This window comes from Lysinibacillus sp. FSL M8-0337, from assembly GCF_038593855.1.
GTDB classification, from domain to species: Bacteria; Bacillota; Bacilli; order Bacillales_A; family Planococcaceae; genus Lysinibacillus; species Lysinibacillus sphaericus_D.
The window spans coordinates 2,941,241-2,998,911 of the sequence record NZ_CP151996.1; the positions used below are offsets into that span (position 1 = coordinate 2,941,241).

Here is a 57,671-nt window from a genome sequence, read left to right on the forward strand (position 1 = left end):
CTTGGTGGACATGTCGTAATCGTGCAGGAGAATGATGTCGCAGCGGCGCTTGCTAATTATGCTCAAATGAGTGGCGTCACAAAACTGGTACTCGGCAGGACGGTGATGAAAAAGAAATGGTGGCAGCCCAATGCAAAAATCATTGATCGACTCAATGATTATGTGCCTAATCTCGCTATTCATATCGTGCCAGACCAAGAAAACGAACAATTTTATTTTCCAGATCTTCGCAATCGACTAACTTTTGAATGGTTAGATTTGTTAAAGATGTCCGTCGTGTTTAGCTTGGCGTCATGTTTAGCCTTATTTTTCTTCACAATGGGCGTCAGCGAATCGAATATTATTACCATTTATATTCTTAGTGTGTTAATTCTTGCTATTTGGTCATCTGGATGGCTCATGACTATTATTAGCTCGGCTGTAGCTGTACTACTGTTCAACTTTTTATTTACAGAGCCACGATTTTCACTGGAAGCATATCATCGAGACTATCCGATGACATTTATGATTATGTTTTTCTCTGGCATTATTACAAGTAGCTTAACGAAAAAGATAAAAGAGCAGGCCATCGTAGCCGTCCGAAAATCCTATCGAATGGAAGTGTTGCTTGAAACGAATCGCAAATTACAACACGCTAAGTCCATCGAAGATATTATTATGGAAGGCATGTCTCAAATTGTTAAATTAGTAGAGAAACCTGTCCAATTTTTTGAAATAGAAAATAACATGATTGCTAAATCTGTTTTTTTTCCAACACCAACTCTATCAAATACGGAGAATACGAAAGTAGCTACCTTATTTAAAAATACAAATGAACTAGGCGTCATTCATTGGGTCATCAACAATAACCATTTTGCTGGCGTGTCCACTGACATTTTCCCAGAAGTAAACGGCTATTATATGCCCGTTCTTTCAAGTGGCAGTGTAAAGGGTGTCGTTGGCATTGCGCTTTCAAAGCAAACCCCATTACCTGCATTTGAGCGCCATATTTTAAATGCCATTATGAATGATTTTTCGTTTGCATTAGATAAATGGTATTTGCAAAACTTAAATGAAAAAGTGGCAAGAGAAGCTGAACTTGAACAAATGCGAGCGAATCTTTTGCGTGCTATCTCGCATGATTTACGGACACCACTGACTACGATTTCTGGGAATGCCGATATATTGTTAACGAATACAGTTCAAATTCCAGATACAGAAAAAACTCGATTATATGAAGATATCTATAAAAATTCAAGATGGCTTGTGCAAATGGTCGAAAACTTACTAGCCGTTTCGATGTTAGAGGATGGACAATTTGCCCTCGAGATGCAGTTGGAGCTAGTAGAGGATATTATTCAAGAAGCGTTGCTACATGTAATTCCACGCAACAATACGCATCATATTTCTTATCATGTAGAGCCCGAATTAGTTATGGCTTTGATGGATGCACGCCTGATTATTCAAGTGCTTATTAATATTATTAATAATGCACTAACATATACACCTACTGGTAGTGACATCTCTTTTATCGCAAAAGAGGAAGGCGAATATGTACATTTTAGTATAGCTGATAATGGACCAGGTATTGACGATTCATTAAAAGAAAAGCTGTTTGAACCATTTATTACAGGGAAAGTGCAGCGCAGTGATAGCCGAAGAGGCTTAGGGTTAGGATTAGCATTATGTCAGACGATTTTAACTTTACACGATAGTAAATTAGTAGTTGAAGATAACTACCCGAACGGAACCGTCTTTCGTTTTACTTTAAAAAAAGGAGTTGTCAGTATCGATGAATAAACGGATTTTAGTCGTAGAAGACGACATAGCAATCGGCAATTTAATTAAAATGACCTTGACTACCCAAAATTATGAATTCGATATTATGCAAGATGGTTCAAGTGCTTTACAAAAAGCCATAACGTTCAAGCCGCATGTAATTATCCTTGATTTAGGCTTGCCTGATATGGATGGTCTAGACTTTATTCACAAACTCCGCAGTTGGACCCAAACGCCGATTATCGTCGTGAGTGCCCGCGGTGCAGAGCTCGATAAAATTAATGCACTTGATGCAGGGGCAGATGATTATGTTACAAAACCTTTTAGTGTCGAGGAGCTACTTGCACGCATTCGAGTAGCTTTAAGAAGAACTGTCAGCGATCATCAGATAGACAATGAGTCAGCCGTATTTGTCAATGGTCATTTAGAAATTGATTACTTGGCTAACACGGTGATTGTCAACGGTGTGGAAGTACACTTAACCCCCATCGAATATAAACTATTAGTTGTGCTATCCAAGCATGTTGGCAAAGTGCTGACACATAACTTCTTATTGAAGGAAATTTGGCAAAATGTACTACAATCGGACGTCCCTAGTCTTCGAGTTTTTATGGCGACTCTGCGCAAAAAAATCGAAGATAATCCAGCCCAACCAAAGTACATCCAGACACACGTTCGCGTTGGCTATCGCATGCTTCGTTATCATGATGATGACGAATAAGCCGATAGGAACGCATTAACCTATCTAACTACTTTCCTATTGGGGAAAAGTCCGTTATGCCTTTTTTATAAGGTGCAAGCTACATTGCATAACACCTCTTAAGTGGCGACAGACAACTTCCCCTATTGGATTGTCTCTCTATACTTTCTACCTGCTTTCATGAAGCATAACTATCCCCCAACCATGCTTATTGCACAAAGCTCCTTTCATATAGTTCCGTACTGTAAACCTCTTATTGATAGATTGCATAAAAGGTGATACTATATTATTTATTTTGACAATGATTATCACTCACAAGGAAGTAGGTAGATTTCATGGACCTTCATGCAGTTCAATTGGGTGAAAAAGTTAAAGTTAAAGACCTACAGCAAGTCGATGCACTCTTAATGAAACGTTTAAATGCATTTGGCGTAAAAGAAGGCTGCCAAGTATGTATGATTCAAAAAGGTTGGTTTTCTGGCGCCTGTATTATGGAATGCCAAGGTCAAAAAATTGGCCTTCGTAAAAAAGACTTAATGAACATAAAGGTAGAACAATTATGAGGCGATTAGCTTTAATAGGAAACCCTAATATTGGAAAAACATCATTATTTAATACATTAACAAATTCATACGAATATGTTGGGAATTGGAGTGGTGTAACGGTTGAAAAAAAGGTAGGACAGGTAAAGAAACTCAATAAAGAAATAATCGATTTGCCTGGTGTTTATACACTTAATCCTATTTCTAGAGATGAAAGCGTCGTTACTACATTTCTACTAGAAGAACAAATAGATGGGCTTTTAAATATTATCGATGCATCCAATTTTGAACGAAATATGCAACTAACACTCGATTTGTTAGAACTAAGAAAGCCTGTTTTTATTTGCTTAAATATGATGGACGTAGCAAAGAAAAAAGGCATTTCCATTAACATAGAGAAATTACAGAGCACTTTAGGTGTACCTGTAATTCCAATTGTCGCTCGTACAGGGAAAGGCATCGAAGGGATTTATCAAGCATTAGAAAGCTCTTCCCAACTCGAACAACAATTTACATTAACCTACGATTCCCCTATCGAAACAGCCATTGCAACAATTGAAGAACAGCTACAAAATGTAGCTGCTGAGCAAAGAAGATGGTGTGCGATTCAATTTTTAATGGGCAATCAAGCTATAGACGTTTTCTTACAAAATGAGGGCTACTTTCATAAAATTCAACTGATTCGAATGGCACTGACAGAAGAAATAGGCGTGTCGTTAAGTGGTGCCATTACAAAACAACGGGACAGCTACATCGCAACCCTTAAAAATGAATTGGTCATTCAAGAGAAAAGTGAAAAACAATGGACAGAACAAATAGATAAAATTTTAACGCATCCTGTTTTAGGTGTACCAATCTTCTTAGCGTTGATGTATTTCATGTTTCAAGCAACATTCGCATGGATTGGCGGGCCCCTTTCAGATTTATTGGATCGCTTTGTCGGAGGACCTTTTAGCGAAACCGTTTATAATGGGTTAACGGCCATTGGCGCATCTTCGTTTATAATTCATTTAATTTGTGATGGGATTATCGCCGGTGTTGGTGGAGTAATCGTTTTTATTCCTCAAATCTTTGTCCTGTTTTTCTTTATTTCTTTACTAGAGGATTCGGGCTATATGGCAAGAATTGCAGTTGTCATGGACCGAATAATGGAATTCTTTGGCCTGAACGGGAAAGCCTTTATTCCCATGATTATCAGCTTTGGCTGCAATGTTCCTGGCATTATGGCGGCGAGAACAATTGAACAACCAAAGGAAAGACTTCTAACTATTCTTGTAGCACCTTTTATGAGTTGTTCAGCGCGTTTACCAGTTTATGCTTTGTTTGGTGCAGCATTTTTTGCTAAACATCAATCGTTGGTTGTCTTCTCTTTGTACCTATTAGGAATCGTAATAGCGTTAATTGTTACAAAGTTATTGTCTATGACACTCCTAAAAAATGAGACGTCGGTTTTCTTTGTGGAATTGCCGTCCTATCATATGCCCCAGCTTAAAACGCTGTGGCGTTCAACATGGGAAAAAGGGAAAGGATTTCTTCGCAAAGCGGGGACGATTATCTTTGCAGGTTCGGTTATCATTTGGCTATTATCTTATTTAGGACCACATGGCACTAATGTAGCGATGGATGAAAGCTTTCTTGCCATGATTGGCGGCGCTTTTGGAGTTCTCTTTATACCGCTTGGATTTGGTACATGGCAAGCTGGGGCATCCCTTATTTCGGGCTTTTTAGCAAAAGAGGTAATTGTCTCAACGATGGCAATTATTTACGGTGTCAATGAAGGTGTATTATCATCCACTATGACAACCCATTTTAATGGACTAAGTGCCTATACATTTTTAGTTTTTGTTTTGCTTTATATGCCTTGTTTAGCAACAGTTGGCGCTATTAAAAGAGAAACACAATCTACTAAATGGACGTTATTCGCGACAATTTATCCGTTTGTTGTTGCCTATTTAATTGCACTCGTTGTTTACACAATTGGGAATCTATTTATTTGAGGTGTAGAAGATGTCGATAATCATCAATATAGTCATAGGTAGTATTATTTTTGGCTATGCAGGGGTTACTTTATATAAAAGCGTTAAGAAACAGAAAAAAGGGAAATGTGCTGCCTGTTCTTTACAGGAAAGTTGTACAACCAATACGTGTGCACCTCCTGCTAAAATAAACGATCCCAATCAACATTAACATAGCAACTTTACAAAGGTATTAAAATAGGCATGGCTCCCAAGTAGTATAGGAGTCATGCCTTTTGTATTTTGTATATGAAACAACAACTTATTAGATATTAAATTTATTGATAACTTCTTTCACTGATAACGCTTCCTCACTTAACGATTTGGCCACCGTGTTAATCTCCTGTATAGTTGCCACTTGTTCTTCAATTGTTGCTGCAACGGCATCGGACTGTTCAGCAGCATGGACAGCAGAGGAAGACATTTCATTTACCGAAGCGGCCATTTCTTCTGTACTTGCTGAAATTTGTTGAGTTGAAGCCGAGACATCTTCAATTTGGTTCGTCATCTCTTCAATTGATTTTAAAATATTATCGAAGGAATATTGGGCATTGCGAATAAATTTCACACCTTCCTCAACATTGCCTACTGTTTCCCCTACCGCCTTTTCCACCTCTTGTGTATCTTGTTGAATAAGCGTTACTAGCTCTACAATTTGTTTTGCGGATTCTTTGGATTCCTCTGCTAGTTTGCGTACTTCATCTGCAACAATTGCAAAACCTTTCCCATGCTCTCCTGCACGGGCTGCTTCGATCGCGGCATTAAGAGCCAACAGATTCGTTTGTTCCGTAATAGCAGAAATCACTTTTGTAATATTAACAATTTCAGCAGATTGAGTACTAAGCTGATTGATTCGATCACTTGTTGATTGGGATGATTGTTGAATAATCGACATTTGCTTTTCTGCAATATGTAAGGTTTGTTCGCCTTCGTTTGCAGCAGTTTGTGTACTAATTGCTTTTGTATGAAGCATTTGTGTAGCTTCTGCAATACGTTGGACACCTTGTGCAGTTTCATCCATCGCAATTGAACTCTCTCGCCCAGTTGCAGCAGATTGATTATCACTAAATGCCATGCGTTCTACAAGATTGGCTATATCATTTGAAGATTGTGATATCTCGTCTGTACTAGCTGCTAATTGCTCCGCTGCGGAAGTTGTATGTTCCACATTCAATGTCATGTTATGAATAAGTGAATGTAAATTAGATTTCATCAAATTAAATGAATCTGCTAATTTTCTTATTTCATCATTTGTTCGAACTTCTATATCCTTTTGACATAAATCGCCTTTTGCAATCACTTCAGCCGCTGCCGCCAATTTATTGACTGGCACAACAATTGAACGAACTAACAAGACGCCAACTGCTAAACAAATGACTAAAATAATGCCAAATATCCATAAGAACACGTCTCTATTATGGTCGACAAGATGTTCAACATTGTCTAATGTTTTTTGCATTTCGGCAATGCTTTCTTGTTGGAATACATCTACTTTTTCATTAATTTCTATTGACGTTGTATCAAATTCAAGCATTATTTGATTACCAGCCTCATGGCCACCTTCTATATAACTAGTTGCCATTTTCTTCCCAGTGCTATAGTAAGCATCAAATGCACGTTTAATCGTATCTAATTTTTCTTGCTGTTGGGGATGAAGGCTTTTCAATTGTTCTAAGTCTCGATAAAAAATTTCACTATATTTTTGTGCCAAGTCAAACCCATCATCTAAATTATTTTGGGCACGTGTGGCACTAATATCTGTTAAATACTGTTGTACCTGCACAACTGACAACTTCATTTCATCTGCTAGCAATGTAGATTGAAATGTCTTTTCCTTTATTAATTGTATTTCCTCTAGCTGCGAAGATGCATTCCGTTGTTGAACAATCCCCATTACTAGAACAAGCAATATAATAATACCAAACGATAACACACTTCTTAATTTAATCGTCACAAAAACCCTCCTCAATTCGACCCAACTATTACAGTTTTGTAAAAATAACAAACTACATTTACATAACTGTAACATATTTCTTACAAGCCATTCGCAAATATTCATTTTTTCACTAATATAATCCATAATACACATTCTTTTTGCCTAAGTTAGCACTTACCAACAAATTATTATACGCTTGCCAAAGTAAAAATATTGTGTATTTTTTTAGAATTTTATTTACAAAGCAGTTGATGGAACGATGTTTTTACAGCTGTTCTTTAATGATTCCTTACGATTTCTTCCACTTTCTAGTTATTAGTCGTTGTCGAACGCTAACATCAGCGTCTGCATATCATATCTATAATCAGGTATGTCATCAATGAAAAACGTACAATGAAAGGAGATCATTATGGTATTTAGACCACCTTATCAATTCCCTATGTATCCAAATGGCATGCAAATGCCTGCGCAAATGCCCATGCAAATGCGGATGCCAACACCTCCACAAATGCCACCGCAGTCCTTTTACCCGCCTGGAGGCTTTCCTCAACCACGAATTCCAGGTGGCTTTCCAATGTCTGGGGGCATGAGGGGGGCATTCGGAGGGCAAATGCCGACACCACCTGTACAGGAGCCTTCTAAAATCGGTTCATTTTTACAACAGGCAAATAGTTTATTTAACTCTGCCAAAACGTATACCCCTTATATACAACAAGCAATGCCTATGGTAAAAAACATTCCTTCACTATTAAAACTATATAAAGGTTTTTCAGGGCTCCCTGCAGCTGGAGCGGCGGCGGGTGCGGCAGCGGCAGCAACTGATGCAGCCGCGGCTAGCAATGTCGCAGGTTCAACAAGAACTAGACGTTCAACACAAAAAAGTGCGTCGACTCCCCCGCGACAACCACTTCCATCGAAGCCGCGCATTTTCCAGCCACCTATGGAGTGAAGGTTTCTTTGTATTCACCGTGCCTGTCCGTTATAATGTAGGTAGGTAAGCTTGAAAGGAGTCACAACCATGCAAGTATTAAAAATTAATCCACGTGGCTATTGCTACGGTGTTGTTGATGCGATGGTCATTGCACGTAACGCCGCACTCGATAAAACATTACCAAGACCTATCTACATTTTAGGGATGATTGTGCACAATAAACATGTTACAGATGCCTTTGAAGAGGATGGTATCATTACACTAGATGGTGATAATCGCTTAGAAATTATTGAACAGGTTGAAACAGGCACTGTTATTTTCACAGCACATGGTGTTTCACCTGAAATTCGTGAAATTGCGAAACGCAAAGGCCTAGTATCCATTGATGCTACATGTCCTGACGTAACAGTAACACACGATTTAATTCGTGAAAAATCAGCTGAAGGCTATGATATTATTTATATCGGTAAGAAAGGTCATCCAGAGCCAGAGGGTGCAATTGGTGTTGCTCCAGACCATGTTCATTTAGTACAATCTTCATCGGATATCGATGCATTAAACTTAACGAATGATAAATTGCTCGTCACGAACCAAACGACTATGAGTCAATGGGACGTTGCACATTTAATGGATAGTTTAAAAGAAAAGTTCCCACATATCGAAGTTCATAAAGAAATTTGTTTAGCGACACAAGTGCGTCAAGAAGCAGTTGCGAAACAAGCAGGGGAAGCTGATTTACTAATTGTTGTTGGTGATCCAAAATCCAATAACTCAAACCGTCTTACACAAGTATCAGTAGAAATTGCTGGCACACCTTCGTATCGTATTGCAGACGTTTCGGAACTTAAAATTGATTGGCTAAAAGGAATTAATACTGTTGCTGTCACTGCCGGTGCCTCAACACCAACGCCTATTGTAAAAGAGGTTATTACTTTCCTTGAGCAATTCGATGAAAATGACGAAACAACGCATACGATCCAACGTACGGTGACACTTGATAAAATTTTACCAAAAATTAAAACGCCTAAACCTGTCGATAAAATTATGCCTTACTAATGGACTTAGGGCGATGTTAAAAGTACTTGAACAAAACGAAAAAGTGTTAGATTGTTTGTCATCAATCTAACACTTTTTTGCTGCACCGTTGTTGTCCGCTTCGGCGCTGCTTTCCGCCCTGCACAGTAAGCCCCAACCTTCGCTAACGCGCAGGTTTGTTACGTCTTACGGTGTGTGCGTTCTGAGCAGGAGTCATCGTCATCGCCTTCGCTACCAACAACTAGTGAAAACTATTTTTTTGCAAATAACAGCTAAGTTCCTATAATAGCAAAAATTTACGAACACCTTTCCTCTGTTCCTTAAATTTTTTTAGTTTTGTCCCAGTTTCTTTCTTGCTTTCCAGCTCTAAGCTATGACAGGCGCTTTCCGCTCTGCACATCTTAGTGTCATTTACTAAAATAATAATTAATTGGGCGACCAATGCCACCGTAATGGACATCCATCGTAATTTCCTGTTGTTTTTCTAAATAATCTAAATAACGTCTTGCTGTTACCCGCGCAATGCCCACTCCACTGGCAACATCTTCTGCTGATGCACCATCCACTGATTGTAAATAATGGACCACTTTTTCAAGTGTTGCTCGATTAAAGCCTTTCGGCAACGTTTTTTCAGACTTTTCTTCATTTGCTAGCTCACGCTTTTCTTGTTCATTATAATAATGGAATAACTGATCGAGCTCTCCTTGTGTAAATTCTCTTTCTGTTTGCATTTGTTGCTTAAAGCGCTTATAATTTTCCAGCGTTCCTTGTACGCGCTCAAATGAAAAAGGCTTCATGATATAATCGAAGACACCAAGATGTAAAACTTGTTTAACTGTTTCCATATCATTGGCTGCTGTTACGGTAATAACGTCGACTGGTATTTTCAATTCTCGAATTTTCCGCAAGCTTGTTAGGCCATCCTGCTCTGGCATAAAAATATCCATAAATACAAGGTCTGGTTGTAGCGAACAAATTTGCTCTATGCCCTCTACGCCGTTTGAGGCTTGTCCTATTACCTCAAATCCGGCTACTTTTTCGATGAATTGACGGTTTACTTCCCGCACCATCGGATCGTCCTCTATTAATAACACGTTTATTTGTGTCACGGTCAAGCCCTCCATATACTCTAGTACAACTCATTAGCGAAAAAATCGCTGTATATTAAGAATGATAAAATGTTAATAAAAAGCTCGTCCCTTTGTTCGGCTCACTTATTACTTCAATTTCACCCTGTCCTTTTTGGACAATTTCTTTTATTAAATATAGTCCAATCCCTCGACCTTTTTTTTCTTTAGTCGAATAGCCATTATCAAAAATATGTGCCTTTACTGCCTCTGACATGCCGACACCGTTATCCGTTACTAATATTGCCAGTACATCTTCATCTTCATCCACCGAAATATGCACAACCTTTTCTTCCATCGGACTATCCTTTAATGCATCAAAGGCATTTTCGATTAGATTCCCAAAAATAATAACAAAATCATGATGATCTAAGTTTTTCGGAAAGGTTGTCAGACGACTAGCTCTGTCTATTTCAAGTATAATCCCATGCTCTTTCGCATGAGCAATTTTACTGAGCAATAGACCCGAAATATTTTCATTTTTAATGCGCTCATTTAAAAACTTCGTAATTTCATCATGTTCTTCTTTTACTTGCGTTAAGTACGTAAGTGCCTGATCATAATGGCCAAGCTGTAAAAGCCCCGCAATCGTATGCAATTTATTTTTATGTTCATGCGTTTGGACACGTAATGCCTGTACAAACGCCTTTACACCTGTAAGTTCTTCGGCTAGCTTTTTCACTTCTGTACGATCCTTGAACATAGCCACCGCACCAACGGTTTCACCATTCACCTGTATAGGAATACGATTGCTCATAATACTATGATTATTGATATAAAGTTCACGATTATATAGTGGGCGATCTAGCGCTAATATTTCGGGTAGACGTGTATCCGGTAATACTTCGAAGATTTTTTTGCCTATTAATGCCGAAGGTCGTTGTGCTACGCCTAATATATCACATGCTTTTTCATTAAAAATTGTAATTGTAAATTCCTTATCAATAGCAATAATTCCCTCATGCATTGCGTTAAATGTTTCCGTTCGTTCCACATACATTTTAGCAATTTCGTGTGGTTCTAATCCAAACATTTGCTTTTTCATATGTCGCCCTAATGTTTGAGCACCCCATGCACTAAATAACAATGACATGACTAATGTAATGATTAGTTCTTTTTGTATAGACGATAGTAGCTCGTTAACCGTTAACACACTAAACCCTACAATCACTACGCCAATTTGACGTCCGTCATGATTCATAATCGGGACAAAAGCACGCACCATATCGCCATGTTCACCATGCGCGATTGATGTATAATAATGTTCCGAAAATGCCGCGTTTAAATCACCTGACTGTGATATGGTCCCTATTTCTTCAGAGTTCGGATGGGAATACTTGCGTCGTTGCATATCGAGAACCACTATATACTGTGCTCCGTTAATATCGCGAATTTCTTCCACAACAGGATTAATATGTTTAGTTGCTTCAAAAAAATCGCTGTTTGCAATGGCCGATTTTAATTCTGGTAACTGTGACACGGTTTTTGCTACCAATAACGCCTGTTCTGCTAACTTTTCTTTTTGCTCGTTCATAACAAACCCTAGTAAAAACGTACCACCAATACTAAAGGAAAGCATGAGTATAAAAAAAGTAAGAGACATGATCTTTCCCTTCATTGATAATTTTTGAAATTTCAATATCATTGCCTCCTTCTTACTATGTATTAGCTTTCTCCTATGTTAGAATAACAAAAACATGTGAAAATACGAATCAATTGGGTGTATTATATGAAAAATTTTATTTTTGGAACGATTGCCACTGTTTTAGTTTTAACGATTGTATTTAGTATACAGCAAGGATTTTTGTTTTCGAAAACCCTTCCGTATGATGATGAACAAAAAGGACTCGACAAACAAATTACGATCCATTTAAGTCATGTTGTAGCGGAAAATACGCCGAAAGGACAAGCCGCAACTAAATTTGCAGAACTTGTTGAAGAAAAAACAAATGGTAAGGTTAAAGTACATGTCTATCCTAATGCCTCGCTATATAATGATGAAAATGAATTCCAAGCGTTACAAGATGGAAAAGTTGAAATGATTATCCCTACTTTTTCTAAAATGACTTCTTACGTACCAGACTGGCAAGTACTTGATCTACCCTATCTTTTTCATACAGATGATGAAGTACTTGAAGTGTTGACAGGACCCATCGGTGAGCAATTACTAGATGAACTGAAGCCTTTTAATGTTCGCGGCCTCGGTTTTTGGCATAATGGCTTTAAACATTTAACTGCCGAGCGTCCAATCCATACATTTGAGGATTTACAAGGGTTACGCATACGTACCATGCCAAGCAAAACACTTGAAAAACAATTCAGCTTAGTAGGTGCAACGCCAGTATCGATTTCCTTTAGTGAAATTTTTACTGACCTTGAAGCACACGCTATCGATGCACAAGAGAACACGGCATCTAATATTTTTTCCAAGGGCTTTTACAAAGTGCAAAAAAATATGACATTAACTAAACATGGTATTTTAGGTTATTCGGTTTTAATGAATGAAAAATTTTGGGAACAGCTACCACCCAAAGTGCAAAAACAACTAATGGAAGCGATGAGAGAAACAACTGACTGGCAATTTAAACAAGCAGTTCTTATGAACGGCAATGATTTACGTAAACTACAACAAGAGAACGATTTTGAAATTTACACAATGAGTGATGCAGAACGACAACGTTTTCAAGAAAAACTAGCCCCTGTCTATGATTTCTATCAAGCAGATGTCAAACAGCATCATATACTATCTGAAATCCAAAAAATTGTTTCTCCCTAAACCTTTTGGTCATTTTGGCTAAATCCTCACTTTTCGTGAGGATTTTTTCTTTTGTATTATAATAGATTCAATAATTTATAATCTACTATAAAACAGCCTTTACCCCTTGATATTACTAACTTCCCAACTATCGAAACGAAAAATGAACAAAATGAACAATAGAAACTTTACGGTCATAAAAACTATTGTCGGAAAATTTCAGCTATGATAACCACATGAAAGCGTTCACAAAGTATACATTTTTCAAGGGGGAAGTATTATGCGTATAAATTTTAAAAACTTAACGGTACAAGTGCTGATTGCCATCGTACTCGGTATTATTGTTGGAGCCGCATTCCCAGAGTTCGGTGCTAGCTTAAAAATATTAGCTGATATATTTATTAAATTAATTAAGATGTTAATTGCACCTATTATTTTCTTAACTGTCGTTATCGGAATTGGTAGCATGGGCGATGTGAAAAAGGTCGGAAAAATTGGTGGGAAAGCATTAATTTATTTTGAAATTGTCTCTACTTTCGCACTTGCGATTGGCTTACTTGTAGTAAATATTATTCAACCTGGTAAAGGATTTAATACAGATGCAGCCAATGCTGCAGATGTTGCGCAATATACAGAGCAAGCTGCTGCTGCTGAGCATGGATTTGGCGCATTTATTATGCAAATTATCCCTGATAATGTTGTTGGCGCACTAGCAAATGGCGAGTTATTGCCTGTCTTATTTTCTGCAGTATTATTCGGTTTAGCTGCTGCTGCTATAGGTGAACCAGCAAAACCTGTTATCAAATTTTTTGAACAAGTTGCAGATATTTTCTTTAAAATTGTCAATATGGTAATGAAAATTTCTCCAATTGGTGCATTTGGTGCGATGAGTTACACAATTGGGAACTTCGGTTTAAAATCACTTGGTAATCTAGGTTTCTTAATGCTGTCTGTGTACATTACAATGTTCCTATTTATAGTTGTCATTATTGGTTTAATTACACGTTATTTTGGCTTTAGTATTTTTAAATTCATTAAATATATTAAAGATGAAATCTTTATCGTTATCGGTACTTCTTCTTCTGAATCTGCGCTACCTTCCATGATGCGCAAATTAGAAAATTACGGTTGTTCGAAACAAGTAGTTGGACTTGTTATTCCAACAGGTTACTCTTTTAACTTGGACGGTACTTCCATTTATTTATCCATGGCGGCTATTTTTATTGCCCAAGCTTATGGAGTAGATTTAGATATTTGGCATCAGCTTACTTTACTAGCCATTTTAATGTTAACTTCTAAAGGAGCTGCCGGTGTCACAGGCTCAGGCTTTATTACGCTAGCTGCAACACTTGCTGCATTCCCGATGATTCCTGTAGAAGGTATTGCTCTGTTAATAGGTGTAGACCGCTTTATGTCAGAGGCTCGTGCTGTCACTAACCTAATTGGTAACGGTGTAGCAACAGTTGTCGTATCGAAGATGGAAAAAGAATTTGATACGGACCAAGAAAAACGCGCTCTTTCAGGTGAAATGATTCACAACGCTTAAACATAAAACATCCAATCTACTTGTAAAGTTAGTAGATTGGATGTTTTTTTATAGTAAGTCAATCCTTTTGCAAGTTAACTTCCACAACTCCGTGTTTTATGAAATTTTTTAGTCAAACGAATCAGAAAAGCACTTACTATTGCTATCCCCAAAAACGACGTCACTAAAAAAACGATTGGGGAACCTATAAAAACGAACAGCACATCAGTATGACTTTCTGCTATATATCTCTCCCCTAGTTTTACCTTTCCGAAAATCTCTTTACTATATGACCATCCATACATAATGAAAATGAATAGTATATGTATGAATAACGAACAAAAAAATGCTTGCACAGCCGTTTTCATCATAAACTTTTCCTAGTTAGCTGATACATAGGAAAGAATGTACACCAAATCATCAATTTTTCCACTTCCCTTTTCTATGGAATAAACAACTAGTTTAACATAAAAAGAAAAACCGTAACGCCTTCATTAGTAGCAAGAAGTTCGGTTTATCTTTTCTCTAAAAGGTTAAATATGTTCAAAATGGTTACTTTATTTCTCCTTCCAACACTTCAATTACTTCTTTTAGCGTATTGATTGTGCCGACATTGCCAGGGAAAATGATGTAAGATGAATCGGGGAATTTGCTTTCTTGTCCTATTTTCCATACGGGAATTCCGGGTTTTATTTGGCCAGCTACTGTCGCACGCTTAACCGATAGTCCAATTGTACCCACGCTTGAAGAAGTAATTCCGCCTTTTGCAACAATGTATTTTGGCTGTACCTGTAAATTGTAAACAATACTTGTCACAGCATTTGAAATTTTAACAGCTAATTGAAGTTCGTTTTCACCTTGATTTTCTCCTAAATCTAGCCTCTCGCGACGAGTGTAATACACAACGGATTTACCTGCTCTGATTAGCTCTTCGCAAGTAGTGCGAACACGTTGAACCTCTTGTTGAAACTTCTCATCATCATGCACAAGATGAACATCAAGCTCTACCCCTGTGACAAGACCACTATCCAGAAGTGCGTATAATTGGTCTGTTGTTTTTTGCACATGGGAACCAACTACAATCAGTCCCCCGCTGGACGACTTATCTGTCAGCAGCTCATCTCTTGATAAAAGCGGCTTATCCGAAATACCGCCTAAAACTTTTGTTAAAGAAGCGGCACTCCTAAAAATATATGATTTCCCTGCTTTCATGACTTGCAGCAAGGCAGTAACAAATATTTCAACATCGCTATAAGCTGCTGCATTCACAACAATTTTCCTAAAATTTTTTGCTGCTAGTAATTGCGCTTGTATGGCTTTCAGATTTTGTGAGCGTAAGTCTTCAAGCGTGATATAAATTGTATCTTCTTTTGTATAAGCACCTTTTGTTTTTTCTTCAATCCATTCGCCCAAATGAGAGGAAACAAAACCAAAAGTACGGTCTTTTGCAAATTCAGTTTCACCTGCTGGAACAAGTTCATCTCCATACTGAACATAATGAATATTTTGGATTGTTAAACGACCGCCTTCTTCAAAAAAAGGAATAATAATTTCCCCATCAAACGTTGTATCAGAAATTTCTTCAATTGAAGTTTTCAATGTTTCCGTCTCTAGAGGGTAATGGCCTCGCAATGTGGAATCCCCTCGACTAATCAACACATAAGGCTTTCCTTCTTGCAAAGAAATAGCATGTACACGGTGTGCGATGTCCCGATGGACGACTGCTGTTTCCTCTGCTGAAAAACTGCGGGAGTTTGTTAACAGAAAAAAAACCCGATTCTTTTCGCGAAATCCTTGCTTAATGCTTTCTTCTGTCCAATCCGTATAAACCGAAACACCATGAACGGTTTGAACACCGGTTGGGTCATCATCAAGAACAACGATTTTATGATAAAAACTCCTTAGCTCATCCTTTAATTGAATTTGAATTTGCTTATGATTCGATTCAAGAAGGCTCGAAAACACTTCTGATGTTTTTTTCGTTACCATGATGATTGCCCCTCTCTTGAAACTTCAACATTCGCTAATTTCTCATAATGTTGGACAATGCTTGCGTGATCGAGCCTATCTTTTCCATCTGCCTTTAAACTATAAAAAATTTCTAAAAGTTGCGCCGATAATGGCAGTGGAACAGCTAGCTCATGTGCAGTATTCATTACATTTTTTATATCTTTCAGATTAATGTCGACACGGCCACCCGCTTGAAAGTTTCGATTAAGAATCATTGGCATTTTAGCATCCATTACGGTGCTTCCCGCAAGTCCACCACGAATTGCCTCATACATTTTCTCCACATGAATACCGGCTTTTGTCGCTAACACAAGTGCTTCGGAAATAGCAGCAATATTTAAATTTACGATTATTTGATTGGCTAGCTTTGCTGTCGTGCCACAGCCTGAATCACCAACATGAACGATGTTACTCCCCATATTCCCAAGAATGTCTTTTACCCTTTCAAATACCTCTTCCTTTCCACCAACCATAATTGTCAATGTTCCATCAATTGCTTTTGGCTCCCCACCACTAACTGGTGCATCAAGGAAATGGACGCCTCGATTGGCAGAGAGCTCGAACATATCTTTTGATTCCGACGGTGTGACTGAACTCATGTCGATAATAATCATATCCGGACGAGCACCTTCCATTACCCCATGTTCGCCGAAAATTGCTTGGAAAACATCTGCCCCTTGCGGTAACATTGTAATCACCACATCACTTGTTAATGCTACTTCCTTACTAGAAGCTGCCTTGTTAGCGCCTTCTTGTGCAAGCATATCAACTGTGGTTGTATTTATATCGAATACAGTCACATCATTACCTTTTTTTAAAAGGTTGCGAACCATTGGTGCCCCCATAATGCCCAGTCCAATAAATCCTATTTTTTTCTTCATTTTGACTTCAGCTCCAATCTAGTTGTTTATTAATCAGTGATACATACCTTTTTCGTATCTAAAGCATCGCTATTAAACAAGTAAATTATAACCCTGGTAAAATCCCTTGGAATATGCTGAGAATGTAGACGAATAGTAATACGGTTACACCTGATAAGAAGCCCCCAATAGTCCAAACTCTTATAGTTTCTGTTATAGATAAACGTCCAAATTTACTTACTACCCAGAATCCAGAATCGTTAGGAAGTGATAAACCGACGCCGCCTGCACAAATTGCAAGACCCAGTAAGACTGGCGATACGCCAAGATCCGTCGCTAACGGCCCCATAATTGCAGATGTTGTCACAAGCGCAACCGTGGCAGACCCAAGCGATGCACGAAGAATTTGCGAAAATAAAAATGCAAGCAATAATGCAGGCATGTTAAGCCCTTGCATCATAGCAATTAGTAAATCACCGATGCCTGTCTCTTGAACCACTTTACCAAAGGAACCACCTGCTCCAGTAATAAGGATGACCAAACCACATTGATCAAATGCTTTGGCAAACATGATTTTAGAATCTTCCTTGATGTATGGCTTTAAGGTAAAAATCGCGACAACTAAACTAATTAACAGCGCAACATTTTTATCTCCGATAACGGAAAATATAGTTGGAATGAAATGTTCTGGGTTGCCTCTGAACAGTAAATTCATGAATGTGTTCGATAAAATCAAAATAATTGGTAAAGCGAGTATGCTAAATGAAAGAACTGTTGAAATTTCTTTTCTGTCAGCAATTGTGCTATTTCCTTCAGACATTTCATAATCATCAAGACGTCCATTATTTGCAATGCGCTTCCCGATAAACTTTCCATACATGACGCCACCTACGAGTACGCCAGGAATGGAAACAAGCAATCCATAAAGAAGAAATACTCCGATATCCGAGCCTGTATGGTCAGCAACCACTAATGGCCCTGGTGTGGGGATAATTAAACTATGGGCAGTAATTAATCCAATCGAAAGAATTGCAACAAAAGTAGAAAGTGCTATTTTTGTTTTAAGGGAAATATTTTGGATTAATTTATGTAAAATAATAAACGCTGCATCAAAGAATACAGGAATTGAAACAGTAATCGATGTCATTGCAATAGCGTAAGGAGATTTTTTCACCCCAAAGACGCTTAGCATCCCAGTAGCAATTTTATTAATGGCCCCTGATGATGCTAAAAATTGACCAAATAATATTCCAAGTCCAATTAAAATACCAACACCAGCTAGTGTATTGCCAAATCCGGTAGCGATAATGCCAGGGATTTCTTTCGCAGGAATGCCTGACAATAAGCCAAGACCAAGGGCAACGACTAAAAGAGAGACGAAGGCATCCCATTTGAATCTAATAATAAGGACAAATAAAACAATTAAAGCAAGAACAAATCCAAAAATGAGTGTATGACCTGTTAACATTGTAGTGTATCCTCCTTAAGTAAAAAGTTAGTTAAGGTGACAACGCTTACATTTTATTTATCATTTACTTCTTCATTCTAGTAACAGCTAATCTTGAACGATTAATGGCTTCTTTTACATGACTCCCTCCGATTGCAACAACCCTTGTAAATAAGGTGTCAATTAAAGCAAGTTGCATGAGGCGACTGACCATCGCATCCGATCGCTTTTCTGTCTCTTGCGCCTGCGTAAGAAGCAACGTATCAGCCATTTGAGCAAGCGTTGTGTTTGAATTCGATGTAATAACAATGACAAATGCTCCATTTTTTTGACTTATTTTCACTACCTCTATAATATTGACCGTTTCTCCGGAATGCGATATGACAATGACAACATCATCTTTACTCATATGGTTCGCATAAATCGCTTGGTAATGTGGATCCTTTACAGCGATTGTCGTACCGCCCATTCTCATAAATTTATGAGCACCATCTTCTGCAATGTTACCTGAAAGACCTTGTCCGAAAAAAAACAACCTGTCTGCTTTTGAGATAATTTGAACCGCTTCTTCCATCTGTTGAACGTTTATTTTTTCTTTTGTCATCGACATCGCTGTAGCAAGCTGATCGGCCATTTTATCGAATACGACATCAGCAAGATCTTCATCCTTAATCTCATTGTAATTCCCTATTGATGTGATACCGTTATTTACTTGTTCTTGAGCAAGCGCTACTTTTAACTCTTGGTAACTAGTATAACCAAGCTTTCTATACAGTCGAACAACACTCGGCTCACTCACCTTGCTCAATAGTGAAAGTTCGTTCATTGATAGCAAAAAAGGTTGCTCATGCATTTTTAGCTGCTCAACTATCTTCCTCTCAGAAATTGTTAGCGAGTTCATTTTGCTATTAATTCTTTCTTCAAAGCTTAACAATTGAAAATCACCTCCTAAATTTATTTGTAATTTTACTACACAAAAAAAGCGTGATACAAGTTTTTTTAGAAAAAAAGACATAATATCGTTATTATTTTTTCAATTACATCATATATATATTAAAAAATGTAGTGAAATTACAAAAAGTGAAATGCCGTTTCACAGGAAGAAATAACATCGATTCGGAGCAGACAGCATGCACAAAGTTAAAATGATTCTCACACACTGAATAATGAAACCTCCAGTCTTGCTTATTCGTATAGTAAGTAAATTGGAGGTTTTTTTATGGCAACATTTACACTTACATATTCCCAAGCATTTGATAGACCGTCAAAGTACCCTATCCTAAATAGTCACCATGAAACAGTTTGTATTCTCCAACCTGTCGAACGTTCCAATATTGTGAAAGTACTGAATGTAGCTGCGCTAGTAGCAACACAACAATCGTTGCCACATCGCTATGAAACGCGCACTACGAAAGGAGAAGCTCTTTTTCAAGTGCGTTCCACATTGTTAACACAAGGTGTAAGCCATCACTTAATCATGCCAGATGGAAGTATGATACCTATTCAGCGAAAAACGGTTCAATTATTGGAATCTTCCTATTCCTTTACAATGGATGGCCTTGTCTTTCGTTTTGAGAAAGACTTTACTTCAACCGCATTTTTATATTGCAATGATGAAAAAATTGCGAGTGCAAGCTTTGTAGATAGTGGGATTCGACGCGAAGGAATTGTCTTTAAGCTGTTTCAATCAGATGATACTTTATTTGTCGCTTTAGTAGCCTCACTTTTTCAATCTCTATTTGCCATAGGTAACTAACGACACATATGCTATAATTTGAGTCATGCTAGATAAATGTGAGGTACAGTATGAACGGTCAAAATCGAAAAAATATTTATCCGGGCCTAGAGGTCAATATTATTCTTAAAAAAGATCAGCGAACAGGTGTTAAAACGAGAGGTATCGTGAAAGATATTTTAACCAACTCCCCGAACCATCCACATGGTATTAAAGTTCGTTTAACAGATGGTCAAATCGGTAGAGTATGTGACATACTACAAAAGTAAGGAACGTATAACAAAAGAGACTGTTCTAATAAAGAACAGTCTCTTTTATTTGAAATTGTGTGAGAATTGTTTGAGTGACTGGCACTCAAATTTGGATTTTCAATTCCTTTACATAGACAGCTGTTCCTGTGATTGAAATATCCAATTCATTGTCTACTTTGTTTACATGAACATGGACGCGACCATCTCGGTCAAGCTCTTGCCCTTGCTCAACAACGAGTGTTTTTGGATATAACACTTCAGGATTAATATACTTTGCATAATATGCTCCCATGACGCCTGAAGCTGTGCCCGTTACGATATCTTGTATTGTTCCAGAGTATGGCGATGAAAAATGTCTAGCATGCATATCTGCCGACTTATCGAATGCTTGTAAACAAAATGGATGCAACGATGCTGTTGGCATTTCTTTTAATATAGACGGAAATGTAGCGGTATGTGGACTCATTTTTTCAAACGAGGCTAAGTGTTGGACAGGTATTAATAAAGTCCATAAGCCTGTGCTTCCATAGACAATGGGTAATTCTGCATGTAATTCATCCTCGTTTAAACCGATCGACTGTGCAAGCGCTGCTTTAGAACCGTTAAAATCTACGAATTGTGGTGCCGCATGTTGCATTGTTATGTATAGCTTTTCCCCTTTTTCTTCCAACAGGATTGGCAATATCCCCGCCTTCGTTTCAATTGTAATGCTTGATTTATTTGCTAAAAACCCTTGTGTTTGTAGAGCATAAATGGTTGCCATTGTGGCGTGTCCACATAAATCCACCTCGTGCCCTGGTGTAAAATAACGGATACGTATGTCTGCTTGATTAGATGGCAAGGCAAAGGCAGTTTCATTAAAGCCTACCATTTTAGCAATCTCTTGCATTTCCTGCTCACTGTATTGGCTTCCTTCCACTACAACCCCAGCAGGATTCCCCTTATTAGGCTCCGTACTAAATGCATCATAATGTTGAACAGTTACTATTTGCATAAACTTCCCCACTTTTTGTTAGAATGTTATCAAGTTATTTGCCAGAACTTTTTTATAATGAATTCTGCTACCTTTATCATAATGCATTTGATGATCCTATGGAGAAGTTTCTTTGAATTTTCATAATTGTTTGGGTGACTGGCACTAGCATACTGGTGTATGCTAGTGAAAGCTTAGCGAATGGTTTTTAAAGCATTCGCCCATGGAATAACTTGATCGAGCATTTGGTTCACTGAATCGGCTTGCACCTCTTTTGGCTTAAATACTGTGCCATTTTCAAAATCTGTGAATAACGAAAGTGCAGGATGTACACGAACATCTGCTACTAATAATTCACCAAGAATTCCGCGTAAATGTTCTGCGGCACGAGCACCACCTACAGAACCGTAAGACACAATACCTGCTGCCTTATTATTCCATTCTTGACGTAAATAATCTAAAGCGTTTTTAAGTGCTCCTGAAATAGAGTGATTATATTCTTGCACAATAAATACAAAACCATCACATGCAGCAACCCTTTGTGACCACGCAGTTGCGCCGGAAGCATCGCCACCTGGCTCTCCTAAAAGGGGTAGTTTGAATTCAGCAATATCAATAATTTCATATTCTGCATCACGGCGTTTTTCAGCTATTTCCTTTACCCACTGCCCCACTTGTGGGCTTAACCGTCCTTCACGTGTGCTACCTAAAATAATCCCAATTTTCAACATTTCTATTCCTCCTTAATGTATTTATTTAAACTCAAATAACAGCCTGTAAAACTCGGTCTCTTAGCCATGGTGTGCAAGAAAACAGCACTTTATTCATAACATTACGGATAAAACGGGCTTGAAATTTTCAAATTAAGATATAAACATTGCGTGCACATTTATCTTGGAGTTATCTACTTTGGAGTTGATTATCTTTAATTCGAGATAAAATTATCATATCTATCTTGCATTTGTCAATAAAAAAATTGTATTTTTTTGTTTTTAAACCAATGTATACCAAATTGAAATACTAAAAAAGAGAAACAATTTGCTGCATTGTTTCTCTTTTAATTGTCATTTTATTTTTATCGGGCGTTCCAAAGCCATAAGTTCTTCGTCCAGCGCTGATAATTGACTTTCCACTACATATTTTGCATCTGAAATGGCTGCATTATAAATATATGGAGCAATATTCTCTTTTACAAAATCCAATACCCTTTCTGCCTCAAAATCGGAAATATCCTCTTCACGTTGATTATAGAAAAAGCGTTGTATATCGGCAATGATTTGTTCTTGTTGCTCCTTAGTTAAACGGATAAACACATTTCGCCACTCCCCTCTGCATTGCGTTACATCAAGTATAGACGAAGGTAGAAATTTGTATAGTGAATTTTTATCACATTTAAAATGTAAGTGGTCATGAAGCCCTGGAACACCAGAACAATGATCCACCGTTTCGCTTCTCTTACATAAATGGATTCAAATTTATACTTCGATCACAAACACTTACAAGCCTTTCATCATGCGTTGCAATAATCACACTAGCACCGTTTTCACTACACTTTCTTAGTAGATTAATAATGACTTCTCTGTTCGTTTGATCAAGTGATGCTGTTGGTTCATCCGCATAGATAATTGAAGCCTTCTTATAAATTGCACGCGCTACGCCTAGTCGTTGTTTTTCTCCTCCTGATAACACAGCCGCCATTTCCTGACCTCTTCCCCCAAGTCCAACCGTATGTAGAATTTCCTCCACAATCTTTGCCTTTGCTTGTTGCTTATTTAATGTCACGTTATAACTAATGTTTTCATCCTCAATAATCCCATAATCTTGATAAATAAATGCCGCTTTTTCTTTCCAAAAACTTGTTTTTTCTTTTTCCTTCCATTTACTAGCATTTTGATTTTCTATTAGGATGTCCCCGCTATTAACTGATTGGATAAGCCCTAAGCAATTTAAGAGTGTTGTTTTGCCACTACCAGATGGACCGGTAATAGCAATCATTTCATTCGGGTTGATCTCTAAGGAAATATTAGAAAAAATCGTTTTTCCATTAATTTCAATGCCAATTTTTTTTGTTTGAATAATCATATCAATTACTCCTTTAGTACATTTAATTGTACCGATGACTCGTACGATAAAAAGCTTGTTTTGCGGATTTCTTAAAAGAAAGGTAACTTCCTATCCAATATAAAATACCGACAAGCAAAGCAGATGAAAGTAATACGCTAAGTTGCACGTGGTGTACCATATAACCAATTATAGAACTGACAATTGTTGTTAGTATGATTATAAATAATTGTCGCTTTAAAACCGGTCCAACAATCGATGTGTATGGTAAACCAAAGGTATGCAAGGTGAAAATACGTTTTACATTCGTGCCTGCCCAAAGCCTACCATTCAATACACCAGTCATAAACATAGTTACTAAAATAAGCATACCCGCTACAATATAATAGACGTATTGCTGTTTAAACCTTTGCGCAGTTTCCAAAGCAACGTCCGCAATTCCATTAATCGAAGTGATATAGGGTTGCATTACCGAATTAGCTAAAGCTGCTTGTAAATGATTCTGATCAAAAAAAACGATATTTCCACTAGAAGCTAAAGATAATAAAAACCCTTTTGTCTTTACAATGTCTGTTAGATGACCATCTATCAATAGAACCAACGGATTTTCTGCTTGCACTGTTTCACCTGCCAAACCAACATTTGGTGGTAATGCAAGAAATTTTGTTCCCTTATATTCATAAAAAGTTAAACCTTGGGCTGGATAGACATCATTATGTTTCGTCCATAGCGGAATTTGACCTTCTAAAAACGAAGCCAATTCAAATGGTAAATCTTCAACATCCTTTACAATGAGTTTCCCGCCCTTGCCTTCTGTTTCCACACCTATTTCTAGCAAATCAATCCAAGCACGATCTGTTATAATAATATGATCATAGCCACCCATTCGATATGGCTCTAAGAAAATCGCTTTATCAATAACTAAAGAAAGACTTAAATTATTAGCCTCTTGCATTTTAGAAAAAAAGTCTTCTACATCGGGAAGTACCGCCTCTTGTTCTAATGAATCCAAGCCAATCATTGTTAGTCGAACAACATTTTGCATTTTGTCCCAAAGCGAATAGTCTTTCGACAGTTGATTAGTTATTAGTAAAGAGGTGATGATGGTCGGTATAACAATTAGCGATAAAATCATAACAAGTACCTGACTTAGCTTTCCCATTACGGAAAACCGCTTCAACGGAATTTGTCTTTTCGCTATATGGGCAGCTTTTGGGCTAGCAATTAGCGTAAGCAATGCTGTGATGATGGCAACGCCAATTAAGAATAGTATTAGACAAAGTAGTAGAGGATTCAATACGAATGGAATTTGTCGAATGTCCTTTACTACACCTACATAGCCTAATGAAATGAACAAACCTAACAAAAATCCGACAAAGATAAAAGATAAAATTGTCGTTGTATCCTCCACATGGATTTTCCTTATTTTGACACCGCCTAATAATCGAATAGACCTTGCTTTTGCGTGTTGAAATATCCACGTACTAATTGTCGTTACTAATAACAGCAAGGAAGCGAGCACTGCATTTCCTATACCATTTTGAAATAAGAATGCATAAACTACTGTAAGTATCGATGGTTCTTGAACAAATAAAATCCTAATTTGATGCTGTTGCGCCCAATGTTTCAGTGCTTCTTGAAAATCTTTTCCAGCGTTAAAAGCATAGGTGCCAGATAAAGAACGGGTGCCTATATCTGCAGTTGAAAGCAATTCACCTGTTAAAGAAGATTCGAACCACTTAATCGTATTCTGCTCTATAAGCAAGCCATGAAATGCTGGTTTAGCTGTACCAAAATAAATAATATCTTTTTTATTGTCATAGTTTTCTGGGTCAACAGAAGTTTTGACTACGATTGCTTTATATTGATCTGTTAGTTGATTAAGCTCCTCAACCAATTTATCTTTTGCAATAGTGGTTTCAGCAAGATTTAAATCAAATTGATTCGTAGTGCCTAATGGCAACCGCTGTTGGACAAGTGACGTATATTGAAAAATAAGCAGAGACAGCATCATTACACAAATTAAAGATGTCAGTTGCACTGCTCTTTTAAGCATAACCACTCCCCCTAAATACTTAATTGAGAAGCTTGGAAAGCCTACTGCGAAAGACATTCCAAGCCTCTAAAGTATGGAATCTTTAGTAATTAATCGCATACTCGGTAGTAATATTGATCAACGTGGCGAGGATGCTGTACTGCCCAAAGTTCAGCAATAGATCTTTCGCCTGCTCTAGTATCAATTGATCTAGATTGATTACCATTCAATTCTACTGTGCTTCCATGACAGCGATCCACAGTGTAGTATGAACGAACTTTAGCATTCCAAAATCCATACTCCCAAGTGCCACCTTCATGTGGATATTGTGTGATTGGTCCTGGTGCTAGCCATTTACGAGAAATGTCTCTTCGGTTGAATTGATCACTTTGTGTTGCCTCAGTTGATGTTGCAACAATTAAAGGATCCTGAATAGTATTATGAGACACTGCATAAACCCCAGATGGCAACAATAATAATGCCACCAATGCTAACACTATTATTTTCATCCTTACAGTTTTATTGGCTAACATAATACTCACCTCCTTTCATTTAACTATTGAATATTTACATAAATCTATAAACTATTTTTTGAAAGTTTATCAAGTATAGAACAAGGAAGAATTTATTGAATGACCATTTATTATTTTTAATTTAATGTATTAAAAATTTAATCGTACTCTTTACTTTTTGATAAATTTATCTCTGTCCATAAATGTGAGAATAGAAAATCCTATTATGCCAAATATCCCAAAAACCGTTATCCAAGTAGGCTGTCTATCATAATTCCTTATTAATGATAGTAACGAAAGCAATATTAGCATTAGATAAACATAAGGCGCTGGAATTTTTTTAATTTTCACCACCTCTTTCCATACAGAAATACTCCTCTAAAAAATAACAGCGATCCACTGTGTAGTACGAATGAACTTAAGCATGCCAAAATCCATATTTCCAATTCCTATATCTAGCATTTTGTTATCGTCAACACTGTTCCACATTCCTACAATTTACATTCTCAATCGATTCTCATTTAATTATTTTTTATATAGCATAAGATAATAGAAAAATCAATATATTTTAAATATTTATATAACAATGAAAAAATAGTAGATTTATCTTTAAGACCATAACAAAAAAACGCAACCTTTAAAGGAACTTCCTTTAAAAGTTGCGTTCAATCATATGCGAATCATACTATTTTTTACATTCAAACGAATAATTTGTTGCTAGAAAGCTCTTTTCTTTTGACACGATGGCTTTGCCTCCATCGTTTTCACATTGCTCCGTCATGGCATCTATTTTTTTCTCATTCATCATATTTGTCATAAGTGTCATACCGCCACCAAACACAGCAATTAGTAAGCCGATAATAATCCATAACTTGCCTGCATTATTCCCAGCAGGTTTCCCATTTGCCACATGTATTCCCCTCTCTTAAACAAATAAAAATGGTTCTGTATGAATAGTCGATTGGACAAATTCTACTCTATATTTTTTTGTCTCACACAATGTTGCCATTTTTTTCGCAACACCTGCAATCATTACTTTTTCAACATGATGACCTGGGTCTACAATTTGCAAACCAATTGCTTGTGCATCCTGTGCCGTATGGAAATACATATCGCCTGTTAAAAACACATCGGCACCTGCACGCTTTGCCGTATAAATATACTTATTTCCATCTCCACCTACTAGTGCAATCTTTCTTACTGTTGACTGCAAATCGCCGACAATACGAACAGTTGGTACATCTAGTTGTTTCTTTACAAACTCTGCAAAGTCTTGTAACAGCATTTCTTTTGGTAAATAGCCAACACGACCTAATCCCATACGATTCGTTTGTTGCTCCAAGCGAATGATATCATACGCAGGCTCCTCATATGGATGGGCATTTAACAGTGCCTTCAATACGCGATTTTTAATGGACGCGGGCAAAACCACTTCCACTTTGACTTCTTCCTCGACATGTAATTCTCCAATAGAACCAACATGCGGATTTGCCCCTTCAAGTGCACGGAAACGCCCTTCTCCACTCGATGTATAACTGCACGCTTCATAACGACCTATTCGACCTGCTCCAGCTTTTGCTAATGCCTCACGCAGCACGTCTGCATCAGCAGTCGGTACAAAAACGGTTAGCTTTAAAACATCCTCAGCATACGTTTCTTCTAAAATAGAACGATTTTCGAGCAGCAATGCATCAGCTAATAAATCATTGACGCCACCTTCCGCTACATCTAAGTTTGTATGTGCTGCATAGACCGCAATATCATGTTTAATAAGTTTTTCGTATAATTGTCCAGCAGGATTGTCCGTACGTATATTAGCTAGTCGACGGAAAATAGGCGGATGATGCGCTATAATCAGTTCACAGCCTTGGGCAATCGCTTCGTCTGCTACAGCGTCATTCACATCTAATGTCACTAATACTTTGTTTACAGGTTTATTTAACGTTCCAATGGCAAGTCCAATTGGGTCATTCTCCATACACGCAAGATGCTTTGGTGACCATGATTCAAATAGTTGTATAATTTCCTGACCATTTACTGATTTCATGCTATAAAGCTCCTTCCACTAAATCAAGTAGTGCTGTTAATTCAGCACGTTTTTCCTCAATTTCAAGAGTTGGCTCTGCCCCTTCAATGGACTGTAAAACACGTTGCCAATTTTCTTTTTCTCGTTGCCATTTTTTTAAAAAAGCTGGTGCTTTACGTAACAATAATTTAGGACCAAATAAGATATCTGACGGAGATAACGTCATCGCTCCTCTTTGTAAGACAAGAATTTCGTAGATTTTTTCATCTTCCTCTAAAATATCTTCATCAAGAATGGCCCAATTATTTGTTAAAGCCCATTCCCGAATAACTTTTGCATGAATGTTAGGTTGCAAAATTAGACGTGTTACACCTTGTAAGCTTTGTGGATGTTTCTCTAATATCGACACAATGAGTGGTCCACCCATGCCAGCTATTGTTACAGTATCTACATGATCAGTTGCCTCCACTGCAGCTAAGCCATCCGCCAGTCTAACTGTAATTTTTTCTGTTAACCCTTCTTTTTTAACTTGTCCTAGCGCCGATTCATACGGTCCTTTTACAACTTCACCTGCTACTGCGCTCGTAGCAATCCCCTTATGGATTAAATAGCATGGTAAATATGCATGATCACTGCCAATATCTGCTACAACCGCACCAGTTGGAACAAATTTTGCCACTGTTTCTAAACGTTTTGATAATTTTTGTGCGTTCATTTTAAACCGCCTACCTTATAAATATAGAGTCCACTCTAGTATGTATGATGTTGAACAAAAAAACAAATGGAGTTGTCTCATATTTTTGAGCAACTCCATCATAATAGAAGCTGTACTAAAAGCGTAAAGACACGTTTTAGTACAGCCATTTTTTAAAACTATTTTAGAGTAGAAATGTACTCAGCGATTGCTTTTGCTTCCGCTTCGTTTTTCATTCCTGGTGTCATAGGTGTGCCTTCGATACCGTTTGTTAACACGTCTACGATACGAGCTTCATCTAAACCGTGTAGGTTTGGACCAACACCACCAGTTAAGTCACCACCGTGACAACCGATACAAGTTTGTACTAATGCAGAACCATCATCATTAGCTTCTGTAGTTTCGCCACCGCCCTCTTGTTCAGCAGCAATTTCTTTCTTGTTATCTGCGCCTTGTAAAGACATGAAGAAAATAAGACCTATACCAAATGCCAGAATCAAGATGTAAGGAACGACTGGATTGTTTTTCATATGTTTCCCCTCCTCATAATAAATCTACTTCTATTATAATATAGAATCAGTCAACATCTAATATTGTACTGCATTAAACAAGAAACGAAAAGCCCCATTCGCTAAGTTTTCCTTTGTTTGTAACAATTTCGACATTTCTGTATCAATTGGATAAATTATGTCTTGTTAAACCCAAATTATGGACTGATAATGAATCTTCTAGCAACTCAATTCTTTTCCTTCTCGCAAATATTTTGCCACCCATTAGGCATTCATATACATCCAATAAAAAATTAAATAGCTGTCATATAAAACCTCTGTGTCCTATTATGCTGTTGATTTATCATAACAATTTCATAAATAGGTCATACTATTATTTTGATATATTATTATTTCGTGTTTTTTCTATTTTTTCTTCAATTTATACTTTTTTAAAAAAGTCATACTACTATATTACAAAAATAAAATACTCTACTATGAACGAAAAGTCCGTTATAGCAGAGTATTTCTTACATAAAATTATACAAATAATAACCAATAAGTGCTAATAATCCGAGACCACCAGATACTGTGAAATACAGCAACTTCATTTTGATACCTGACACTAGCCATACCCCACAATTTGCAGCGATAATGACAAATAGCACAGTATTATTTCCACTAAAATATGTAGTATACATGCGAATAGATAAGCTAAATAACAAGATAGCAGCAATAATATGGAAGACAGGGGCTAATAAGTTATTTTTGGTCGCAACTCGAAAAGCCATTATGAATAATGTAATTGTAGCAATGGCTACAATACCCGTTAATAAAAGCAATAAAGAAGTGACTGTAAAATAAATATACAAAAGCAGTAGCATACCTAAGCATAATCCCACTATGAAGAACATCATTTTTCGTTTTTCTAAAGGCAATACTGCCTGTTTATGAGTTGCTTCTTCTAGCTCTTCTACATCATTTCCCTCTGCATAAAGAGTGGCTAGAAAGTCACAGTAGTGCTCTGGTAATAGCTTATTTTGCTTCCAAAACAATATCTCATTTAAAATAATTTTTTTCCGTGGATTTGTCATCGTATTTTCTCCAAACATTGCTTAATAATGGTTGTACTACAATTTTATCTCACAATTAAAGAAAGAACATCTGTAAAAAGTCGCAAAAAACGGAACTTATCATCCGTTCAAATTATGTATTTTTACATCTATTATGTAAAAATCTTAAGTCAACATCCTGTTTAATAGTTTCCCCTAAAAATAAGGAATGCTACTGTAACAGTAGCTTATAAAGAACAAACCCCGCTACACAATATAATGTAGCGAGGTTTGCATATCACAAGTATGAAGTTCTGTTTTATTCTAAGAAATCTTTTAAACGTTTACTGCGAGAAGGGTGGCGCAATTTACGAAGTGCTTTTGCCTCAATTTGACGAATACGTTCACGTGTTACACCAAATACTTTCCCTACTTCTTCTAACGTGCGTGTACGTCCATCATCTAAGCCAAAACGTAAACGTAGTACGTTTTCTTCACGGTCTGTTAATGTATCTAATACATCTTCTAGCTGTTCTTTTAACAATTCATAGGCTGCATGATCAGAAGGAGATTGAGCCTCTGAGTCTTCAATGAAGTCCCCTAAGTGTGAATCGTCTTCTTCACCGATTGGCGTTTCAAGAGAAACTGGTTCTTGCGCGATTTTTAAAATTTCACGTACTTTTTCAGGTGTTAAATCCATTTCCTCGCCAATTTCTTCTGGAGACGGCTCACGACCTAAGTCCTGTAATAATTGACGTTGCACACGAATTAATTTGTTAATTGTTTCTACCATGTGCACAGGGATACGTATTGTACGTGCTTGGTCGGCAATCGCACGTGTAATCGCTTGACGAATCCACCATGTTGCGTAAGTTGAGAACTTAAAACCTTTACGATAGTCGAATTTTTCAACTGCCTTAATAAGTCCCATATTCCCCTCTTGAATTAAATCAAGGAATAACATCCCACGGCCCACATAGCGTTTGGCGATGGATACAACAAGACGTAAATTCGCTTCAGCTAAACGTTTACGCGCTTCTTCATCCCCTTGCTCAATACGTTCTGCCAGTGCAATTTCTTGCTCGGCAGAAAGTAAATCCACGCGACCAATTTCTTTTAAATACATACGAACAGGATCATTAATTTTTACGCCTGGTGGTACGCTTAAATCATTTAAATCGAACGTTTCTTCGTTAGCTTCTTCTTTCATTAAGCTTTCTTCTTCAAATTCTTCTTTACCAATAATTTGAATGTCTTTATGTTTTTCAAGATCTTCAGCGAAATGAAAAACTTCTTCATTTTCCAACTCATAAGGCATTAATTTCTCTGAAATTTCTTTCATCGAAATTTCACCTTCTGTTTTCGCCTTTTCTTGTAGTAATTTTTTTGCTTCATCTAATGTAATTTCTACTTCTACCTCTTTTGAACGTTCAGACTTGTCCGCCATAAACCTTCCTCCTTCTAAACAACCGAATCGGGTTAAATCGCCGATAACGATTTTCTTAAATGAATAATCTGTTGGGCGATTTCAAGTGCACGCGCATACTCGTGCATCTTCTCCGCTTCCTTTGACTCATGCATCTTTTGATGAATTTCCTGCTCAATTCTATATTTTTGAAGCTGTCGAATAGAATCTGTAACCTCTGACTCTGATTGGTCTGGATCCCTTTCCACTAAAGCCGCTTCCATCACAATTTTGCGTAATTCAGCGTCATCTAATATCTCGACAAAACGCTGATAATCTGGGTGACCATATTCCTCATAAAATCCTACCAATCGAACAAATACAGCCATATATGCATCTCGTACAAAAGGCTCTTTTTGCTCACTACGTAATACCCTGTCCACTACATCTATATTATGAAGCATATGAGCCAGTAATAAACGTTCGGCACGTTCTGCTGCGTCCATAGGCTTTTGTCGCTGCGTGACTGGCATCGAAGGTGTATGCGTTGGCATTTCCACTTTCGCAGTGCGTACCTGATTTGCCTCTAGTTTTCGGAATTGGGCATAAATCGCTTCTTCCGAAATCGTTGTTTCATTCGATAGCTGTCGGATATACAAATCTCGTTCAATCGGTGAGGAGCTACCCACTAATTGTTCGAGTACTTCTTGAATATATTGAAGCGTATCATTTTCAAACTGAAAATTCTTATTTCGTCTAGCATGCATCATCATAAAAGCAATATACGTATGTGGTTTTTCCAAAATCTGTTCCTTAAAAGCCTGTCCACCTAGACTTTGAATATACTCATCAGGATCTAGTTTATCTGGTAGCACCGCAACATTCACTTTCATGCGCTCCGTTTGTAGTAACTGTGCCGCTCTTTTCGCCGCATCAAATCCAGCGTTATCACCGTCATAGCAAATCGTAACTTGCTCTACTAAGCGTTTTAGCTTTGTGATATGCTGATTCGTAAGCGAAGTACCCATAGTTGCTACGGCATTTGTTACACCAACTGAAGTGGCAGCTAAAACATCCATAAAACCTTCCATCAACACTACTTGACGATTTTTTCTAATAGAGGTTCGTGCTTTGTCTAGGTTATATAGCACTTCACTCTTTTGAAAAATTGGTGATTCTGGACTATTTAAATATTTTGCCTCTTCACCTGTCGATGACAAGATTCGTCCTGAGAAGGCAATAATTTTACCATTCTCATCACGAATTGGAAACATAATACGCCCTCGAAAACGATCAAAATAGCGTTCTTCTCCTTCACGTTTGATTACTAGACCACTATCTGCGATTTCTTGTAAGTTATAACCTTTTCTTTCAAGCAATATCGTTAATGCATCAAAGCTTGGGAGAGACCATCCAATGCTATTAGATTCGATAAGTTCCCTTGTAAATCCTCTTTCTAGCAAATAATTTAAAGGCTCTTCCCCATCTTCTGTGTTCAGCAATAAATGATGAAAAAAATCTGCCGCAAAGGCATGGGCTTCTTTCATCCTTTCTTCCGCTTTTGAAATCTTTGTCGTCGCTTGAGGCAAAGTTGGACCAACATCTAAATGTACGCCCACACGTTCACCTAGTTTGACGACTGCATCCGGGAAAGAAATCCCTTCGATATCCATGACGAAAGTAATGGCATTACCGCCTGCACCGCAACCAAAACAATGAAAAATCTGTTTGTCTGTTGACACAGAAAAAGATGGCGTTTGTTCTCCATGAAAAGGACAGAGACCAAACCAATTGCGCCCGCGCTTTGTTAGCTGCATATATTCGCTAATAACATCGACAATATCCGATTGTGTACGAATCTGCTCAATCACTTCTTCTGGTATTTTCCCTGCCAAATTCATCACCATCTTTAATTTACGTTCTAGAACACAATTCGATATCCGTTTTAAAAATCCTTTATTTCTCGACAAAAAAATAGGATTTTTCTCTTTTTAAATATTTTTACCACAATTTTATTATTATAAAACAAAAATTAGTATTTATCTATACCAATTTCAAAACCGACTCAAAAAAACCGCCTCTACTACCCCGAGGTGGTTTACACAATTTGGTTTCTTATTTACAGCTTGCAAGCTGTTCAATAATAATATTCGCCGTTTCCTCTACAGCTTTATTCGTTACATCAATCACTTTACAACCTATTTTCTCAACAACTTGTTCAAAATGTTGTATCTCCTCTAAAATGCGTACATGCTGAGCATAGATAGCATCATCATTTAATCCTAACGTCATTAATCTTTCTTTTCGTATCGAATTTAATTTATCAGGCGAGATAACTAAACCAAAGCATTTTTTTGGATCAATTTTAAATAATTCTTCTGGTGGCGCGACCTCCGGGACTAATGGTACATTTGCCACCTTATAACGTTTATGTGCTAAATACTGTGAAAGAGGCGTTTTTGATGTACGTGAAACACCCACAAGTACGATATCAGCTAGCAATAAGCCTCGTGGATCTCTGCCATCATCATATTTCACCGCAAATTCTATCGCCTCAATTTTTTTAAAATAGTCGTCATCAAGTTGATGCACAATGCCCGGTGTCTCTAATGGCATTTCTTCCATAAATGTTGCCATTGATTTCAACGCTGGTCCTAAAATATCTACAGCATGTACTTTTTCTTTCTCACATAAATCATGTAGTAATGTACGCATGTCTTGTCGAACAAGTGTATAGACAACAAATGCCTTCTGTTTTGCAGCGAGGCACACAATTTTTCGAACAAGCTCCTCTGTTTGAATATGTGGAAAGCGCCGAATAATCGTGTTTTCCAAGCCTGGTCGGAACTGGCTAATTACCGCTTTGGCTACTTGATCCCCAGTTTCGCCGACTGAATCAGATACAACAAAAACTCGTAGTCTTTTCATGCTGTTCCCCTTCAATTTTTAGACATTTTGCGCAAGCGAAAGGAAAGCACGTGTAATGGTCGTTTTAGTTAGACGACCTACAATCGTCAATCCACCCTCTTGTGGCTCGATTACCGGTAATGAATCTACTTCTCGTTCTATTAGCTTATTAGCTGCAACAACTAACGAATCAGATCTTTCACAGTACGAGATATTTGGCATTCGTGTCATAATAATATGTACAGGAATTTTATTTAAATCCTGCGTGCCAATACTTGTACGCAGTAAATCTTTACGAGACAGAACACCTGTCAAAAATTCGTTTTTATCGACAACGAAAAGGGTTCCGACATCCTCTGAAAACATGAAGCAAATGGCATCATATACTGTCATTGTTTCAGGTACAACAACAGGTCCAGAGTGAAAATCTTTAACTTTTAAATTGTTAATGCTATCCGTTAATGTTACGGATGTTTTTTTACCAGAATAGAAATAACCAACTCTTGGTCTAGCATCTAAAAAGCCAGCCATTGTCAAAATGGCTAAATCTGGTCTTAAAGTCGCTCTTGTCAGATTGAGACGTTCTGCAATATGTTCCCCTGTTATCGGGCCGTTCTCTTTCACAATTTGTAAAATGTCTTCCTGACGTTTATTGAGTTCGATTGGACTCACCGCCTCAAATCTAATAGTGTTATACTTATGCTCAATTATTATATACTATTTTAATGGTTATTGCGAAGAAAAGAACTACATGCTACAATATTGACACAGACGCTTGCTCTCTATGTATTTTCGAGCAATCTTGCGTTATACAGGCGATGATAGGAAAAAAGTATCTGTTCATTTATTTAGCGAGTAGAAGATGGTGAAAGTCTACATAGCAGCAGAGAAAGGCACTCCTTGAGCTAACTTTTTGAAAAGAGGTTTTAAACAAAGCGTTTAAAACAATCAGGGTGGAACCGCGGGTATTAGCACTCGTCCCTGGGCATTTTCGTGCCCGGAGACGGGTGCTATTTTTATTTCGGATATGGCGAATTCTTATTTCCAATAAATATAAGGGTAATCTCTTATTTTTGTTTTAAATCAATTCGTCCTATCAGACAGTTACGTTTCACTCAAATGCAAGGAAAAATTACGAAGGAGGCTATTATTATGGCTAACAAATCAATGGAAACAATTGTATCTTTAGCAAAGCATCGTGGCTTTGTCTTCCCAGGTTCTGAAATCTACGGAGGTTTGGCAAATACTTGGGATTATGGTCCACTTGGTGTTGAATTAAAAAACAATGTCAAAAAAGCTTGGTGGCAAAAATTTGTCCAAGAATCTGAACATAACGTTGGGATTGATGCAGCTATCCTGATGAATCCAAAAGCATGGGTTGCATCTGGTCACGTTGGCAACTTCAACGACCCAATGGTAGACTGTAAAGCTTGTAAAGCGCGTCACCGCGCAGATAAAATCATTGAAGATGCTGCACTAGCAAAAGGTGATGAAATTATCGTTGATGGTATGACATTCGATCAAATGAAAGAAACAATGGTGAAATACGATGTTGTCTGCCCTGATTGTGGCAAAGCAGATTTCACTGATATTCGTCAGTTCAACTTAATGTTTAAAACATTCCAAGGTGTAACAGAATCTTCAACAAACGAAATTTACCTTCGTCCAGAAACAGCACAAGGAATTTTCGTTAACTTTAAAAACGTACAACGTTCTATGCGTAAACGTACACCATTTGGTATTGCACAAATCGGGAAGTCTTTCCGTAACGAAATTACGCCAGGGAACTTTACATTCCGTACTCGTGAATTTGAACAAATGGAGCTTGAATTTTTCTGCAAGCCTGGTGAAGATCTTGAGTGGCATGCTTATTGGAAAGAATTCTGTAAAAACTGGTTACTGAACTTAGGTATGAAAGAAGATTCTATGCGTCTACGTGACCACGAGGAAGACGAATTATCGCATTACTCAAATGCAACAACTGATATTGAATTTAAATTCCCATTCGGCTGGGGCGAGCTTTGGGGTGTAGCTGATCGCACAGACTACGACTTAAAACAACATATGGAACATTCAGGCGAAGATTTCACTTATATTGATCCAGTAACAAACGAGCGCTATGTACCATATTGTATCGAACCATCTTTAGGTGCTGACCGTGTAACATTAGCATTTTTATGTGACGCCTACGATGAAGAGGAGCTTGAAGGTGATGACAAACGTACCGTATTACGTTTCCACCCTGCTTTAGCACCATTTAAAGCAGCCGTTCTTCCACTTTCTAAAAAATTATCTGATGAAGCAGCAGATGTATGGTCAGCGTTACGCAAATCATTCCCTGTTGATTTTGATGAGTCTCAATCAATCGGTAAACGCTACCGCCGTCAAGACGAAATCGGTACGCCATTCTGTATTACATTCGATTTCGATTCAAAAGAAGATGGTCAAGTAACTGTTCGTCATCGTGATTCAATGGAACAAGTACGTATGCCAATCGCGGATGTAAAAGCATATATCGAAAAGCATCTTCAATTTTAATTCAAACGATTAGCTAGGTTTTAAGCAAATCAAACGGCTAAAAAAAGAAAACGTGTTAGATTGATTACAGTCAATCTAACACGTTTTTGCTATGCTGTGTTGTCCGTTACGGCGATGCTTTGCGGGTACACACGAACGTCTCAACCCTAGTGTATGTCTAGTTGTATACTAGAGTCACTGCCCACCTCCGCTATTACAATTAGACCTTACTTTTGTAACGCTTTTAAACGCTTTATCGCCGAATGTACAGTAAGTCTATGAAAAGCTAGTAATTTCCCTTTATAGATGACCCCATAGACACCATAAGGGGTAGGAGAAAGTCTTAACAATTCTTCTCTATTTTGCACATCAATGATTTCAGCATGAATGCCTAGTTTTTTTGCAGCCTCTACAACATTATCCGTTGCAATATCTACAAAGGGACATTGAGGTGTTCGGAATACTGTAAGCTCCTGATAAGATGCTAGGCGCTTATCCCAATCGTTCGGAAAGTATGGGTTTGGTGCATTTTTGAACTTATAAACGAGCAATTCAAACCCATTTGGTGCCTGCTCTACTTCTTTAAAGTTATGTTTTAAAAAAATTTGCTTACTCGGAACCCACGAACTATTTGGGTTTGTAATGACAATGACACCTGATTTCTGTTGATTTTTTGCATCTTCTAAACAACTATCAATCAATTGAGAAGCATAGCCCTTTCCAGTCATACTTACCCATAAACAATGAATCACAACATAGTTTTCACCGAACACAACCCTTGAAGAATACTCGATTGGTGTATACTCAATAAAACCTGCCTGCTTATTATTGTCCATTATTTTTTTATACTTTAATCCTTCATGAAACCTTTGAAAAAGCCAGTTACTTTTATTTATATATCCTGTGGCATGCGGATTACTGCGTAGACAAAAGCAGCCACTTTGAACAATATTTTGTTCATTCAATTCGATGATACTTTCAATTGCCAACCGAACTCCCCCTCAACAATAGCAGCGTACTTATAAGCTTATAAAAAAACCAAATCAAGTGTTGATTTGGTCGTCATAAATATCTTGCTTTATGCTTTTAACGATATAAATAATCGCTCTTGCATTTTTTCTTCAAATAGAAACTTTTTCATACTCATCCCTACTAAGTTTACTAATAGTTCCTCAATATCACTTAGAGAGTAATAGAGAAATGTCCCTTCGCGCATAGGACGCACTCGTTTGTCTATCGTCAATTCTTCCTCAATAAAATAGGCAACATTGACTCCACAATGCTCCATTAGTTGCGTAATGCGCTGATCATCTCCCGGATTAATAAAGAACGGTACAATTTTGTCAATATACAAAATACTCTGAACAAGCTTGATGAAAAAATTTTCTCGAACAGCCGTTTCGACAACTAAAATAGTTGTTTGCTCATGCTGATAATCCATGTACAAAACATTTAATTGTTCTTCCAACAATTTATTTAATATGAGTATAGAATTTTTATATTTCTTCATATCAGTTTGTATTTCTCTCGTTAGTAGTCGAAGAATACGAAAAGCTGGTAGAAAAATTTTTAAAACAATTTCTTTCGGATGTAAATGGTCAATCAATTTACTGAAATGTACCCTTAAAGAAACTTCATCATTACGTATCAATTGCTCGATAAATAAATTAAAAATCTCCTCAAAACTATTGGCACGATAATCAATCATTTTAACAATCTTGACACTATAATTCAGCGGTAAGTTCATAGACGTTTGTTCATCTAGTAACTTTACTTTCGGTAATGTTGGGAACATATCATAGACAAGCTCTACTTGTGCACTTCGATTATCAGATAGTAACACAACCGAGTTTACTGGATAGATACCAAGACATTCTACAAATTTGTTCATAAACTTCTCATTATATAAATGCCGATCACGATATAGAACAGCTAAAGCATCTGTTGCACCATATCCAGAATGGTATACACGCTTTGAGGTCATTGCTGAATAGACATCAATAATTTGTAATAACTGAACACCTTCACTCATCTCATCTGCACACAGTTGGTTAGGGTACCCTTTTCCAGCAAAGCGTTCGTGGTGATCGCGTGCCAAGTAGGCAATATCTGCTTCACCATTTTCTATAAGAAGCTCATAGCCTTTCGTCGTATGTGTTTTGACTATATCAAATTCATCTTCGGACAGCTTTCTTTTTACACTTAAGATTTCTTGTGGAATAAAAACTTTGCCGATATCGTGAAATAAATAACCTCGTGCAAGCATCTCAATGTCTGTTAAGCCTAATTGTCGGGCAAAAATCGTTCCAAGAACAAAAACATCAAATGAATGGACAAATGAGTATTCATCCCACTCCTTTAAACGCATAAGCAAATCGTAGCGATGCTTTTCTGCTAAAATCCGTTCAAATATGCCTCTGACATATGCCGTATCCTGTATACTTTTTAATATTTGACCATAACGTAATTCATGTACAACATTTTCTAACGTTGACATAAATAGATTACTGACCGCTACTTGATATTCATCTATTTCCTCATTTTTCTCCAAGAGTGGTGCAAAAATATCTTCGTACTCCATTGCACGTTGTATACTTAAATCATGAACAATTCTTACTGAATCTGATGATAGGTAAACTGACAATTCTTCTACTTTTCTAAGTTTAAGTAATGCAATAATTCTTTCAGTTAGCACTAAATCTTTTTTAGCTAATAGGCGATACTCGGAAAAAATATCTTCTGCTAAAATATCACCGGCTTCTACTTCATCAATACATAATATCACTTTTTTTAGCATTTTATCAGCCACACACGCATGGTTAGAGCATTATGTGACCTCCCTCCCTTTTCCATAGGACTGCATTAATCTAATAACGTACAACAGTACGTTTTGCTGATAGAGGCATGGTTTTAAAATAGTTTGAAATTACATTCCTAAACTTTAATTCGCATAATTATACAAGAATAATTAATATTACATTTCTTTGTATCTTTACAATATCATAGGTTAAAATGCCTTTTCAACTAGTATATGGGGCTTAAATGATTAGTTAATACTATGCATATATTATAAACTATCTAAAAATTAGTTATTTATTCTTATTTATTTTATTTGTATTAATCGATATCCATGCAATTCGGTATTTCATTTGACCTATTTGAAAATATAGACAAATGTATACTTATAAAAAATAGCTATTTTTCTATTAATATAAAGAATGCCTTAAAAAACAAAAAATTTCTCACTAAATGTTATCTACTAATCTTTTTTTCCTAGTAGCAAAAGCTCAATGCTATTTATATCTCATAATTCCCATTTTATAGTGGATAATATTCCCTCTATTCTCACCTTCAACAATTTGTTATAAATATATTATTATAGTTAATCTTTTATGTTAAAGTACGTATTTTTAACAATACATAGTAATACCAACCATTCACAATCAATCGTCCGGAAGTTTGAAACTGTACATAGGAAGGATTTTTACTAGAAAAAAGCAAGCTATAAAAATGGACATTGGAGGAAACAAATTGAATACACATCGTTTTTATCAAATGGTTATGGCCGCAACTATCGCAACGAGCGCCATTGTCATAGCACCCCCAGCATATGCTGCTTCATCATTCCCCGATATAAATTCCTCTACAGAGGATGGGAAGGCAATTATAAACTTAGCAGAGCGTGGAATTATATCTGGCTACCCAGATGGCACGTTCAAGCCCGCAAATTTTATTACCCGTACACAGGCTGCCAAAATTTTAGCAGGCATTTTACATCTTGATACTGTTCATGTAACAAATCCTAACTTTAAGGACATTACTCCTGACAATGAAAACTACGGTGCCATCGCTGCACTAGCAGAAGCAGGAATCATCCGAGGCTCTAATGGGTATTTCAACCCAACGAAACAAATTACACGAGGTCAATTGTCGAAAATGATTGTCAAAGGTTTTGATTTAACAATTACTGATGATATTGATATTCCCTTTACGGATGTAAAAGCTGGCAGTGAATACGAGCCATATATTCAAACATTATTTTCTAATAACATTACAAAAGGCACGACACCGACTACTTTTGGTCCCCAAAGTTATGTAAAACGTTCTCAACTTGCTTCTTTTGTAGTAAGAGCAGAAAACACTCAAAATAATGCTACGATTTCTGCAAGTCGTTTTAATCAAGATTATATTTTCGCTTCTTATGGTGGAATTGAACCCGCAGAGGATATTTTCACATGGGATGATGAAGAGATTATGACAAATACCATTACGATTAAACCTTTAAAAGAAGGTACTGGTAAATTAGTTATTTCTGGTTTTAGCGAAGAGACAGAAGAGTTCACAGATTTCTTTTTCTTAGTTCATGTAAAAACTGTAGACGGCAAGCTACAAACAACGCTTGAAGAGGTAAATGAAGAAGACTATTTAGAACATCTACCGCTCAACTTAAATGAAACAGATTTAACGTTCACACCTACAGAAGTAAGTATACAAACAGCGGATGGACAAGCTTTATCTTCGGATTCCTATGCACTAGAAACAAAAGATAATGGTACAACACTATCCATTTTTAAAGATGGACAATACTTATTAACTTTCACAAATGGTACCCAACAACAAATAATGGCGGCTGATGTATATACGTATGATTTTGTACGTAGTATTGACCTTTACGAACTAACGGACGAACTAACATTTACAAGCGATTATTTTACATTTGAACCAGTGCAAGTTGCATTAGAAGATTTAGATGATGGTTCTGATCCAACTTACAAAGTACCAGTCAAAGCAGTACTTAATGGAAACAAATTGATTGTAACACCGTTAGCAGAGGGCAATGCCATGATACATGTAACTGGAAAAAATGGAGAAACTGCATATTTAAATGTTGAATTTATGAAAATTGCAGGTAAATGGGCAACTTATTACGATTTATACGATGATATGGAAGACTACTAATTCATCATGTAAAAATGCCAGAGGGTACATTAATTGTCCTCTGGCATTTCTGTTTTATCTTTAGATGGTCTTAACTGTAATTCAGGTGTTCTTTCTAATTGCTCAATAAATTTCTTTGTTTTAAAGCGGATCCCCGTCTGTTCCTCATAAATCGTGGTAATAATTTTTTTTATGAAATATTTTGTTTCTTTTTTCAATTCCAGTTTACCAATCTGATCAATTGGCACGGTATAAAACATGCGGATTAACTTTAACTGTGTTGGTGTTAAGCGAATGATATATGGATCATGCTGATAACAGCGGTGGCATAGGAAACCTCCTTGTGCAAAGGAAAAGGCAAATTCCCCATCCACTGCACCACAAGAAGCACAAGCATGTAGTATCGGTTGCACACCTGTATAAGGGAGCATTTTCCACTCTACAAAAAGGGTAATGGCTTCTGGATCATAGCCATCTTCAATTGCTTGTAATGCTTGCAAGAGTACTTCAAATGCAAAAGGTTCTGCTTTTCCCTCTTCTACTACACGTTCCACTAGTTCCATAATATAGCTCGCATAGGCTGTCGCTATAATATCCTCACGTATATGACGCATTGAATTGAGATGCTCTCCCTGTTGCAAAGTGCCCATACCTGTATGATGCTGCACCATAAACATACCATATGTAAAGGGCTGTGTTACGGCTGATAATCTGCTTGAAGGCTTTTTGGCCCCTCGCGCCATCGTTGCTACTTTACCAGCCTCTCGCGTTAGTAGCGTCACAATTTTATTGGATTCCCCGTAAGCACGCACCTTTAGCACAATACCTTCCCATTTATAAAGCATCCATCCCCCTCCTTTTTTCAAGTTTTCCATGAAAATAGAGCTCTCCAAACATATTTGGACAGCTCCGTTTTCTCTCTTCTGAATCAAGCATTACTTCAACTGTTTGTCCACTTCAACAACTCGATAAGGAAGACTTCGTTGAAGAATCAAGCTATGTGAAGAAAATTAATATTCATCATCGCGGAATCCAAAGTCACGAAGATGTGTCGATTTATTACGCCAATCCTTTTGCACTTTTACCCATAGCTCTAAATATACTTTAGAACCCAATAACATTTCGATATCTTTACGAGCTCGGATTCCTACTTCTTTCAGTAATGCTCCACGCTTCCCAATCACAATGCCTTTTTGAGAATCACGCTCTACAATAATTGTCGCGGCTACACGAATTTTCCCTTCGTTTTCTTCATCACGACGAATTTTATCAATGACTACTGCAATGGAATGCGGAATTTCCTCACGTGTTAAATGTAACACTTTTTCACGAATCAACTCGGAAATGATAAAGCGCTCGGGGTGGTCTGTTACTTGATCGGCAGGATAATATTGTGGGCCTTCAGGTAAATATTTAGTAAGTGTTGCAAGTAAGTTTTCAACATTATTACCTTGCAGTGCTGAAATCGGCACAATTTCCGCAAAGTCATAACGTTCCTTATAACTGTCGATAATACCCATTAATTCGTCTGGGTGCACTTGATCGATTTTATTTATGACTAGAAACACAGGCGTTGGATTACCTTCGAGCATTTCTAAAATAAACTCGTCACCTTTTCCAAGCTTTTGCTCCGCATTTACCATAAACATGATAACGTCCACTTCACGCAATGTATTTTTAGATACTTTTAACATGAAATCGCCTAGCTTATGCTTTGGCTTATGGATTCCTGGTGTATCAATAAAAATCATTTGGCTGTCGTCTGTTGTTAGTACACCTTGTACTTTATTACGTGTTGTTTGTGGCTTATCACTCATAATGGCAATTTTTTGACCGATGACCCTGTTTAAAAATGTAGATTTCCCGACATTTGGTCTTCCAATAATTGAGATAAAGCCTGACTTATAGCCAGTGTTATTTTCCAGCATTCTCTAAATCCTCCGTTGTAAATGCAAACGGTACTAATTCGCCAACTGACGTTACCGTGACATCACCTTTTAAATTTGTTAAATAGACAGGCATAGTTGGTGGGCAAAACTCCACCATCACTTGGCGACAAGCTCCACAAGGCGCACAAGGGCCTTCCGTATCCGCTACAATCGCAATTGCCTCAAAATCATAAACACCTTCTGAAATAGCTTTAAAAAACGCCGTACGCTCCGCACAATTTGTCATACTATAGCCAGCATTTTCAATGTTACAGCCGTGGATGACATCGCCATTTTTAGTCAAAAGCGCAGCTCCTACTTTAAATTTCGAATAGGGAACATATGCCTTCTCGCGTGCTTTTTTTGACTCTTCTAGTAATGCATGCATATCTATCTTCATCTATGCTAATTCTCCTCTACATAAAAAATCAAATATGCCTCTTTTACTAGGCACTATCCATTACGCCACAACGTAATTGCGTCTAGATTCTTTCGAGCATGCTTGAAAAGCGCCTCTACAAAATCTGTGACATTTGCTGGGGTTTTCAATTGATTTTTGCCAGCGTTTAAACCACACATGCATGAGAGCATAATTGGCATTTATCCTCACTTAGCGAAGTGGTAGCTTGTAATGGAACTAAACTAAAACCATTTCGGTATAAAGATAAGTAACCCGATTATAGCACTGAATACCGCAAATACAAGCACCGCACCCGCTGCAATATCCTTAGCTTGCTTAGCGAGTGGGTGAATATCTGTTGATGCTAGGTCTACAACTCGCTCAATCGCGGTATTAATCATTTCAAGCGCAAACATCAGTGCTATTAATAATAGCACAATCAACCATTCAACTCGTGATAAACCTGTGAAATAACCAGCAATGATAACAATGCACGCACAAAGCAAATGGGATCGAAAATTTTGCTCTTTACATGCTGTGATTATTCCTTCAAAAGCATATCCAAATGAACGTAAATATTTGCGTAAGTTCATTTAGTCACGTCCTAAGCCAAAAGTTTGTAAAATCTCCTCTTGTTTGCCGAACATCACCTTTTCATCTTCAGGTACCATATGGTCATAACCTAATAAATGCAAGAAGCCATGGACAGCTAAAAAGCCCAATTCTCGTTCAAATGAGTGCCCATATTCTTCTGCTTGTTCCTTAGTGCGATCCGTGGAAATTATAATATCACCTAAAATGCGTGGCATGCCTTCAAATGTTACTTCCATTTCTCCCTCGCCTAATTCTTCTAGCGCGAAGGAAATCACATCTGTTGGTTGATCTTTATCGCGATATTCTCGGTTAATTTCTTGGATAGCCTCATTTGTGACAAAAGTTACTGATACTTCTGTTTCAGGTTCTATCTTTTCCACTTTTGCAGCATGTTGTAAAAGCTTTTCTACAAGCTCCATATGTTGTGCTGTCACTTCATTTGTTTCATCTGTAAAATCAATCGTTAAAATCATTAGTGCCTCCTACTTATCTGCCTTTGGATATTCAATACGGGAATGGAAAATCCCATTCAACGTCTCACAAAGTACTTGCTCTATACATTTTAACTCTTTTATTGAAATATCGCATTCATCAAACTGATGATCTTGTACACGGTCATCAATAATTGCTCGAACGAGTTTATGAATTTTCTCAGCATTTGGCTCTTTCATCGAACGAACCGCCGCTTCCACACTATCAGCAACGCTTATTACAGCGGCTTCCTTCGTTTGAGGTTTTGGTCCTGGGTAACGGAATTTTGCCTCATCTATTACTTTTCCTTCTTCCTTCGCTTTGTAAAGGAAAAATTTAAGTAGACTTGTACCATGATGTTGTAGCGCAATATCAATAATTTCTTGTGGCATTTTATAACGTCTTAGCATATCTGCGCCATCAGTTGTATGCGCAATAATTATTTCAGCACTTGTTTCTGGAGGCATGGAATCATGCGGATTCATACCTGACATTTGATTTTCAATGAAGAAAGCTGGTCGTTTCGTTTTGCCAATATCATGATAATAACAACCTACACGAGCCAGCAATCCGTCCGCACCTATCGCTTCGCATGCTGCTTCAGCTAAATTCGCTACCATTACACTATGATGATATGTTCCCGGTGTCTCCATTAGTAGCTTTTTCAGCAATGGATGATTTGGATTGGAAAGCTCAATGAGACGTAATGTGGAGAGCAAACTAAATGCTGACTCAAAAAATGGCAATAGTCCCATTGTTAGCGCACCAGATAGTAGAGCTGATAATATCGCGGCTATAAAGTAAAACAATAGCTCAGATAATCCATAAGATGATTGTGTCATCAATAAATAAAATGCGATAAAGCCCATATTTACAACGGAAATTACGGCAACCGCCTGCATAATATGCGAGCGCTTTTCTACACTACGCATAAAGAATAAACTCGCAAAGCCACCAAATATGATATACAAAGTAATTTCCATCTGCATTACAGAGGAATATCCTTCTTGGAAAATAACCCCTGCTGAAGCAGCTGTCATGACGGTAATAAGGACTGCAGCTCGATCATCAGCGAGCAGACGTACAAGCATTGTAGCTAAAGCTGTTGGGAATAAAAAGGCAATTGTCACATCAAACCCATCCGCCACTAAGCTTATAAACTTCATTAACAAGATAGAAAAACTATACACAATAACTGTTACGAGCAATGCATTGCGCTTTTTCTGTTCTTCTATTTCCCAACGATCAAATAAAATATACATAAATATCATTTGAATGAACGTTAAAATAATTAGCCCTGCAATCGGTTTCAGCGATGCTTTATTACTCACCATACCAAGTAGCTCTAACTGGCGATAAGCCTCATTATCAATAATCTGACCTTCTTGTACGATGATTTGACCTTGTAGAATACGTGTTGGTTCAACGGCTTCCTTTGCTTGTTCTATTCTAACTTTCGTTTGTTCCTCATTAATGGTTTCGTTTTCGATAATACTAGCACGTCCAATTGATACGACGGTACTTAAAATCCTATCAGGATAGCCACGCTGTCCACGTATTTTGGTTTCAAAATCATTTTGAGCAGCTAACACATTTTCTTTTCGAATTGATTTTTCTAGGTATTCCTGTACAAGTTTTGATAGTTGTATGCTTGTTCGCTTTAAATCTGCTTCACTTTGTTGTAATAAGCCTTCTAACTGTGCATCGGTAAAGACGACAGGCATTTGATCCACATCAATGGATTCTAATTTTTTCCGGAGCTTTGCCACTTGGTCGACAGTTGCAACAGGGTCCTTACTACTTTCGACATCCTTTTTCACTTCGAGAACATAATCAAATAAAGACGTCACGATTGCTACACGTTGCTTAGCGACGTCTTCAGAAAATTGATAGACGGGCGTAACTGCGTTAGCAGCCTTTTCTCGTTCCTGCTGTGTCTTCACGGTATCTTCGATGGTTTTCGTTGATCTTACTGTTTCTGACGCAAGTTGCAACGGTTTAAAATCATATGTAACACCCTTTACATTGCCATACATAAATGTAAATTGTAATGCTCCTGTAAGGATGAGAACGACAATCAAAAAGTAGCGGAATCCAATAAGCTCCGTAATTTTCTGAAGTTGTTTCTCCATTTGGCACCTCCCCTATCTATCTTCTATCATACCAATTCAAAAAACATTTTTCCCGAAAAATGTATAAAGAAAGCAAAAAAACAGCTATACGTATATGTATAGCCGTCACATTTAACCTTAGATATGCATAATTCGCTGACCTGTCGCTTCGCTTTCGGTACAGACTTTTTCTATCGTTGTACCTGCCGCTTCGCTTTCGGTACAGACTTTTTCTATCGTTGTACCTGTCGCTTCGCTTTCGGTACAGACTTTTCTATCGTTGTACCTGCCGCTTCGCTTTCGGTACAGACTTTTCTATCGTTGTACCTGCCGCTTCGCTTTCGGTACAGACTTTTCTATCGTTGTACCTGCCGCTTCGCTTTCGGTACAGACTTTTCTATCGTTGTACCTGCCGCTTCGCTTTCGGTACAGACTTTTCTATCGTTGTACCTGCCGCTTCGCTTTCGGTACAGACTTTAAAATAACCGCCTAAGGCGGTTATTTTAAAGTTGTTGTTCTTCATAAGCTTGGATGATTTTTGCTACGACTGGATGGCGGACAACGTCGCCTTGCTCTAAAATTTGGAAATGTATTGGTTTGACATATTTTAACGTGCGTTCCGCAACAATCAATCCTGACTCTGTATTTTTAGGAAGGTCAATTTGCGTTTTATCGCCAGTAATAACCATTTTCGAGCCAAAGCCAAGACGTGTTAAAAACATCTTCATTTGCATATGTGTTGTATTTTGTGCTTCATCTAAAATAACAAAAGCATCATCTAACGTACGTCCTCGCATATATGCTAAAGGCGCGATTTCAATCGTTCCTCGCTCAATAAGGCGTTGTGTTTGTTCCGAGCCATAAATATCGTTTAAGGCATCGTAGAGTGGACGTAAATATGGATCTACCTTTTCCTTTAAATCGCCTGGAAGGAAGCCCAATGACTCTCCTGCTTCCACTGCAGGACGAGTTAAAATAATACGCTTTACATGCCCATTTTTAAGCGCTTGTGTAGCCATTACTACCGCTAAATACGTTTTTCCGGTACCTGCTGGACCGATACCGAAAACAACGTCTTTGTGACGAATCGCTTGTATGTATTCTCGTTGACCAATTGTCTTAGCACGAATTGGTTTCCCTTTTGTCGTGCGTGCAATTTCTTCATCGTAAAGTTCTGCAAAATATTCAATTGTTCCTTTTTGTGTCATTTCAATTGCGGTTGCTACATCGCGTTGGTCGATATTAATGCCTTTGCGAATAACTTTTAATAATGCATGTAAAAGATATGTCGCTTGTTCTTTTGCTTCTTCTTCACCCGCAAGCTGAATTTGCTCACCGCGTGTAATAATATGAACGTGAAGTGCCTCTTCAATCAATTTCATATTCGCATCAGATATACCTAGTAACATGACCGCTTCATTTGGATTATCCACTTGTAATACAGTTAAATGTTCTGACATAATCATTCTCCTTGTGGCCCTTTTATTGGACTTGCAATGTTTTCATTGACTAAAAATAGAACTTTCCCTTCAACTGTACCATTCCCCCACTTCGCCTGTAAAAGGTTTTCTTTCTTAATAACTGTTTTTGCAGGAAGGGATTGCAACATCTTTTCATGAAGTAGTGGCATTAACAACGTGTCTATTTTAGATTCATCTAATTTAATTTCCATCGTTTTTGTTTGCTGTTCCTCCACAATGGAAACATAAGGATTTAGCCAATTTGGTAAGTCTTTCTTTTGTACATAATCAACCGCTTCTTTATGAATACCTTTCACCACGACACGCCATTGCTTTTGCTGCAAAGATTGAAGTGTTAGCTTTGTTGGTATTTTAAATGTGCATTCAAGCCAGTAGTCGGCAAATACCTCTCCCTTTGCCCCGACAAAAACATGATCATCCCCACTTTCAATGACACCACTAACTAGGACGTCCCCATCATACGCTGTATCATTAACAGAAATTTTCCGTTCGCCGTGTTGAATATTAAAGTTTGTAATAACCCCACTTTTCGTAGCAACTAAATGGGTAGCAAGTTTTTCTGTTGTCAGCTCCGTTTTTTTAGGCGATTCCTGTGGTCTTAAAATAACTCGACCACCGTGTTTTTCAATATGCACCCAAGCTAAATCTCGATGCTTTTCTAACAGACTTTGCCGAATTACTGCATCTGACGGTAACACTTTTTTCGTCATAGGTGTTTCTAGCCTAAAAGTTTCTTGAAACGTTCGCTCTATTTGTTGCTGCAATTCTGGTGTAGCCGCTTCAATATCGACGCGCCAAACTACTTGCGCACATAGCAAAGGGATTAAAATCATGATAAACAAACCAAGTAATGTCCAAAGTTGAGCTCGAAAAACCTGTTGTTCATCTGCATAATGAACAGTCATTTTGAGCCGATAGCGACTGCGTATACGGCGAATTTTAGACAAGTACCCCATATGCGTTTCAAATGTCACTTCTTGCTCCCGAAAGACGACACGCTTTAATGGTATTTGTTGCGCATGCAATGCTTGAATAAAAGGATGAACATTTTCATGACGCTTTATACGTATGATGATCGGTCGATTATTCCACATGATTGCTCACACCCAAATCTTTAGTCATTTTCACATGTAATTCTTGCAAATCCTCTACTGAAAGATGAAGCATTTCTTCTTTAATTGCATTTATAGCAACGGATTTTCCACGCACAATAATATGATAATCTGCATAAATAAACGAGCACGATGTAGCATCCGCATGTAAAAAGCGATATGGACCGATAATTTTTAATGTTTCATACTGTGTTAATTCAAGTAGTGGCGTTAATTGAAATAATTTTTTCATAAAAAATGCCTCCTTCTTCGGCAATATATGCGCCAAAAAAGGAGGACATGCTAGTTATTTTCGTTTTGCTTTTGGTGGACCTAAAATTTCAGCCATTACCACTGCTTGCACAATTGCCTTTTGGGAATTTGGTAGTTGGAATCCATTTTTGGAGGCTGCCACTGGGCTATCTTTTTTCCCCGCAGCTAAACGACCAAGGCTAGGTCGTTCAATTTTACGACTAGAAGGTTCCGTCGGCGTTAACGGTGGTGCTACATAGCTAGGAATGTGTTCCTTCACACTTTCTTCTCTTGGTTCCACTCGTTTTCCCGGAACATCTGTCGTCATTTCCGCTTTCATTTCCCCTAAAAACTCTCGTGCAAAATCCTCGAAGCTCTGCTTTTTAGTCGTTGGCTGATGTTGCATCGGCTCATCTACTTCCATATGAGCGGAAGGTTGCGCAGATTTATTGAAAGGGGGCATTGGCTTTTGTTCTTTTGGGTTTTTTAATTTTCCGAAAAGCGAGCTGACTATGGCTATAATTGCAAATAAAATAAGTTGTTCCATTTGTTAGCACTCGCTCCTTTCCGTATGTTATACGTTCGGTTCATTTGGTTCTGATTTATCTAGGCTTACTTTTGAAATGGAGTCACGCATAGCTGTATCCGCTTGAATGTTACGATAATTCATGTAATCCATAATACCAAGATTACCAGAGCGTAAAGCTTCTGCCATCGCTTGCGGAACTTCTGCTTCTGCCTCCACTACTTTCGCTTTCATTTCTTGAACGCGTGCAATCATTTCTTGCTCATTTGCAACGGCCATTGCACGGCGTTCTTCTGCTTTCGCTTGGGCGATGTTTTTATCCGCCTGCGCTTGTTCAATCTGTAATTCCGCACCGATATTTTTGCCGATATCAACATCCGCAATATCAATGGATAGGATTTCAAATGCTGTTCCCGAGTCTAAGCCTTTAGATAACACGGTTTGTGAAATCATATCCGGATTTTCAAGGACTGTTGTATGGCTTGTTGCACTACCGATTGTAGAAACGATCCCTTCACCTACACGGGCAATAACTGTTTCTTCACCTGCACCACCGACTAAACGTTCGATGTTAGCACGCACAGTAATACGTGCTTTCGCTTTTACTTCAATCCCGTTCATTGCAACACCTGCAATAAATGGTGTTTCAATTACTTTTGGGTTAACCGACATTTGTACCGCTTCTAATACATCACGTCCCGCAAGATCAATCGCAGCACAACGTTCAAATGTTAGTTCAATATTCGCACGGTGAGCAGCAATTAGTGCATTTACGACACGGTCTACATTACCACCTGCTAAATAGTGACTTTCTAACTGATTAATAGTTACTGGTAAGCCAGCTTTGTGGGCTTTAATTAACGGATTGACGATACGCGATGGAATGACACGACGTAAGCGCATTCCGATTAATGTGAAAATACTAACGCGGACACCTGCTGCAAGAGCAGAAATCCACAGCGCCACTGGTACAAAAGTAAAGAATACCGCGACTACAATAAATAATAAGACTAGCCCGACAATTGGACCCATTAGAGCTAAATCAAATCCCATGTTGTTATTCCTCCATCTCTTTTTCTGTTTGTCTCACGACAATGCGTGAGCCTTCTACTTTAATCACTTCTACATTCTTGCCTACATCAACGTAGCCACCTTCTGATACTACATCAATACGCTCATTAACAAAACGAATTGTCCCTGCTGGACGAAGCGGTGTAATTGTTACCCCCACTTTTCCTAACAACTCTGTGCGATTAACGTTAGACACATAGCCTTCTTCCGTCGTTGTTGCATCCATCAACACTAACTTGTTTAAAACATGCATTTTTTTACCGAAAAATTTCATCAGGACCACCATTCCTATTATGGCTACTACAAGTGCAATAACGATCGCCATAATCATTTGCGTTATATTCGCACCTGCTAGCAGCAAGCTAAGTATTATAAGCACACCACCTAAAATACCAACAATGCCTCCGGGGACAAAAAATTCTGCGATGACGAGGGCTAGCCCTGCGATGAAAAGTAACAATGTTTCATATCCTGCAAAGCCTGCCACCATATGTCCGAAGAAAAATAATCCGAGAGCTGACAACCCCATTATACCCGGAACGCCAAATCCAGGCGAATAGAGCTCCATTACAAGCCCTAAACTAGCAACGGACAACAAAATAGGTATAATTAGCGGGTTCGTAATAAAACGAGCAATTTTTTCAGCGAATGTTGGCTCAATCGGTACAATATCACTACCTTTTAACCCCGTTTCCGCCAAAAGCTCTTGAAAGTTAGCAACTGTTCCTTCAGAATAGCCGACCTTTTTTGCTTCTGCAGCAGATAATGTTAATAAATTATCTCCCCCAGCACGATATTCTGGCAAATTAATCTTTGGATCAGCCATTGCTAATGCATATTTCGGGTCACGTTCAGATGTTTCGGCTGCTGCCTGCATTTGTGCTAACCACGCACTATGCGCTTTATTGTCCGCTGCATTGCCCACTGAATCGATGACAGCCGCTGCGCCTATTGTTCCATTTGGTACCATGTATATTTCATCTGCATGTAAGGCTAAAAAAGCACCAGCGGAATGCGCATCTTTGTTTATAAAAGCAATTGTACGAATTTTTGTGGCATCCATAAGCATGGCGATGTCACTAGCTGCATTGACAAATCCACCCGGCGTATGTATCTCCAGTACAATCGCTTCTGCATAATTTTCTTCTGCCTCTTTAAAAGCTCGTTCCAAAAATGCGTGAAGTCCACGTTCTACTTCATCATGAATCGGTACGTGGTAAACCTTGCTACTCGCGAAAGCTGTAGTCAATGGAAACGCTACCAAAACTGTCATCCAAATGATGATGATATAGGTTAGTATTCTCCTTTTTTGCCGCATCTTTTTCCCTCCCTTCTAACATGCTTCTCTATTGTATATACGAGAGAATTTGTAATAAGTTTCACAAAATCTTGTTTATTTTTATTATACAGTGAAATTTTAATGAAAGGTTGTTTTTTATCTTCTGTTGGATGGATTGAAAGTTGCTTTGACAATGGCAATGAAAAAACCGAACGAAATCTAGGGTGACTTCATTCGGCCTTTTTTCGAATATGTACCGCAAAATGGAGCATCATGCAAAATACCCAGAATTAATCGCTAGTGCAATTAATTCCAGGTATATCATTGTCTGCTCAGTGAATCATACAATTGCGTGTTTTGAACGTAGGGATTTTTAATGGGAAATTAAATTACCACTTACGTTTACGTGCAGCTTCTGATTTCTTTTTACGTTTTACGCTAGGTTTTTCGTAGAACTCGCGCTTTCTAACTTCTTGAATTGTACCACTTTTTGATACAGTACGTTTGAAGCGGCGAAGAGCATCTTCAAGCGATTCGTTTTTGCGAACGACAGTTTTTGACATCTCTCTTTCCCTCCCTCCGAACACACGTCAATACACAAACGAATTAGGCTAATAACTAACTGTTGTGTACTAAAAAATTATACCGTATTGTCTTTTAACGGTCAATAGAAAGTATTCGAAATAGCGCAGAGAATTTTTTACACCCACTTTGTCCGAATTTTATAGCGCTTTAACGTGAACAATAAGGTGAAGAAATTTAATTTTAAATAAGGGCTTTACAAAAATTAATAGTTGGGCGTAAAATAATCCCATTCAATTTCATAACAGCCAAATCTCAAATTTTTTGAGTACGGAGGACCCAATATTTTGGGGTTAATTCTGCATATGTAGAAGGGATGAGTTCTCTTTCGCCATCCTACCCGTCAGCTAACTTCGTCGGCTAAAGCGAAGGAGGTCATAAAGACCACCATTAGTTCATTAGTTTTTTTGTGATGCCCAATCCAACATTCTAACCATGAGGGTCTTTTTCTTATGCCCAAATATGGATATGAAAGGCTCACATGTTTTGTAAACAGTTAGGAGACATCGATGAAAAAATTGATACATTATTTAAGTCCACCAAAAATTCTTGTACTTGGTTTTGCCATTATTATTTTTATTGGGGCATGTTTGCTCACTTTGCCGATTGCTACAGAGAATGGAAATGGCCTACCTTTTTTAAATGCAGTATTTACTGCTACTTCCGCCACATGTGTAACCGGGTTAATTGTAGTTGATACAGGAGACACCTTTACAATGTTTGGTGAAATTGTTATTCTGGCTCTTATTCAAATCGGGGGCTTAGGATTTATGACTTTTGCAACATTATTTTTTTTGTTGTTAGGGAAGAAAATCTCTTTAAAAGAAAGGCTATTGTTAAAAGAAGCCTTTAATAATATTTCGATGGCTGGTCTTGTGAAATTGGTGAAAAGAATTTTGTTATTTACAGCACTTATTGAACTAATTGGAGGCCTTATCTTATCGATTCGTTTTTCATTTGATATGCCGATTGGTAAAGCCATTTACTTTGGTTTTTTCCACTCGATCTCGAACTTTAACAATGCTGGCTTCGACTTAATGGGAGGGTTCCAAGGTTTAACAGCGTATGTAGCTGACCCATTTGTTGTGTTAACCATTTGCGCGCTGATTACAATTGGTGGTTTAGGGTTTATCGTCATGAATGAGTTATATGAATATCGTGAAACAAAACGTCTTTCGGTCCATTCTAAAATTGTATTATCAGCCACAGTTATTTTAACAGTAGGTTCTACCCTTTTAATATTTTTATTTGAATATACCAATAGTAAAACAATTGGTGATTTAACGGGAATGGGTAAAATTTTGGGCTCTTTCTATCAGGCTGTTACACCAAGGACTGCTGGATCGAATACTTTACCTATCGGGGATTTGACTCACTCTACATTGTTTTTAACTATTTTATTGATGTTTATCGGAGCGGGGTCTGGTTCTACCGCTGGTGGGATTAAAATAACAACGTTTGCCGTTTTAGCTGCTACGCTTTGGGCGCAAATTAGAGGGAAGGAAGATGTCGTTTTATTTCGTCGTAGAATTGTGATTGAAACCATTTTAAAGGCATTAACCGTGGCAATGTGTGGGATGGTCATTGTGGTGTTTGTCACCATCTTTCTTAGCATTACCGAACAAAAACATAGTTTTATGATGTATTTGTTTGAGGCTACTTCTGCCTTTGGTACTGTTGGACTTTCCATGGGGCTAACTCCTGAGTTGACGCCTGCTGGTCGTATAGTCATTATTTTAACAATGTTTGCTGGTAGACTCGGTCCTCTAACGATTGCTTTTGCTATTACAAAACGACGAAAGCCAGAAGCTTTCCATCATCCAAAAGGAAATATAATGATTGGTTAATTAAATTCAAGAGGAGCTAACGACTATGACCATCAATCAATATGCCATCATCGGCTTAGGCAGATTCGGAGTAAGTGTGGCTAGAAGATTACACGAAGCTGGCCAACAGGTGCTTGGAATCGATATTAACGAGGAGCGGGTTGAAGATGCCGAGCTTTATGTAACACATGCAGTTGTTGCAGATACGACTGAAGAGAAGGCACTAACCTCCATCGGCATAGGAAATTTCGATTGTGTCATTGTTGCCATTGGTAACGATATGCAATCAAGTATTTTAACGGTTTCATTGCTAAAAGAACTGGGCATAAAAAAAATTATCGCTAAAGCGCTCGGTAAAAGACATGGGCAAGTATTAGATAAAGTAGGCGCAGATTGGATTATTTATCCTGAACGCGATATGGGTGAACGAGTAGCAAATCAGTTGCTCTCCCCTAATATGTTAAATTATATTGAGTTATCGAAAGACTATAGTATAGAAGAAATTATGATTCCTCCCAAAATGGCCAATAAAAATTTACGCGATTTAGATTTACGCGCTAAATACAATGTCAGTGTTATTGCCATTGTAAGAGGCGTAGATATCATTATCTCTCCATCTCCAGAACAATTAATTGAACAAGAAGATATTTTAGTCATGATTGGCCATCGTAAAGATATTGCGCAATTTTCCAATATTGAATAAGCAAATTAGAAAAATAAGAAAAAGTGTTAGATTGACTACCAACAATCTAACACTTAATTGCTATGCTGTTGACGCTCGCTATAGGTTGTTGTCCACGAGCGTTGCCGCCTTATCGGCTATGTTTTCTCTCATCTACGTTTTTTATCAAAGGAAGGAAGCAAACATACATGTACGAACATTTTCCCTTATGCTGTGTTTTAAAATATTTTCTTCGTGTTGCCATCTTCTTTTAATAGTTCGACCGCTTCTCTAAAGCGTTGAGAATGGATGATTTCTCTTTCTCTTAAGAAAATTAAACTATCATTTAAATCAGGGTCATCTGATAAATCAATAATCCATTGGTATGTGGCACGCGCCTTTTCTTCTGCTGCAATATCTTCATAAAGGTCAGCAATGGGATCCCCCTTTGCCTGAATGTAGCTTGCGGTAAATGGCACACCGGCTGCATTTTGATAAAACAAAGCTTTATCATGATTAACATAATAATCACCAATTCCCGCTTCTTTTAACTGCTGTGGCGTGGCGTCCTTCGTTAATTTATAAATCATCGTCGCAATCATTTCGAGATGTGAAAACTCTTCCGTCGCTATATCCGTCAGCAAACCAACTACTTTATCAGGTAAAGTGTAACGCTGATTCATATACCGAAGTGCTGCAGCCAGCTCCCCATCAGCACCCCCATACTGCTCTATTAAAAATTTCGCAAGCATCGGGTTACATGTACTAACTTTCACTGGATATTGGAGCTTTTTTTCATAATACCACAAACATCTTTCCCCCTAATCCAAATGTTTTTCATAAGATGTTACACTTGCCAAGGCCATGGCGTGTCGACCCAGTTAAACGGATAATTCGAATAGCTTCTACCAAAGTTCATGAGTGGTCCAAATTTTTGCTCAAAATCAATTTTTAAGCGCATACTTTTTTCAGCATTTTCATTAAATTGTGTAATCGCTGTATAATCGTGAGGATGTGTATCTAAATAAAGATTTAATTCAACTAAAACAAAATCAATGGCCTGAATTGCCTCGAGAAGCTCATAAAACTCTGGTGGCATTTTTTTACTCACCTTTTATCTCACCTCTCTCTGGATTCGGATATGGGCTAAAAAATTGAGGCCA

The 57,671-nt window shown here is 37.7% G+C and carries 55 protein-coding genes and 1 riboswitch (2 of these 56 running past the window's edge); of the genes, 15 read left to right on the forward strand and 40 right to left on the reverse strand.

All coding sequences use genetic code 11. The features are described 5' to 3' along the window. The 5 genes from MKY08_RS14100 to MKY08_RS14120 all read left to right on the forward strand — a co-directional run. Positions 1–1,779, forward strand: the 3' portion of a protein-coding gene (locus MKY08_RS14100) for a sensor histidine kinase KdpD (RefSeq protein WP_256093256.1). Its footprint begins 930 nt before the window's first position; 1,779 of the gene's 2,709 nt are visible here — the last part of the coding sequence; its start codon lies off the left edge, out of view; the stop codon is at positions 1,777–1,779. Continuing rightward, on the forward strand, positions 1,772–2,479 hold the full coding sequence (locus MKY08_RS14105; protein ID WP_069513594.1) for a response regulator transcription factor: 708 nt from the start codon (positions 1,772–1,774) through the stop codon (positions 2,477–2,479). Before MKY08_RS14100 ends, MKY08_RS14105 begins: the two co-directional genes overlap by 8 nt. 314 nt (positions 2,480–2,793) lie before the next feature. Next, a complete protein-coding gene (locus MKY08_RS14110; protein ID WP_069513592.1) occupies positions 2,794–3,021 on the forward strand; it encodes a FeoA family protein in 228 nt (75 codons plus the stop codon). Beyond that, on the forward strand, positions 3,018–4,997 hold the full coding sequence (gene feoB, locus MKY08_RS14115) for a ferrous iron transport protein B (protein ID WP_069513590.1): 1,980 nt from the start codon (positions 3,018–3,020) through the stop codon (positions 4,995–4,997). The genes MKY08_RS14110 and feoB overlap by 4 nt, the downstream gene beginning before the upstream one ends. Positions 4,998–5,013: 16 nt before the next feature. Then, the gene (locus MKY08_RS14120) at positions 5,014–5,187 is read left to right on the forward strand and encodes a FeoB-associated Cys-rich membrane protein (protein WP_069513635.1); all 174 of its coding nucleotides are present in this window, start codon (positions 5,014–5,016) and stop codon (positions 5,185–5,187) included. 93 nt (positions 5,188–5,280) lie between these two features. Here MKY08_RS14120 and MKY08_RS14125 read toward each other — a convergent pair whose 3' ends face one another. Further along, entirely contained in the window at positions 5,281–6,969 is a 1,689-nt protein-coding gene (locus tag MKY08_RS14125) for a methyl-accepting chemotaxis protein (protein WP_069513588.1), read from the reverse strand. A 391-nt stretch (positions 6,970–7,360) separates the two neighbouring features. Here MKY08_RS14125 and vrrA point away from each other — a divergent pair, with 391 nt between their 5' ends. Together vrrA and MKY08_RS14135 are read left to right on the forward strand one after the other, a co-directional pair. Then, positions 7,361–7,900, forward strand: a complete 540-nt coding sequence (gene vrrA / locus MKY08_RS14130; RefSeq protein WP_069513586.1) for a VrrA/YqfQ family protein — start codon at positions 7,361–7,363, stop codon at positions 7,898–7,900. A gap of 69 nt (positions 7,901–7,969) precedes the next feature. Continuing rightward, positions 7,970–8,938: a 4-hydroxy-3-methylbut-2-enyl diphosphate reductase gene (locus MKY08_RS14135; protein ID WP_069513585.1), complete on the forward strand. Its 969-nt coding sequence runs from the start codon at positions 7,970–7,972 to the stop codon at positions 8,936–8,938. 386 nt (positions 8,939–9,324) lie between these two features. Here the strand turns inward: MKY08_RS14135 and MKY08_RS14140 are convergent, their stop codons facing one another. After that, positions 9,325–10,026 carry a response regulator gene (locus MKY08_RS14140; protein ID WP_069513584.1) on the reverse strand — a complete coding sequence of 234 codons (702 nt, stop codon included), beginning with the start codon at positions 10,024–10,026 and terminating at the stop codon, positions 9,325–9,327. Positions 10,027–10,081: 55 nt separating this feature from the next. Beyond that, the gene (locus tag MKY08_RS14145) at positions 10,082–11,623 is read right to left on the reverse strand and encodes a sensor histidine kinase (RefSeq protein ID WP_176723242.1); all 1,542 of its coding nucleotides are present in this window, start codon (positions 11,621–11,623) and stop codon (positions 10,082–10,084) included. Positions 11,624–11,773: 150 nt separating this feature from the next. Here MKY08_RS14145 and MKY08_RS14150 point away from each other — a divergent pair, with 150 nt between their 5' ends. After that, the gene (locus MKY08_RS14150) at positions 11,774–12,820 is read left to right on the forward strand and encodes a TRAP transporter substrate-binding protein (RefSeq protein WP_069513582.1); all 1,047 of its coding nucleotides are present in this window, start codon (positions 11,774–11,776) and stop codon (positions 12,818–12,820) included. Between the two features lie 259 nt (positions 12,821–13,079). Beyond that, the gene (locus MKY08_RS14155) at positions 13,080–14,345 is read left to right on the forward strand and encodes a dicarboxylate/amino acid:cation symporter (RefSeq protein WP_069513580.1); all 1,266 of its coding nucleotides are present in this window, start codon (positions 13,080–13,082) and stop codon (positions 14,343–14,345) included. Between the two features lie 531 nt (positions 14,346–14,876). Here MKY08_RS14155 and MKY08_RS14160 read toward each other — a convergent pair. From MKY08_RS14160 to MKY08_RS14175, 4 genes are all read right to left on the reverse strand, one after another. Next, on the reverse strand, positions 14,877–16,313 hold the full coding sequence (locus MKY08_RS14160; RefSeq protein ID WP_069513576.1) for a four-carbon acid sugar kinase family protein: 1,437 nt from the start codon (positions 16,311–16,313) through the stop codon (positions 14,877–14,879). Continuing rightward, complete coding sequence (garR, locus tag MKY08_RS14165) at positions 16,307–17,215, reverse strand: 2-hydroxy-3-oxopropionate reductase (RefSeq protein WP_069513574.1); 909 nt, start codon at positions 17,213–17,215, stop codon at positions 16,307–16,309. The genes MKY08_RS14160 and garR overlap by 7 nt, the downstream gene beginning before the upstream one ends. Before the next feature lie 85 nt (positions 17,216–17,300). Beyond that, on the reverse strand, positions 17,301–18,662 hold the full coding sequence (locus MKY08_RS14170; RefSeq protein ID WP_069513573.1) for a gluconate:H+ symporter: 1,362 nt from the start codon (positions 18,660–18,662) through the stop codon (positions 17,301–17,303). Between the two features lie 64 nt (positions 18,663–18,726). Continuing rightward, entirely contained in the window at positions 18,727–19,575 is an 849-nt protein-coding gene (locus MKY08_RS14175; protein WP_069513571.1) for a MurR/RpiR family transcriptional regulator, read from the reverse strand. Positions 19,576–19,860: 285 nt separating this feature from the next. Between MKY08_RS14175 and MKY08_RS14180 the strand changes: the two genes are divergently transcribed. Together MKY08_RS14180 and MKY08_RS14185 are read left to right on the forward strand one after the other, a co-directional pair. Then, on the forward strand, positions 19,861–20,397 hold the full coding sequence (locus tag MKY08_RS14180) for a hypothetical protein (RefSeq protein WP_069513569.1): 537 nt from the start codon (positions 19,861–19,863) through the stop codon (positions 20,395–20,397). Positions 20,398–20,447: 50 nt separating this feature from the next. After that, a complete protein-coding gene (locus MKY08_RS14185) occupies positions 20,448–20,645 on the forward strand; it encodes a YwbE family protein (RefSeq protein WP_069513567.1) in 198 nt (65 codons plus the stop codon). 85 nt (positions 20,646–20,730) lie between these two features. Here the strand turns inward: MKY08_RS14185 and MKY08_RS14190 are convergent, their stop codons facing one another. From MKY08_RS14190 to MKY08_RS14260, 15 genes are all read right to left on the reverse strand, one after another. Continuing rightward, on the reverse strand, positions 20,731–21,621 hold the full coding sequence (locus tag MKY08_RS14190; protein ID WP_069513565.1) for a PhzF family phenazine biosynthesis isomerase: 891 nt from the start codon (positions 21,619–21,621) through the stop codon (positions 20,731–20,733). Positions 21,622–21,794: 173 nt separating this feature from the next. Further along, complete coding sequence (locus MKY08_RS14195; RefSeq protein ID WP_069513563.1) at positions 21,795–22,331, reverse strand: NAD(P)H-dependent oxidoreductase; 537 nt, start codon at positions 22,329–22,331, stop codon at positions 21,795–21,797. Between the two features lie 333 nt (positions 22,332–22,664). Further along, positions 22,665–22,913 carry a DUF2164 domain-containing protein gene (locus MKY08_RS14200; RefSeq protein ID WP_069513560.1) on the reverse strand — a complete coding sequence of 83 codons (249 nt, stop codon included), beginning with the start codon at positions 22,911–22,913 and terminating at the stop codon, positions 22,665–22,667. A 142-nt stretch (positions 22,914–23,055) separates the two neighbouring features. Beyond that, positions 23,056–23,682 (reverse strand): ATP-binding cassette domain-containing protein, encoded by a 627-nt coding sequence (locus MKY08_RS14205; RefSeq protein ID WP_069513557.1) that lies wholly within the window; start codon positions 23,680–23,682, stop codon positions 23,056–23,058. 22 nt (positions 23,683–23,704) lie between these two features. Continuing rightward, positions 23,705–25,717 (reverse strand): hypothetical protein, encoded by a 2,013-nt coding sequence (locus tag MKY08_RS14210; RefSeq protein ID WP_069513552.1) that lies wholly within the window; start codon positions 25,715–25,717, stop codon positions 23,705–23,707. Positions 25,718–25,806: 89 nt separating this feature from the next. After that, positions 25,807–26,229 carry a lactococcin 972 family bacteriocin gene (locus MKY08_RS14215; RefSeq protein WP_256093249.1) on the reverse strand — a complete coding sequence of 141 codons (423 nt, stop codon included), beginning with the start codon at positions 26,227–26,229 and terminating at the stop codon, positions 25,807–25,809. Positions 26,230–26,893: 664 nt separating this feature from the next. Then, on the reverse strand, positions 26,894–27,118 hold the full coding sequence (locus MKY08_RS14220) for a hypothetical protein (RefSeq protein ID WP_069513550.1): 225 nt from the start codon (positions 27,116–27,118) through the stop codon (positions 26,894–26,896). A 15-nt stretch (positions 27,119–27,133) separates the two neighbouring features. Continuing rightward, positions 27,134–28,255: a Nif3-like dinuclear metal center hexameric protein gene (locus MKY08_RS14225; RefSeq protein ID WP_069513548.1), complete on the reverse strand. Its 1,122-nt coding sequence runs from the start codon at positions 28,253–28,255 to the stop codon at positions 27,134–27,136. Between the two features lies 1 nt (position 28,256). Then, the gene (locus tag MKY08_RS14230; RefSeq protein ID WP_069513539.1) at positions 28,257–28,949 is read right to left on the reverse strand and encodes a tRNA (adenine(22)-N(1))-methyltransferase TrmK; all 693 of its coding nucleotides are present in this window, start codon (positions 28,947–28,949) and stop codon (positions 28,257–28,259) included. A gap of 158 nt (positions 28,950–29,107) precedes the next feature. Then, the gene (gene cccA, locus MKY08_RS14235; protein ID WP_024363017.1) at positions 29,108–29,458 is read right to left on the reverse strand and encodes a cytochrome c550; all 351 of its coding nucleotides are present in this window, start codon (positions 29,456–29,458) and stop codon (positions 29,108–29,110) included. A 488-nt stretch (positions 29,459–29,946) separates the two neighbouring features. Beyond that, positions 29,947–30,510 carry a hypothetical protein gene (locus MKY08_RS14240; protein ID WP_024363018.1) on the reverse strand — a complete coding sequence of 188 codons (564 nt, stop codon included), beginning with the start codon at positions 30,508–30,510 and terminating at the stop codon, positions 29,947–29,949. 277 nt (positions 30,511–30,787) lie between these two features. Then, positions 30,788–31,915: an RNA polymerase sigma factor RpoD gene (rpoD, locus tag MKY08_RS14245; protein WP_069513536.1), complete on the reverse strand. Its 1,128-nt coding sequence runs from the start codon at positions 31,913–31,915 to the stop codon at positions 30,788–30,790. A 32-nt stretch (positions 31,916–31,947) separates the two neighbouring features. Further along, positions 31,948–33,780, reverse strand: a complete 1,833-nt coding sequence (gene dnaG, locus MKY08_RS14250) for a DNA primase (protein ID WP_081328041.1) — start codon at positions 33,778–33,780, stop codon at positions 31,948–31,950. Positions 33,781–33,988: 208 nt separating this feature from the next. Continuing rightward, a complete protein-coding gene (locus MKY08_RS14255) occupies positions 33,989–34,801 on the reverse strand; it encodes a pyruvate, water dikinase regulatory protein (protein ID WP_069513531.1) in 813 nt (270 codons plus the stop codon). A gap of 18 nt (positions 34,802–34,819) precedes the next feature. Then, positions 34,820–35,452, reverse strand: coding sequence for a helix-turn-helix transcriptional regulator (locus MKY08_RS14260; RefSeq protein WP_024363022.1), 633 nt, complete (start codon positions 35,450–35,452; stop codon positions 34,820–34,822). Positions 35,453–35,932: 480 nt separating this feature from the next. Between MKY08_RS14260 and MKY08_RS14265 the strand changes: the two genes are divergently transcribed. Then, the gene (locus tag MKY08_RS14265; RefSeq protein WP_024363023.1) at positions 35,933–37,318 is read left to right on the forward strand and encodes a glycine--tRNA ligase; all 1,386 of its coding nucleotides are present in this window, start codon (positions 35,933–35,935) and stop codon (positions 37,316–37,318) included. Between the two features lie 206 nt (positions 37,319–37,524). On the opposite strand, the gene MKY08_RS14270 is transcribed toward MKY08_RS14265, so the two are convergent. Then, positions 37,525–38,280: a GNAT family N-acetyltransferase gene (locus MKY08_RS14270; protein WP_069513631.1), complete on the reverse strand. Its 756-nt coding sequence runs from the start codon at positions 38,278–38,280 to the stop codon at positions 37,525–37,527. A 95-nt stretch (positions 38,281–38,375) separates the two neighbouring features. After that, complete coding sequence (locus tag MKY08_RS14275; protein ID WP_069513629.1) at positions 38,376–40,094, reverse strand: HD domain-containing phosphohydrolase; 1,719 nt, start codon at positions 40,092–40,094, stop codon at positions 38,376–38,378. Between the two features lie 734 nt (positions 40,095–40,828). Here MKY08_RS14275 and MKY08_RS14280 point away from each other — a divergent pair. Then, positions 40,829–42,256: an S-layer homology domain-containing protein gene (locus MKY08_RS14280; RefSeq protein ID WP_069513529.1), complete on the forward strand. Its 1,428-nt coding sequence runs from the start codon at positions 40,829–40,831 to the stop codon at positions 42,254–42,256. 29 nt (positions 42,257–42,285) lie between these two features. Here MKY08_RS14280 and recO read toward each other — a convergent pair whose 3' ends face one another. From recO to rpsU, 13 genes are all read right to left on the reverse strand, one after another. Then, positions 42,286–43,080: a DNA repair protein RecO gene (recO, locus tag MKY08_RS14285; RefSeq protein ID WP_069513527.1), complete on the reverse strand. Its 795-nt coding sequence runs from the start codon at positions 43,078–43,080 to the stop codon at positions 42,286–42,288. A gap of 165 nt (positions 43,081–43,245) precedes the next feature. Continuing rightward, entirely contained in the window at positions 43,246–44,163 is a 918-nt protein-coding gene (era, locus tag MKY08_RS14290; protein WP_025220028.1) for a GTPase Era, read from the reverse strand. After that, complete coding sequence (locus MKY08_RS14295) at positions 44,150–44,563, reverse strand: cytidine deaminase (protein WP_081328040.1); 414 nt, start codon at positions 44,561–44,563, stop codon at positions 44,150–44,152. Before MKY08_RS14295 ends, era begins: the two co-directional genes overlap by 14 nt. Positions 44,564–44,805: 242 nt before the next feature. Beyond that, positions 44,806–45,156 (reverse strand): diacylglycerol kinase family protein, encoded by a 351-nt coding sequence (locus tag MKY08_RS14300; RefSeq protein ID WP_069513525.1) that lies wholly within the window; start codon positions 45,154–45,156, stop codon positions 44,806–44,808. After that, positions 45,157–45,630 (reverse strand): rRNA maturation RNase YbeY, encoded by a 474-nt coding sequence (ybeY, locus tag MKY08_RS14305; protein WP_069513522.1) that lies wholly within the window; start codon positions 45,628–45,630, stop codon positions 45,157–45,159. Between the two features lie 9 nt (positions 45,631–45,639). Continuing rightward, positions 45,640–47,760, reverse strand: coding sequence for an HD family phosphohydrolase (locus MKY08_RS14310; protein ID WP_069513520.1), 2,121 nt, complete (start codon positions 47,758–47,760; stop codon positions 45,640–45,642). A 482-nt stretch (positions 47,761–48,242) separates the two neighbouring features. Beyond that, positions 48,243–49,199 carry a PhoH family protein gene (locus tag MKY08_RS14315; RefSeq protein WP_069513518.1) on the reverse strand — a complete coding sequence of 319 codons (957 nt, stop codon included), beginning with the start codon at positions 49,197–49,199 and terminating at the stop codon, positions 48,243–48,245. 2 nt (positions 49,200–49,201) lie between these two features. Beyond that, positions 49,202–50,314, reverse strand: coding sequence for a sporulation protein YqfD (locus MKY08_RS14320; protein WP_069513516.1), 1,113 nt, complete (start codon positions 50,312–50,314; stop codon positions 49,202–49,204). Then, positions 50,304–50,564 carry a hypothetical protein gene (locus MKY08_RS14325; RefSeq protein WP_024363035.1) on the reverse strand — a complete coding sequence of 87 codons (261 nt, stop codon included), beginning with the start codon at positions 50,562–50,564 and terminating at the stop codon, positions 50,304–50,306. The genes MKY08_RS14320 and MKY08_RS14325 overlap by 11 nt, the downstream gene beginning before the upstream one ends. A 54-nt stretch (positions 50,565–50,618) precedes the next feature. Next, complete coding sequence (locus MKY08_RS14330; RefSeq protein ID WP_069513514.1) at positions 50,619–51,110, reverse strand: hypothetical protein; 492 nt, start codon at positions 51,108–51,110, stop codon at positions 50,619–50,621. Positions 51,111–51,137: 27 nt separating this feature from the next. Beyond that, complete coding sequence (gene floA, locus MKY08_RS14335; protein ID WP_024363037.1) at positions 51,138–52,142, reverse strand: flotillin-like protein FloA; 1,005 nt, start codon at positions 52,140–52,142, stop codon at positions 51,138–51,140. A 4-nt stretch (positions 52,143–52,146) separates the two neighbouring features. Then, positions 52,147–53,433: a nodulation protein NfeD gene (locus tag MKY08_RS14340; RefSeq protein WP_069513627.1), complete on the reverse strand. Its 1,287-nt coding sequence runs from the start codon at positions 53,431–53,433 to the stop codon at positions 52,147–52,149. A 395-nt stretch (positions 53,434–53,828) separates the two neighbouring features. Beyond that, entirely contained in the window at positions 53,829–54,002 is a 174-nt protein-coding gene (gene rpsU / locus MKY08_RS14345) for a 30S ribosomal protein S21 (protein ID WP_004227078.1), read from the reverse strand. Between the two features lie 255 nt (positions 54,003–54,257). After that, positions 54,258–54,398, forward strand: a riboswitch (cyclic di-AMP (ydaO/yuaA leader). Between the two features lie 132 nt (positions 54,399–54,530). Between rpsU and MKY08_RS14350 the strand changes: the two genes are divergently transcribed. Both MKY08_RS14350 and MKY08_RS14355 read left to right on the forward strand, forming a co-directional pair. Then, positions 54,531–55,868 (forward strand): TrkH family potassium uptake protein, encoded by a 1,338-nt coding sequence (locus MKY08_RS14350; RefSeq protein WP_069513512.1) that lies wholly within the window; start codon positions 54,531–54,533, stop codon positions 55,866–55,868. Between the two features lie 25 nt (positions 55,869–55,893). Next, positions 55,894–56,550: a TrkA family potassium uptake protein gene (locus MKY08_RS14355; RefSeq protein ID WP_024363040.1), complete on the forward strand. Its 657-nt coding sequence runs from the start codon at positions 55,894–55,896 to the stop codon at positions 56,548–56,550. Between the two features lie 197 nt (positions 56,551–56,747). Here the strand turns inward: MKY08_RS14355 and MKY08_RS14360 are convergent, their stop codons facing one another. The 3 genes in view from MKY08_RS14360 to MKY08_RS14370 are tightly spaced (at most 38 nt apart) and all read right to left on the reverse strand, a layout consistent with a single transcriptional unit that may run on beyond the window. Next, entirely contained in the window at positions 56,748–57,317 is a 570-nt protein-coding gene (locus MKY08_RS14360; RefSeq protein ID WP_024363041.1) for a manganese catalase family protein, read from the reverse strand. 38 nt (positions 57,318–57,355) lie between these two features. Continuing rightward, on the reverse strand, positions 57,356–57,607 hold the full coding sequence (locus MKY08_RS14365) for a spore coat protein CotJB (RefSeq protein ID WP_069513626.1): 252 nt from the start codon (positions 57,605–57,607) through the stop codon (positions 57,356–57,358). A gap of 4 nt (positions 57,608–57,611) precedes the next feature. Next, positions 57,612–57,671: the final stretch of a spore coat associated protein CotJA gene (locus MKY08_RS14370; protein WP_069513509.1), read on the reverse strand. Its footprint extends 168 nt past the window's final position; the window shows 60 of its 228 coding nt (coding positions 169–228); the start codon falls outside the window, past its right edge; the stop codon is at positions 57,612–57,614.

What these genes read in the sequence shown, in the direction of transcription:
- MKY08_RS14105 (WP_069513594.1), top strand. Translation starts at nt 1,772, where the DNA reads ATGAATAAACGGATTTTAGTCGTAGAAGACGACATAGCAATCGGCAAT.
- MKY08_RS14110 (WP_069513592.1), top strand. Translation starts at nt 2,794, where the DNA reads ATGGACCTTCATGCAGTTCAATTGGGTGAAAAAGTTAAAGTTAAAGAC.
- feoB (WP_069513590.1), top strand. Translation starts at nt 3,018, where the DNA reads ATGAGGCGATTAGCTTTAATAGGAAACCCTAATATTGGAAAAACATCA.
- vrrA (WP_069513586.1), top strand. Translation starts at nt 7,361, where the DNA reads ATGGTATTTAGACCACCTTATCAATTCCCTATGTATCCAAATGGCATG.
- MKY08_RS14135 (WP_069513585.1), top strand. Translation starts at nt 7,970, where the DNA reads ATGCAAGTATTAAAAATTAATCCACGTGGCTATTGCTACGGTGTTGTT.
- MKY08_RS14145 (WP_176723242.1), bottom strand. Translation starts at nt 11,623, where the DNA reads ATGCTTTCCTTTAGTATTGGTGGTACGTTTTTACTAGGGTTTGTTATG.
- MKY08_RS14150 (WP_069513582.1), top strand. Translation starts at nt 11,774, where the DNA reads ATGAAAAATTTTATTTTTGGAACGATTGCCACTGTTTTAGTTTTAACG.
- MKY08_RS14155 (WP_069513580.1), top strand. Translation starts at nt 13,080, where the DNA reads ATGCGTATAAATTTTAAAAACTTAACGGTACAAGTGCTGATTGCCATC.
- MKY08_RS14160 (WP_069513576.1), bottom strand. Translation starts at nt 16,313, where the DNA reads ATGGTAACGAAAAAAACATCAGAAGTGTTTTCGAGCCTTCTTGAATCG.
- garR (WP_069513574.1), bottom strand. Translation starts at nt 17,215, where the DNA reads ATGAAGAAAAAAATAGGATTTATTGGACTGGGCATTATGGGGGCACCA.
- MKY08_RS14170 (WP_069513573.1), bottom strand. Translation starts at nt 18,662, where the DNA reads ATGTTAACAGGTCATACACTCATTTTTGGATTTGTTCTTGCTTTAATT.
- MKY08_RS14180 (WP_069513569.1), top strand. Translation starts at nt 19,861, where the DNA reads ATGGCAACATTTACACTTACATATTCCCAAGCATTTGATAGACCGTCA.
- MKY08_RS14185 (WP_069513567.1), top strand. Translation starts at nt 20,448, where the DNA reads ATGAACGGTCAAAATCGAAAAAATATTTATCCGGGCCTAGAGGTCAAT.
- MKY08_RS14190 (WP_069513565.1), bottom strand. Translation starts at nt 21,621, where the DNA reads ATGCAAATAGTAACTGTTCAACATTATGATGCATTTAGTACGGAGCCT.
- MKY08_RS14195 (WP_069513563.1), bottom strand. Translation starts at nt 22,331, where the DNA reads ATGTTGAAAATTGGGATTATTTTAGGTAGCACACGTGAAGGACGGTTA.
- MKY08_RS14205 (WP_069513557.1), bottom strand. Translation starts at nt 23,682, where the DNA reads ATGATTATTCAAACAAAAAAAATTGGCATTGAAATTAATGGAAAAACG.
- MKY08_RS14210 (WP_069513552.1), bottom strand. Translation starts at nt 25,717, where the DNA reads ATGCTTAAAAGAGCAGTGCAACTGACATCTTTAATTTGTGTAATGATG.
- MKY08_RS14215 (WP_256093249.1), bottom strand. Translation starts at nt 26,229, where the DNA reads ATGTTAGCCAATAAAACTGTAAGGATGAAAATAATAGTGTTAGCATTG.
- MKY08_RS14225 (WP_069513548.1), bottom strand. Translation starts at nt 28,255, where the DNA reads ATGAAATCAGTAAATGGTCAGGAAATTATACAACTATTTGAATCATGG.
- MKY08_RS14230 (WP_069513539.1), bottom strand. Translation starts at nt 28,949, where the DNA reads ATGAACGCACAAAAATTATCAAAACGTTTAGAAACAGTGGCAAAATTT.
- cccA (WP_024363017.1), bottom strand. Translation starts at nt 29,458, where the DNA reads ATGAAAAACAATCCAGTCGTTCCTTACATCTTGATTCTGGCATTTGGT.
- MKY08_RS14240 (WP_024363018.1), bottom strand. Translation starts at nt 30,510, where the DNA reads ATGACAAATCCACGGAAAAAAATTATTTTAAATGAGATATTGTTTTGG.
- rpoD (WP_069513536.1), bottom strand. Translation starts at nt 31,915, where the DNA reads ATGGCGGACAAGTCTGAACGTTCAAAAGAGGTAGAAGTAGAAATTACA.
- dnaG (WP_081328041.1), bottom strand. Translation starts at nt 33,780, where the DNA reads ATGGTGATGAATTTGGCAGGGAAAATACCAGAAGAAGTGATTGAGCAG.
- MKY08_RS14255 (WP_069513531.1), bottom strand. Translation starts at nt 34,801, where the DNA reads ATGAAAAGACTACGAGTTTTTGTTGTATCTGATTCAGTCGGCGAAACT.
- MKY08_RS14265 (WP_024363023.1), top strand. Translation starts at nt 35,933, where the DNA reads ATGGCTAACAAATCAATGGAAACAATTGTATCTTTAGCAAAGCATCGT.
- MKY08_RS14275 (WP_069513629.1), bottom strand. Translation starts at nt 40,094, where the DNA reads ATGCTAAAAAAAGTGATATTATGTATTGATGAAGTAGAAGCCGGTGAT.
- recO (WP_069513527.1), bottom strand. Translation starts at nt 43,080, where the DNA reads ATGCTTTATAAATGGGAAGGTATTGTGCTAAAGGTGCGTGCTTACGGG.
- era (WP_025220028.1), bottom strand. Translation starts at nt 44,163, where the DNA reads ATGCTGGAAAATAACACTGGCTATAAGTCAGGCTTTATCTCAATTATT.
- MKY08_RS14295 (WP_081328040.1), bottom strand. Translation starts at nt 44,563, where the DNA reads ATGAAGATAGATATGCATGCATTACTAGAAGAGTCAAAAAAAGCACGC.
- MKY08_RS14300 (WP_069513525.1), bottom strand. Translation starts at nt 45,156, where the DNA reads ATGAACTTACGCAAATATTTACGTTCATTTGGATATGCTTTTGAAGGA.
- ybeY (WP_069513522.1), bottom strand. Translation starts at nt 45,630, where the DNA reads ATGATTTTAACGATTGATTTTACAGATGAAACAAATGAAGTGACAGCA.
- MKY08_RS14310 (WP_069513520.1), bottom strand. Translation starts at nt 47,760, where the DNA reads ATGGAGAAACAACTTCAGAAAATTACGGAGCTTATTGGATTCCGCTAC.
- MKY08_RS14315 (WP_069513518.1), bottom strand. Translation starts at nt 49,199, where the DNA reads ATGTCAGAACATTTAACTGTATTACAAGTGGATAATCCAAATGAAGCG.
- MKY08_RS14320 (WP_069513516.1), bottom strand. Translation starts at nt 50,314, where the DNA reads ATGTGGAATAATCGACCGATCATCATACGTATAAAGCGTCATGAAAAT.
- MKY08_RS14325 (WP_024363035.1), bottom strand. Translation starts at nt 50,564, where the DNA reads ATGAAAAAATTATTTCAATTAACGCCACTACTTGAATTAACACAGTAT.
- MKY08_RS14330 (WP_069513514.1), bottom strand. Translation starts at nt 51,110, where the DNA reads ATGGAACAACTTATTTTATTTGCAATTATAGCCATAGTCAGCTCGCTT.
- floA (WP_024363037.1), bottom strand. Translation starts at nt 52,142, where the DNA reads ATGGGATTTGATTTAGCTCTAATGGGTCCAATTGTCGGGCTAGTCTTA.
- MKY08_RS14340 (WP_069513627.1), bottom strand. Translation starts at nt 53,433, where the DNA reads ATGACAGTTTTGGTAGCGTTTCCATTGACTACAGCTTTCGCGAGTAGC.
- rpsU (WP_004227078.1), bottom strand. Translation starts at nt 54,002, where the DNA reads ATGTCAAAAACTGTCGTTCGCAAAAACGAATCGCTTGAAGATGCTCTT.
- MKY08_RS14350 (WP_069513512.1), top strand. Translation starts at nt 54,531, where the DNA reads ATGAAAAAATTGATACATTATTTAAGTCCACCAAAAATTCTTGTACTT.
- MKY08_RS14355 (WP_024363040.1), top strand. Translation starts at nt 55,894, where the DNA reads ATGACCATCAATCAATATGCCATCATCGGCTTAGGCAGATTCGGAGTA.
- MKY08_RS14365 (WP_069513626.1), bottom strand. Translation starts at nt 57,607, where the DNA reads ATGCCACCAGAGTTTTATGAGCTTCTCGAGGCAATTCAGGCCATTGAT.